Annotated in this window: 44 protein-coding genes and 1 pseudogene (2 of these 45 cut by a window edge); 17 read left to right on the top strand and 28 right to left on the bottom strand. The window is 72.5% G+C overall.

Annotated elements, in window-relative coordinates; translation table 11 throughout:
* Both ACSMXW_RS28235 and ACSMXW_RS28230 read right to left on the bottom strand, forming a co-directional pair.
* Positions 1 to 490, bottom strand: the 5' portion of a protein-coding gene (locus ACSMXW_RS28235; RefSeq protein ID WP_485800378.1) for a ribonuclease HII. It extends 212 nt beyond the left edge of the window; 490 of the gene's 702 nt are visible here — the first part of the coding sequence; it begins with the start codon at positions 488 to 490; the stop codon falls past the left edge of the window.
* 470 nt (positions 491 to 960) lie between these two features.
* Complete coding sequence (locus ACSMXW_RS28230) at positions 961 to 1,584, bottom strand: TetR/AcrR family transcriptional regulator (protein WP_485800377.1); 624 nt, start codon at positions 1,582 to 1,584, stop codon at positions 961 to 963.
* Positions 1,585 to 1,732: 148 nt separating this feature from the next.
* On the opposite strand from ACSMXW_RS28230, the gene ACSMXW_RS28225 reads away from it, so the two are divergent.
* On the top strand, positions 1,733 to 3,289 hold the full coding sequence (locus ACSMXW_RS28225) for an MFS transporter (RefSeq protein ID WP_485800376.1): 1,557 nt from the start codon (positions 1,733 to 1,735) through the stop codon (positions 3,287 to 3,289).
* 153 nt (positions 3,290 to 3,442) lie between these two features.
* On the opposite strand, the gene ACSMXW_RS28220 is transcribed toward ACSMXW_RS28225, so the two are convergent.
* The 3 genes from ACSMXW_RS28220 to ACSMXW_RS28210 form a co-directional block, all read right to left on the bottom strand.
* On the bottom strand, positions 3,443 to 4,318 hold the full coding sequence (locus ACSMXW_RS28220; protein ID WP_485808366.1) for an ADP-ribosylglycohydrolase family protein: 876 nt from the start codon (positions 4,316 to 4,318) through the stop codon (positions 3,443 to 3,445).
* Between the two features lie 336 nt (positions 4,319 to 4,654).
* Positions 4,655 to 5,317: a histidine phosphatase family protein gene (locus tag ACSMXW_RS28215; protein WP_485800375.1), complete on the bottom strand. Its 663-nt coding sequence runs from the start codon at positions 5,315 to 5,317 to the stop codon at positions 4,655 to 4,657.
* Between the two features lie 92 nt (positions 5,318 to 5,409).
* Entirely contained in the window at positions 5,410 to 6,015 is a 606-nt protein-coding gene (locus ACSMXW_RS28210) for a YdbC family protein (RefSeq protein WP_485800374.1), read from the bottom strand.
* A gap of 271 nt (positions 6,016 to 6,286) precedes the next feature.
* Between ACSMXW_RS28210 and ACSMXW_RS28205 the strand changes: the two genes are divergently transcribed.
* On the top strand, positions 6,287 to 6,817 hold the full coding sequence (locus tag ACSMXW_RS28205; protein ID WP_485800373.1) for a TerD family protein: 531 nt from the start codon (positions 6,287 to 6,289) through the stop codon (positions 6,815 to 6,817).
* A 284-nt stretch (positions 6,818 to 7,101) separates the two neighbouring features.
* On the opposite strand, the gene ACSMXW_RS28200 is transcribed toward ACSMXW_RS28205, so the two are convergent.
* Complete coding sequence (locus ACSMXW_RS28200) at positions 7,102 to 10,020, bottom strand: vitamin B12-dependent ribonucleotide reductase (RefSeq protein WP_485800372.1); 2,919 nt, start codon at positions 10,018 to 10,020, stop codon at positions 7,102 to 7,104.
* Positions 10,021 to 10,184: 164 nt separating this feature from the next.
* The gene (nrdR, locus tag ACSMXW_RS28195) at positions 10,185 to 10,757 is read right to left on the bottom strand and encodes a transcriptional regulator NrdR (RefSeq protein WP_485808365.1); all 573 of its coding nucleotides are present in this window, start codon (positions 10,755 to 10,757) and stop codon (positions 10,185 to 10,187) included.
* A 1,120-nt stretch (positions 10,758 to 11,877) separates the two neighbouring features.
* Here nrdR and lexA point away from each other — a divergent pair.
* A complete protein-coding gene (gene lexA / locus ACSMXW_RS28190) occupies positions 11,878 to 12,663 on the top strand; it encodes a transcriptional repressor LexA (RefSeq protein ID WP_485800371.1) in 786 nt (261 codons plus the stop codon).
* 505 nt (positions 12,664 to 13,168) lie between these two features.
* Here the strand turns inward: lexA and ACSMXW_RS28185 are convergent.
* The 5 genes from ACSMXW_RS28185 to ACSMXW_RS28165 form a co-directional block, all read right to left on the bottom strand.
* On the bottom strand, positions 13,169 to 15,175 hold the full coding sequence (locus ACSMXW_RS28185; protein ID WP_485800369.1) for an ATP-dependent DNA helicase: 2,007 nt from the start codon (positions 15,173 to 15,175) through the stop codon (positions 13,169 to 13,171).
* Between the two features lie 40 nt (positions 15,176 to 15,215).
* Entirely contained in the window at positions 15,216 to 17,192 is a 1,977-nt protein-coding gene (locus ACSMXW_RS28180) for an IucA/IucC family protein (RefSeq protein ID WP_485800367.1), read from the bottom strand.
* Between the two features lie 40 nt (positions 17,193 to 17,232).
* The gene (locus ACSMXW_RS28175) at positions 17,233 to 18,090 is read right to left on the bottom strand and encodes a GNAT family N-acetyltransferase (RefSeq protein WP_485800366.1); all 858 of its coding nucleotides are present in this window, start codon (positions 18,088 to 18,090) and stop codon (positions 17,233 to 17,235) included.
* Positions 18,091 to 18,119: 29 nt separating this feature from the next.
* Positions 18,120 to 20,387: an IucA/IucC family protein gene (locus tag ACSMXW_RS28170; RefSeq protein ID WP_485800364.1), complete on the bottom strand. Its 2,268-nt coding sequence runs from the start codon at positions 20,385 to 20,387 to the stop codon at positions 18,120 to 18,122.
* Between the two features lie 212 nt (positions 20,388 to 20,599).
* A complete protein-coding gene (locus ACSMXW_RS28165; RefSeq protein ID WP_485800362.1) occupies positions 20,600 to 21,985 on the bottom strand; it encodes a diaminobutyrate--2-oxoglutarate transaminase family protein in 1,386 nt (461 codons plus the stop codon).
* A gap of 470 nt (positions 21,986 to 22,455) precedes the next feature.
* On the opposite strand from ACSMXW_RS28165, the gene ACSMXW_RS28160 reads away from it, so the two are divergent.
* Entirely contained in the window at positions 22,456 to 23,670 is a 1,215-nt protein-coding gene (locus ACSMXW_RS28160; RefSeq protein ID WP_485800361.1) for a trypsin-like serine peptidase, read from the top strand.
* A gap of 282 nt (positions 23,671 to 23,952) precedes the next feature.
* Positions 23,953 to 25,164 carry a trypsin-like serine peptidase gene (locus tag ACSMXW_RS28155; RefSeq protein WP_485800360.1) on the top strand — a complete coding sequence of 404 codons (1,212 nt, stop codon included), beginning with the start codon at positions 23,953 to 23,955 and terminating at the stop codon, positions 25,162 to 25,164.
* 194 nt (positions 25,165 to 25,358) lie between these two features.
* Here the strand turns inward: ACSMXW_RS28155 and hflX are convergent, their stop codons facing one another.
* The 6 genes from hflX to miaA form a co-directional block, all read right to left on the bottom strand.
* Complete coding sequence (gene hflX, locus ACSMXW_RS28150; protein WP_485800359.1) at positions 25,359 to 26,852, bottom strand: GTPase HflX; 1,494 nt, start codon at positions 26,850 to 26,852, stop codon at positions 25,359 to 25,361.
* 248 nt (positions 26,853 to 27,100) lie between these two features.
* Positions 27,101 to 28,708 carry a M1 family metallopeptidase gene (locus tag ACSMXW_RS28145; protein WP_485800358.1) on the bottom strand — a complete coding sequence of 536 codons (1,608 nt, stop codon included), beginning with the start codon at positions 28,706 to 28,708 and terminating at the stop codon, positions 27,101 to 27,103.
* A gap of 478 nt (positions 28,709 to 29,186) precedes the next feature.
* Complete coding sequence (locus ACSMXW_RS28140) at positions 29,187 to 31,424, bottom strand: RelA/SpoT family protein (protein ID WP_485800356.1); 2,238 nt, start codon at positions 31,422 to 31,424, stop codon at positions 29,187 to 29,189.
* Between the two features lie 181 nt (positions 31,425 to 31,605).
* Positions 31,606 to 32,469, bottom strand: a complete 864-nt coding sequence (dapF, locus tag ACSMXW_RS28135; protein WP_485800355.1) for a diaminopimelate epimerase — start codon at positions 32,467 to 32,469, stop codon at positions 31,606 to 31,608.
* 86 nt (positions 32,470 to 32,555) lie between these two features.
* Entirely contained in the window at positions 32,556 to 33,095 is a 540-nt protein-coding gene (locus ACSMXW_RS28130; RefSeq protein ID WP_485800353.1) for a hypothetical protein, read from the bottom strand.
* Between the two features lie 106 nt (positions 33,096 to 33,201).
* Positions 33,202 to 34,149 (bottom strand): tRNA (adenosine(37)-N6)-dimethylallyltransferase MiaA, encoded by a 948-nt coding sequence (gene miaA, locus ACSMXW_RS28125; protein WP_485800351.1) that lies wholly within the window; start codon positions 34,147 to 34,149, stop codon positions 33,202 to 33,204.
* A 178-nt stretch (positions 34,150 to 34,327) separates the two neighbouring features.
* On the opposite strand from miaA, the gene ACSMXW_RS28120 reads away from it, so the two are divergent.
* Entirely contained in the window at positions 34,328 to 34,690 is a 363-nt protein-coding gene (locus ACSMXW_RS28120; RefSeq protein ID WP_485800349.1) for a hypothetical protein, read from the top strand.
* Positions 34,691 to 34,939: 249 nt separating this feature from the next.
* Here the strand turns inward: ACSMXW_RS28120 and ACSMXW_RS28115 are convergent, their stop codons facing one another.
* Both ACSMXW_RS28115 and miaB read right to left on the bottom strand, forming a co-directional pair.
* The gene (locus tag ACSMXW_RS28115) at positions 34,940 to 35,671 is read right to left on the bottom strand and encodes a class III extradiol dioxygenase subunit B-like domain-containing protein (protein ID WP_485800347.1); all 732 of its coding nucleotides are present in this window, start codon (positions 35,669 to 35,671) and stop codon (positions 34,940 to 34,942) included.
* A 447-nt stretch (positions 35,672 to 36,118) separates the two neighbouring features.
* On the bottom strand, positions 36,119 to 37,627 hold the full coding sequence (gene miaB / locus ACSMXW_RS28110) for a tRNA (N6-isopentenyl adenosine(37)-C2)-methylthiotransferase MiaB (protein WP_485800346.1): 1,509 nt from the start codon (positions 37,625 to 37,627) through the stop codon (positions 36,119 to 36,121).
* Between the two features lie 218 nt (positions 37,628 to 37,845).
* Between miaB and ACSMXW_RS28105 the strand changes: the two genes are divergently transcribed.
* A complete protein-coding gene (locus tag ACSMXW_RS28105; RefSeq protein ID WP_485800345.1) occupies positions 37,846 to 38,841 on the top strand; it encodes a TAXI family TRAP transporter solute-binding subunit in 996 nt (331 codons plus the stop codon).
* Between the two features lie 251 nt (positions 38,842 to 39,092).
* Here ACSMXW_RS28105 and ACSMXW_RS28100 read toward each other — a convergent pair whose 3' ends face one another.
* Positions 39,093 to 40,535, bottom strand: a complete 1,443-nt coding sequence (locus ACSMXW_RS28100) for a sensor histidine kinase (protein ID WP_485800343.1) — start codon at positions 40,533 to 40,535, stop codon at positions 39,093 to 39,095.
* Positions 40,536 to 40,544: 9 nt separating this feature from the next.
* Entirely contained in the window at positions 40,545 to 41,246 is a 702-nt protein-coding gene (locus tag ACSMXW_RS28095) for a response regulator transcription factor (protein WP_485800341.1), read from the bottom strand.
* A 475-nt stretch (positions 41,247 to 41,721) separates the two neighbouring features.
* Between ACSMXW_RS28095 and ACSMXW_RS28090 the strand changes: the two genes are divergently transcribed.
* From ACSMXW_RS28090 to ACSMXW_RS28060, 7 genes are all read left to right on the top strand, one after another.
* Entirely contained in the window at positions 41,722 to 42,498 is a 777-nt protein-coding gene (locus ACSMXW_RS28090; protein WP_485800339.1) for an amino acid ABC transporter ATP-binding protein, read from the top strand.
* Positions 42,499 to 42,715: 217 nt separating this feature from the next.
* Positions 42,716 to 43,552, top strand: a complete 837-nt coding sequence (locus tag ACSMXW_RS28085; RefSeq protein WP_485800337.1) for a glutamate ABC transporter substrate-binding protein — start codon at positions 42,716 to 42,718, stop codon at positions 43,550 to 43,552.
* A gap of 76 nt (positions 43,553 to 43,628) precedes the next feature.
* Entirely contained in the window at positions 43,629 to 44,297 is a 669-nt protein-coding gene (locus tag ACSMXW_RS28080; protein ID WP_485800333.1) for an amino acid ABC transporter permease, read from the top strand.
* Complete coding sequence (locus tag ACSMXW_RS28075) at positions 44,294 to 45,232, top strand: amino acid ABC transporter permease (protein ID WP_485800329.1); 939 nt, start codon at positions 44,294 to 44,296, stop codon at positions 45,230 to 45,232. Before ACSMXW_RS28080 ends, ACSMXW_RS28075 begins: the two co-directional genes overlap by 4 nt.
* Positions 45,233 to 45,611: 379 nt before the next feature.
* Positions 45,612 to 47,237, top strand: coding sequence for an FAD-dependent monooxygenase (locus ACSMXW_RS28070; RefSeq protein WP_485800328.1), 1,626 nt, complete (start codon positions 45,612 to 45,614; stop codon positions 47,235 to 47,237).
* Between the two features lie 661 nt (positions 47,238 to 47,898).
* Positions 47,899 to 48,453: a cupin domain-containing protein gene (locus ACSMXW_RS28065; RefSeq protein ID WP_485800326.1), complete on the top strand. Its 555-nt coding sequence runs from the start codon at positions 47,899 to 47,901 to the stop codon at positions 48,451 to 48,453.
* Entirely contained in the window at positions 48,450 to 48,860 is a 411-nt protein-coding gene (locus ACSMXW_RS28060) for a rhodanese-like domain-containing protein (RefSeq protein ID WP_485800324.1), read from the top strand. The genes ACSMXW_RS28065 and ACSMXW_RS28060 overlap by 4 nt, the downstream gene beginning before the upstream one ends.
* A 1,190-nt stretch (positions 48,861 to 50,050) precedes the next feature.
* On the opposite strand, the gene ACSMXW_RS28055 is transcribed toward ACSMXW_RS28060, so the two are convergent.
* Complete coding sequence (locus ACSMXW_RS28055) at positions 50,051 to 50,641, bottom strand: TetR/AcrR family transcriptional regulator (protein WP_485800322.1); 591 nt, start codon at positions 50,639 to 50,641, stop codon at positions 50,051 to 50,053.
* A 97-nt stretch (positions 50,642 to 50,738) separates the two neighbouring features.
* Between ACSMXW_RS28055 and ACSMXW_RS28050 the strand changes: the two genes are divergently transcribed.
* A complete protein-coding gene (locus ACSMXW_RS28050) occupies positions 50,739 to 51,197 on the top strand; it encodes a nuclear transport factor 2 family protein (RefSeq protein ID WP_485800320.1) in 459 nt (152 codons plus the stop codon).
* Between the two features lie 110 nt (positions 51,198 to 51,307).
* Here ACSMXW_RS28050 and recX read toward each other — a convergent pair whose 3' ends face one another.
* The 4 genes from recX to ACSMXW_RS28030 form a co-directional block, all read right to left on the bottom strand.
* Entirely contained in the window at positions 51,308 to 51,952 is a 645-nt protein-coding gene (gene recX / locus ACSMXW_RS28045) for a recombination regulator RecX (protein ID WP_485800319.1), read from the bottom strand.
* A 3-nt stretch (positions 51,953 to 51,955) separates the two neighbouring features.
* Positions 51,956 to 53,080, bottom strand: coding sequence for a recombinase RecA (gene recA / locus ACSMXW_RS28040; protein ID WP_485800318.1), 1,125 nt, complete (start codon positions 53,078 to 53,080; stop codon positions 51,956 to 51,958).
* Positions 53,081 to 53,532: 452 nt separating this feature from the next.
* Positions 53,533 to 54,879, bottom strand: coding sequence for an AI-2E family transporter (locus tag ACSMXW_RS28035; RefSeq protein ID WP_485800317.1), 1,347 nt, complete (start codon positions 54,877 to 54,879; stop codon positions 53,533 to 53,535).
* A 105-nt stretch (positions 54,880 to 54,984) separates the two neighbouring features.
* Positions 54,985 to 55,179, bottom strand: a complete 195-nt coding sequence (locus ACSMXW_RS28030; protein ID WP_485800316.1) for a DUF3046 domain-containing protein — start codon at positions 55,177 to 55,179, stop codon at positions 54,985 to 54,987.
* A gap of 78 nt (positions 55,180 to 55,257) precedes the next feature.
* On the opposite strand from ACSMXW_RS28030, the gene ACSMXW_RS28025 reads away from it, so the two are divergent.
* Positions 55,258 to 56,310 carry a hypothetical protein gene (locus tag ACSMXW_RS28025; RefSeq protein WP_485800315.1) on the top strand — a complete coding sequence of 351 codons (1,053 nt, stop codon included), beginning with the start codon at positions 55,258 to 55,260 and terminating at the stop codon, positions 56,308 to 56,310.
* 51 nt (positions 56,311 to 56,361) lie between these two features.
* On the opposite strand, the pseudogene ACSMXW_RS28020 reads toward ACSMXW_RS28025, so the two are convergent.
* Positions 56,362 to 56,499, bottom strand: a pseudogene (locus ACSMXW_RS28020) (AzlD domain-containing protein); the annotation flags it as partial.
* Positions 56,500 to 56,785: 286 nt separating this feature from the next.
* Between ACSMXW_RS28020 and ACSMXW_RS28015 the strand changes: the two are divergent.
* Positions 56,786 to 57,671, top strand: the start of a protein-coding gene (locus ACSMXW_RS28015) for an ATP-dependent helicase (RefSeq protein ID WP_485800313.1). It continues 4,100 nt past the right edge of the window; only the first 886 of its 4,986 coding nucleotides appear in the window; it begins with the start codon at positions 56,786 to 56,788; its stop codon lies off the right edge, out of view.

Genomic DNA, 57,671 nt, shown 5'->3' with positions numbered 1-57,671 from the left:
CGCCCAGTTCGGCCATCATTTTGTCGCGGTGCACCTTGGCGATCACCGAGGCGGCGGCGACGGCGACGCAGGAGCGGTCACCCTGGATCACCGTGCGGACGTGCCACGGGTCGCCGAGGTAGTCGTGCTTGCCGTCGAGGATCACCGCGTCGGGCTGGACCGGCAACTGCTCCAGGGCGCGCGAGGCCGCGAGCCGGAGGGCTGCCGTCATCCCCATGTCGTCGATCTCCTCCGGGGAGGCGTGGCCGAGGGCGTGCGCCGTCACCCAGCTCTGGAGCACCTGGGCCAGCGCCGTACGCCGCTTCGGTGTCAGGAGTTTGGAGTCGGTCAACCCCTCGGGCGGCCTGCGCAGGCCGGTGACCGCGGCGCACACGGTGACAGGACCCGCCCATGCGCCGCGACCCACCTCGTCGATACCTGCGACGATCTTCGCTCCCGTGGTGGCGCGGATGGAGCGCTCGACCGTGTGAGTAGGTGCTTCGTAGGGCATGGCGCAACTAGCGTACGCCGCCCGGCACCCACAGCGACACCCCCGTCTTCCGGACGCGGACCTGCCGGTTCCCCACCGGGCGGCACCGCGCCCCGAGCCGCATCGCATCCCCGCCGGCACCACCGCACCCCAGCTCGGCGAAGAGACGCCACACCGGCCCCCAGGAGCCGCACCGAACAGCACACCACCGAAACCGAAACGCACGGAACGCGGCCCCACCGCGCAAGGCACCCACAAGCACGCCGCCGCGCCGCACCGCCCCGGACCCGCCGAGGAAGCCGCCCCGGACGCGCTGGGAACGGATTCGCCGAGGAAACCTCCCCGGACCCACCGGGAACGGACCCACCGAGGAAGCCACTCCAAACCCGCTGGGAACGGACCCACCGAGGAAACCTCCCCGGACCCGCCCGGAACGGACCCACCGAGGAAGGCCACCCCGGACCCGCCGGGAACCCCGCTGGGACGCAGCCTCAGACCCGCTGGGGAAGCAGCAGCGGAATCATCAACCGGTCAACCATTTCTTCCAGATCCTTCGTCTCCCATTCACACGCGCACACCTTCGAGCGGTACATCATCATCGCCGGAATGGTGTCGTAGACGAAGGAGTGAGCCGCCTCGGGCCTGACCTCGCCGCGCTCGATACCGCGCCGCACCACCTCTTCGATCAGCGCGACGGTGGGCCGTACGACGCCGTCCATGATGACGCCGTGGAAGCGCTCCGCGGTGGCGGTGTCGCACTCGTGAAGAACGGAGCGGAGCGCATAGCCGGGACGCGAGTACATGGCGTCGCGGACCAACTGGCAGAGCGCGATGAGGTCCTCGCGAAGGCTGCCCAGGTCCGGGGCGCTGTCGAGGCGCGGCAGGCCGGACTGCAGCGCGTCGGCGACAAGGTCCTCCTTGGACGGCCAGCGCCGGTACACGGCGGCCTTTCCCGTCTGGGCGCCCGCGGCGACGCCCTCCATGGTGAGACCGTTCCAGCCCACCGTGCTGAGCTGCTCCAGGGCGGCATCGAGGATGGCGCGTTCCAGGACCGCGCCACGGCGGCGCACGGTGGACGGACGAGGGGAGGCGGCCGTCCAGCGTGAAGTAACCATTGGTGACTCTCCGTTATGACAGGTGAGCGGAAATCCGCGCGCAGGGCAGCAACTTCAGTGAACGGTTGCGTTCACTGTTGGGGACTTACTACCGTGGGCGCGTCAGTGAACGCCATCGTTCACTAAGCACTCTGTGGGGGACCCAATTGTGACAACCTCTCCATTGATCGAAGATCAGAGACCCGAGGCGACTCACCGCAGGACGCATCCCGGCATCGCCCTCGCCGTCATCGCAGCATGCCAACTCATGGTCGTACTTGACGCGACGATTGTGAATATCGCGCTGCCGCACATTCAGACGGCACTTGAGTTCTCCACGACGGACCTCACCTGGGTCGTCAGCGCCTACACGCTCACCTTCGGCGGACTACTGCTGCTCGGCGGCCGTGCCGGGGACATCCTGGGGCGCCGCCGGGTCTTCATGACCGGCATCCTCCTCTTCTCTCTCGCCTCGCTGCTCGGCGGGCTCGCCCAGGAGCCCTGGCAGCTCCTGGCGGCGCGTGCCCTGCAGGGCGTCGGCGGGGCGATCGCGTCCCCCACCTCGCTGGCCCTGGTCACCACCACCTTCCCGGAGGGCCCCGAGCGGAACCGGGCGTTCGGCGTCTTCGCCGCGGTGTCCGCGGGCGGCGGCGCCGTCGGGCTGCTGGCGGGCGGCATGCTCACCCAGTGGCTGGACTGGCGGTGGGTGCTGTTCGTCAACGTACCCATCGGGGTGCTGATCGCCGTCCTGACGCCGCGCTTCATCCCGGAGTCCGAGCGTCACCCCGGGCGGTTCGACGTGACGGGCGCCCTGACGTCCACGCTGGGCATGGTCCTGCTGGTCTACGGGTTCATCCGGGCCTCCGAGGAGGGCTGGCGGGACGGGCTCACCATCGCCTCGTTCGCGGCCGCCGTCGTCCTGCTGCTGGCCTTCGCGGGGATCGAGAGCCGGGCCAAGGAGCCCATCACTCCCTTGCGGATGTTCGCCGACCGGAACCGCTCGGGCACATATGTGCTCATGCTCAGCCTGGCCGCGGCGATGTTCGGAATGTTCTTCTTCATTGTACTTTTCGTACAGGATGTCCTGAACTACTCGCCGATCAAGGCCGGTCTGGCCTTTCTGCCGGTGACCGTCGCCATCGGGGTCGGCGCGGGCCTCTCGCAGCGGCTGCTGCCGGTGCTCGGCCCCAAGCCGTTCATGGTCACCGGCTCGGCCATCGCGGTGGCGGGGCTCTGCTGGCAGACGTTCATCAGCCCGGACAGCTCGTACGCCGGGGGTGTCCTCGGCCCGATGATGGTGTTCGGCTTCGGTATGGGCCTGAACTTCGTGACGCTCACCCTGACCGCGGTCTCCGGCGTGGCGCAGCACGAGGCGGGCGCCGCGTCCGGTCTGCTCAACGCGACTCAGCAGGTGGGCGGGTCGCTGGGGCTGTCCATCCTGACGACGGTGTTCGGCACGGCGAGCCGTGACGAGGCGACCAAGCGGATACCCGACTTCATGGCGCACGCCACACCCGAGCAGCAGGCGGCGTTCGCGAAGACGCACCAGCTTCCGGCTCCCTGGAGCCACGAGGTCCTGGCCCAGGGCATCTCCACCGCCTTCCTCCCGGCGGTCGCCATGGCAGTGCTGGCCCTCGGCACCGCCCTCGTGGTCATCCGGGTCCGCAAGAGCGACCTGGAGGCCCTGGCGGGCACGGCCGGGGCAGCAGGGCCGGTCGGGGGCTGACAGCCTCCCTCGCGGGGGACAGCGGGCCGCCAGGGGGACGGCGCCGCGCACGGGGGGCGGGGAGGCCGGGTCGCGTTTCATGGCAGGGGACGCGGCCCGGCCTCGCACGATGTCCGGCATCAGAAGCCCCGGGCCCCGCCGGCGCCGGCGCCGTCAGACGCCGGTCGGCACCCACTCGGGCAGCGCCTCCGTACGGTCCAGCCAGTCCCGGGGCGGAGCGCCTCCCCGGCCCGCCGCCACGATGCCGCCGACGATGGCACAGGTCGTGTCGATGTCGCCGCCCACCCGGGCCGTGTCCCAGAACGCCGCCTCGAAGTCGCCGAGGCCACGGGCCGCGGACCACAGCGCGAACGGGACGGTGTCCTGGGCCGAGGTGTGCCGGCCGCACCCGAGCACAGCCGCGACGGCGGCCGGGTCGTCATGGCCGAGCATGTCCCGTGCCCTGCGCAGACCCTCCGTCACCGAGCTGGGCGGCAGCAGGGCGAGGACGCCGTCCAGCAGCGCGTCGGGCGCCGGAGGCCCGTCGGGCGAGGCCGCCAGGGCCGCCGCGGCGGCCACCGCCACGGCGCCCGCCACCGCCTCCGGATGCCGGTGGGTGATGGACGCGGAGATCCCCGCCTGGTGCGCCGCCCGCTCGGCGTCGTGGCCGTACCAGGCCCCCAGGGGCGCGATCCGCATGGCGGCGCCGTTCCCCCAGGAGCCCTGCCCGTTGAAGAGCCCACGGGCCAGCGTCCGCCAGTCGCCGCCCTCCCTGACCTGGCGCAGCAGCCGGTTGACGGCCGGCCCGTAGCCGCGTCCGGCGTCATGGTGACGGGCGAACGAGGCGGCGAGGGCGTCCTGATCGATGTGGTGGTGGGCGGCGAGCACGGCCAGCACGGAGCACGCCATCTGTGTGTCGTCGGTCCACTGCCAGTGGCCGTCGGGTACCTCCCTGCGGCGCAGCAGCGGGAGGTTGGCGGGTACGAAGAACTGCGATCCCAGTGCGTCGCCCACGGAGAGGCCACGCAGGCTCGCGAGCGCTCGCCGCAGGCGCCCGGCCGGGTCCGCCGCCGCACCGGAGTCGCCGGCGGAAAGGGTCCCGGGGCACCCCGCCGGCCCGGCGGGCGCCGTGAAAGGTTTCGCGGCGGAGGAAGCCTCAGAAGCGGAGGAAGCCTCAGAAGGAGAACGGTCCGCAGCGGGCGCGGAAACAGCCTCAGAAGGAGAACGATCCGGCGCAGACGGAGACCCGTCCGGGGCGGGCGGCGGCGCGGCGGCAATGGCGAACGGCTCGGAAGACGACGCGGACGGCTCGGAAGAGGGTGCGGACGGCTCGGAAGAGGGAGAACCGGAGGACGAGGGCGCATCAGAGGTCATCGCCCGGCCACTCTAACCGGTGACCACTCCATAGGGCTCGGGCTTGCGCCAGTACTCGAACGGACGGTCGAGCACGTACTTGCCGTCCTCGTCCAGCTGAAGAATCCGCTTCTCGCCGTTCCCCGGATTCGCGAGCGCCTCGAATTCGGCCACGGTCCAGTGGAACCAGCGCATGCAGAACAGCCGCATGGTGAGGCCATGGGTGACAAGGAGCACATTAGGAGGATGAGCCGGGTCCTCGAAGCTGCGGTGCAGGCTCTCCAGAAAGGCGCCCACGCGGTCGTACACATCGGCTCCGGACTCACCCTGGGCGAAGCGGTAGAAGAAGTGCCCATAGGCGTCGCGGTACTCCTTCTGGAGCCGTACGTCCTCGCGGTCCTGCCAGTTTCCCCAGTCCTGCTCGCGCAGCCTGGGCTCCTCGCGGATCCGTACCCGGTCCTTGTCGAGGCCGAGGATGCGCAGGGTCTCGTGGGTGCGGCGGTACGGCGACACATAGACGCTGACCCGCTCCTGGCCGAACAGGTCGCGCAGCTCCCTGCCCAGCGCCTCCGCCTGGCCCCGCCCCTTCTCGGTGAGGGCGAGGGCGTGGTCGGGCGTGCGTTCGTAGACGGTGTCGTCGGCGTTTCCCTGCGACTCCCCGTGCCGGACGAGAACGATGCGATGTGGTCGGGCCATGAGGAAAACTCTAGTTCGGACGGCGTGGCCGGTTCATGCCGTCGTGGCTCTGCCGTGGACGGGCCGCGTCGTACCCTCCAGAGGTGGCCGCCTCATACCGTCCAGGAGGGTTCGAGTTCGACGATGTCGCCGGTCAGGGCCGCGATGTCGGCTTCCGTCTGGGCCCGCAGGGAGAGCCTCTCCACGCGCTCGGTGCGGTACTTTCCGTGCTCGGCGGCCGACTGCCACATGGAGAGCACCAGGAACTCATGGCCCGGCGCCTCTCCGAACAGGCCCCGCACCATCCCTGGAGACCCCGCCATGGCCGGATTCCAGACTTTCTCCTGCATCAGCGCGAAGTGCTCGGCGCGGTGCGGGTGGACCCGGCAGTGCGCGACGCGCACCAGGTCCGTGTCGGCGAAACGGGGCTCGAATCCGGTCTTCACGTCGAAGCGGTAGTCGAAGAGCTTGGTCTGGATGTCCCGGAAGGTGCCGGACTGGGCCGCGGCGAGCCGGTCGTGGGAGCGTGCCATGAAGGAGTCGTAGAAGGCGCGGCTCTCCCAGAAGGAGAAGACGTGTGCCACGCCCGGCCTTCCCCGGCTCCATCCGCCGCCCTGTCCACGAAATCCCGGCTCCCCCAGAAGCCCCGCCCATTTCCGCTGCCCCCGCTCGAAACCCCGGCGGTCCACGACGGTGCAGCGAATCCACTTGACCAGCACCGCGCCATGGTAAGGCCCAGGAACGTGGCATCGGTCACTCCCGGCGGAGTGCATTTCCCTTCTTACCGGATGACGACGGCCCCGGGTTGGCGTCCGGCCGTCGGGGCATAGCCCTCAGAGGCCCGGCCGCCGGCCGCCGGGCGCTCCGGGGCCGACGTTTTCGCACGCCGGTGGCTCCGGCGCGCATGGCACCATGGTCAAGAGGCGTACGCGACGCACGGATCGGCAGCACGAGCGGCGCGACAGGGGAGAGCGAAAGAGGGGGATGCCGGTGAGCGGACTCAACAAGGGGCTGACGAAAGTCGAGGTGGCGATCAAATGGGATCCCAGTCCGCTGGGCGCACCTCCCCATGACCTCGATCTGGTCGCCGCCACCTATGCCGCCGACGATCCGCGTGGCGAACCCGTGTACCTGGTGTACTTCGACAAGCGCTCCCCCGACGGCACCATCACCCTGAACAGGGACAGCCGCACCGGCCAGGGCTTCGGTTTCGACGAGGTCATGGCCCTGGAACTGGACCGTCTCGCGCCCTCCTACGCGCGCGTGCTGGTGGGCGCGGCGATCCAGCAGGGCGACGCCAGGAAGACCTTCGGCGACATCCCCGGCACGGGGCTCCGGATCCGTTCGGGCATCACCGACCTTGTCGTGGACGACCTAGCGGTGGTCTCCGGGGCCACGGCCGCCATCGTGGCCGAGTTCACCCGGGACGACTCGGGCGTCTGGCAGTTCCACGAGGGGATACGGGGCTTCGACACGGATCCCGAGTCGTTCGCGCACATGATGGGCCGCGCCATCATCTGACGGGCCGCGCCGAACCTGGCCGGCGCCGCCATCTGGCCGGTGATGAACGCGTCGTCTTCGGGACGTTGACGGGCCCTGCCGTCGTCGGAGAGCCATCATCGGGCCGCGGCGCGGCAGCGGAAAGCGGCGCGGTACGCGCAAGGGGGCACCGACCGACGGCCGGTGCCCCCTTCACACGGGGCTACTCCTTCACGCGGGGCTCACCCGCTCACGCGGGACTCGCCCGTTCACACGGGTAACGCCCCCGTCTTGAACGGGGCACTCACGCCCCTGCCAGACCGGCCTCAGCTGCAGCCGCTCGTCGAGCCGCAGCCCTCGCAGATGTAGCAGGAGCCGGCCCGCTGCATCTTGGTGCCGCAGGAGAAGCACAGCGGGGCGTCCGCCTGGATACCGAGTTGCATCTCCACCAGCTCGGCGCTGGTGTGGGCCTGCCGCGGTGCCGGCTTCGCCGCCTGGGGCTCCTCCGGCTGCGTGCCGACCGCCTTGAGGGACTCCTGCTGGCGCGGCGCCGACTGCGCCAGGGACTCGACGTCCATGTCGGCGTCGTCCGTGAAGCGCTCGTACGAACCGGTCTCCAGGTGCCGCTGGCGCTCCTCGGCGGAGTGGATGCCGAGCGCGGAGCGGGTCTCGAAGGGCAGGAAGTCCAGGGCCAGACGGCGGAAGATGTAGTCGACGATCGACTGGGCGATCCGCACGTCCGGGTCGTCCGTCATGCCGGCCGGCTCGAAGCGCATGTTGGTGAACTTCGAGACGTACGTCTCCAGGGGCACCCCGTACTGCAGGCCGACGGAGACCGCGATGGAGAAGGCGTCCATCATGCCCGCGAGGGTGGAGCCCTGCTTGGACATCTTCAGGAAGACCTCGCCGAGACCGTCGTCCGGGTAGGAGTTCGCGGTCATGTAGCCCTCGGCGCCGCCCACCGTGAAGGAGGTGGTGATGCCGGGCCGGCCCTTGGGGAGGCGGTTGCGGACCGGGCGGTACTCGACGACCTTCTCGACCGCGCCGCGGATGGTGTCCTCGGCCTTCTCCGCGATCTCGGCGTGCTCCTCCTCCTTCTTCTGCTCCTCCTTCTTCTTGGCGGAGAGCGGCTGGCCGACCTTGCAGTTGTCGCGGTAGATCGCGAGCGCCTTGACGCCCATCTTCCAGGCCTCGAAGTAGATCTCCTCGACCTCTTCGACGGTGGCGGACTCGGGCATGTTGACCGTCTTGGAGAGCGCGCCGGAGATCCACGGCTGGATGGCCGCCATCATCCGGACGTGGCCCATCGGGGAGATCGCGCGCTCGCCCATGGCGCAGTCGAAGACCTCGTAGTGCTGGGTCTTCAGGCCGGGCGCGTTGACCACGTTGCCGTGCTCGGCGATGTGGGCGACGATCGCCTCGATCTGCTCCTCCTGGTAGCCGAGGCGGCGCAGGGCCTGCGGGACCGTGCCGTTGACGATCTGCATCGAGCCGCCGCCGACCAGCTTCTTGAACTTGACCAGCGCGAGGTCGGGCTCCAGGCCCGTGGTGTCGCAGGACATCGCCAGGCCGATGGTGCCGGTCGGGGCGATGACGGACGCCTGGGAGTTGCGGTAGCCGTGCTTCTCGCCGAGCCGGAGCACGTCCTGCCAGGCCTCCGTGGCGGCGGCCCAGACGGGCGTGTCCAGGTCGTCCATGCGGACGGCGGCGGCGTTGGCGTCGGCGTGCTGCTGCATGACGCGCTTGTGGGCCGTGGCGTTGCGGGCGTAGCCGTCGTACGGGCCGACGACCGCGGCGAGCTCCGCGGAGCGCCGGTACGCCGTGCCGGTCATCAGGGAGGTCACGGCGCCGGCGAGGGCGCGGCCGCCGTCGGAGTCGTAGGCGTGCCCCGTCGCCATCAGCAGGGCGCCGAGGTTGGCGTAGCCGATGCCGAGCTGGCGGAAGGCGCGGGTGTTCTCGCCGATCTTCTGCGTCGGGAAGTCCGCGAAGGAGATGGAGATGTCCATCGCGGTGATGACGAGTTCGACGACCTTCGCGAACCGCTCCGCCTCGAAGGACTGACGGCCCTTGCCGTCGTCCTTGAGGAACTTCATCAGGTTCAGCGAGGCGAGGTTGCAGGACGTGTTGTCCAGGTGCATGTACTCGCTGCACGGGTTCGAGCCGTTGATCCGGCCGGACTCGGGGCAGGTGTGCCAGTGGTTGATGGTGTCGTCGTACTGGATGCCCGGGTCGGCGCAGGCCCAGGCCGCCTCGGCCATCTTGCGGAACAGCTCCTTGGCCTTGACCTCCTCGATGACCTCGCCGGTCATCCGGGCGCGCAGGCCGAAGGTGTCGTCGTCCTCGACGGCCTTCATGAAGGCGTCGTTCACACGGACGGAGTTGTTCGCGTTCTGGTACTGGACGGACGTGATGTCCTCGCCGCCCAGGTCCATGTCGAAGCCCGCGTCGCGCAGCGCGCGGATCTTCTCCTCCTCCTTGACCTTGGTCTGGATGAAGTCCTCGATGTCGGGGTGGTCGACGTCCAGGATGACCATCTTCGCGGCCCGGCGGGTGGCGCCGCCCGACTTGATGGTGCCGGCGGAGGCGTCGGCGCCGCGCATGAAGGAGACGGGCCCGGAGGCGTTCCCGCCGGAGGAGAGCAGCTCCTTGGAGGAGCGGATCCGGGAGAGGTTGAGGCCGGCACCGGAGCCGCCCTTGAAGATCATGCCCTCTTCCTTGTACCAGTCGAGGATCGACTCCATGGAGTCGTCGACGGACAGGATGAAGCAGGCGGAGACCTGCTGGGGCTGCGCCGTGCCGACGTTGAACCACACCGGCGAGTTGAAGCTGAAGATCTGGTGCAGGAGGGCGTGGGCCAGCTCGTGCTCGAAGATCTCGGCGTCGGCCGGCGAGGCGAAGTACTTGTTGTCCTCCCCGGCCCGCCGGTAGGTCTTCACGATGCGGTCGATCAGCTGCCTGAGGCTGGTCTCGCGCTGCGGTGTGCCGAGGGCACCGCGGAAGTACTTGCTGGTGACGATGTTGACCGCGTTCACCGACCAGAAGTCGGGGAACTCGACGCCACGCTGCTCGAAGTTGATCGAGCCGTCGCGCCAGTTGGTCATGACGACGTCACGACGCTCCCAGGCAACCTCGTCGTACGGATGCACACCGGGAGTGGTGTGGATGCGCTCGATACGCAGCCCCTTGCCGGCCTTGGCCCCCTTGGTGCGTGAGCCTCGTGCCGGCCCGCTCGTCGTCTCTGTCATGCCGCCTCCCTATCGGGCAAAAACGCCCCGAAGTGCCCCGTTCTTCCCGGGCACGTGTTCTGTCTTGTACCGGGGACGCCGCTCTTGCCGCCCCCAGCAGGTCTTGGTGTGACCACCGCTCGTCCGCTCCCGGACGGACCACCCCTGTCCGTCCGGCCGGCCCGTCAGTCGGCGGTGACGGTGGGCCGTGGGACCTCGGGGGTCCCTCCCGGCCCGCGCTCGGGCGCCTCGCGCACCGCGCCGGCGTCCCCGGCGGGCGCTCCGGCGCCGTCGGCCGGGGCGGGCTCCCCGGCCCGCTCCCCGCGCAGCTCGGTGATGGCGTCCTCGAAGTCGTCGAGCGAGTCGAACGCCCGGTACACGGACGCGAAGCGCAGGTACGCGACGAGGTCCAGCTCCTGGAGCGGACCCAGGATGGCGAGGCCGACATCGTGCGTGGTCAGCTCGGCGCTGCCGGTGGCGCGGACGGCCTCCTCGACGTGCTGCCCGAGCTGGGCGAGCGCGTCCTCGGTGACCGGCCTGCCCTGGCACGCCTTGCGCACGCCGTTGATGACCTTGGTACGGCTGAAGGGCTCCGTCACTCCGCTGCGCTTGACCACCATGAGTGAGCACGTCTCCACGGTGGTGAACCGCCGGGAGCAGTCCGGGCACTGGCGGCGCCTGCGGATGGAGGTGCCGTCGTCCGTGGTTCGACTGTCGACGACGCGGCTGTCGGGGTGCCGGCAGAAGGGGCAGTGCATCGCGTCCATCCCTCCTTCACAGCACGACTTCAAGGCCCTCGGAAGGGCGGCGCTCCCTCCCGGAGCAGCCCCAAGCATAGGCCATGATCCGGAGCAGTGGAGACTCCGGGACCACAACTTGTGGGCCGCTGATGTAATCCAACCACTAGATGTGGGGTCGCGCCGCAAAATCCACGCCATCGCATGTCACACCGCGTGTCGCGGCCGCCGGCCCGTGGCGGGCGGCCGCGCAGGGTGCCCGGGCGACTTCCGTGCGTGCACGGAAGTCGGCTCCGGGCGGGCCGCGCCGGATCCCCCGGCGGCGGTGTGCCGGCGGCCCACGGCGCCGCGCGGGCACACTCGGCGCGACCGCGGAGTCGTGCGCGGCGCGCTCCCGCCCGCGCTTCTTCGGATACGCAGCGTGACACGGACGGGTTCGCCGGTGTGTTCCGGTGGCTCGTATGGCGCGGGCGCGCACCATGGCGCACGCGGGCACAGTCCACGGCTCTGGCGCGCGGTCCACGGCGCGTTCCCCGGACGGCGCTACGCCGGGCCGTCCGCGTGCCGGGCGGGCCTCCCCCGCCCGGGTCCGCCCCGGTCCGCCCGGATCCACCCGGACGGACTCCTCCGGTCACCCTCCACCCGTCGCCCGGGCGGGTGCGTACGGCCGAGCGACCGGGCGTCCGGGACGCCACGAGCCGCGTCCCGAGGCGCCGCGGGGGTTCCGCGGGCACTGCGACAGACTCCCACGCCCGCCTTCCGCCGCGACGGCGGGGCCCCGGTTCCGGACGAACCGTCCCGGGGATGGCAGACTGAGGCCCACCACGCCCGGCACGGCACGGCCGCACGGCGCCTCCGGCGCCCGGGCCACGGGTTTCCGGCGGTGTTCCGGTGTTCCGGCGTTCCGGCGTTCCGGCGTTCCGGCGTTCCGGCGTTCCGGCGTTCCGGCGTTCCGGCGTTCCGGCGAGGAACAGTACCGCAGTCGACGGAATTGTCCGGCCACGGCCAACCGAGATGTATACACCTGGTCGTTGAGCCGCGTACAGCAATCCAGAATTTTTCACTCGAACGTGTGTTTGGCGCAACCTTTCGAAACCAACTACCGTTGTCCAGCCAGGGAGAACATTCGAGAGGGGCCCACGTGACCACCACCGCAGACAGTGCCGTCATCACTGCTCAGGACCGCTCCCAGGACCGACTGGACCCGGTGCACGCCATGAGTGACGCAGCCACGAGCCAGGAAGGGCCACGGCCCGCTCGCTCCCTGCCGGGCCGACCTCCAGGGATCAGGGCCGACAGCTCCGGCCTCACCGACCGGCAGCGCCGGGTCATCGAAGTGATCAGGGACTCCGTCCAGCGGCGTGGCTACCCCCCGTCCATGCGGGAGATCGGGCAGGCCGTCGGCCTGTCCAGCACCTCCTCCGTGGCGCACCAGCTCATGGCCCTGGAGCGCAAGGGCTTCCTGCGCCGCGACCCGCACCGCCCGCGCGCCTACGAAGTCCGCGGCTCCGACCAGCCCGCCGTGCAGCCCACCGACACCACCGGCAAGCCCGCCGCGTCCTACGTCCCGCTCGTCGGCCGCATCGCCGCCGGCGGGCCCATCCTCGCCGAGGAATCGGTCGAGGACGTGTTCCCCCTGCCGCGGCAACTCGTCGGCGACGGCGAGCTCTTCGTCCTGAAGGTCGTCGGCGACTCGATGATCGAAGCCGCCATCTGCGACGGCGACTGGGTCACCGTCCGCCGCCAGCCCGTCGCCGAGAACGGCGACATCGTCGCCGCCATGCTCGACGGCGAAGCCACCGTCAAGCGCTTCAAGCGCGAAGACGGCCACGTATGGCTGCTCCCGCACAACTCCGCCTACCAGCCCATCCCCGGCGACGAGGCGACCATCCTCGGCAAGGTGGTGGCGGTGCTCCGCCGCGTCTGACACCACCGCCCGACCAGGCCCCGGAACCCCTGCGCCGGTTCCGGGGCCTGTGAGGTTTCAGAGCGGCCTCGTTCCAGGCAGGCTTGTTCCGAACGGGCCTGTTCCGAGCGGGCCTGTTCCGAGCGGGCCTGTTCCGAACGGGCTTGTGCCGAACGGGCTTGTGCCGAGCGTGCCTGTTCCGTGCCTGGGGGCTCCGGGTTCCAGAGCGACCTCGCGGGGCTCCCGGACCAGCCCACACGCGTACCGCCGGAGACCGCCCGACAGGTACGTGAACGGCCGCCCGACAGGTACGTGAACGGCCGCCCGACAGGTACGTGAACGGCCGCCTGACGGGTACGCCACGGCCGCCCGACAGGCACGTCACAGCCGCCCGCGCCACGCCAGGCCTCACCCCCGGCCGTCGCCCCCGGCGGTCACTTCAGGACCGCTCAGCGGACGCGTCAGAAGCGCTGCCGGCAAGCACGCCAAGGCCGCCCGGCGACCCTCGCCCGGCGGCCTTCGGTGCTCACCCTCCGGACCGCTCGCCCTCCTGCTGCCTCGCCGCCGCATCGATCGCCGCCAGCGAGCGCCGCACCTGATTGCGGTCCGTCGTGTACCAGAAATCCGGCAGCGAAGCCCGCAGATAACTCCCGTAGCGGGCCGTCTCCAGACGCGGGTCCAGCACCGCCACCACCCCGCGGTCCCCCGACGCACGCACCAGCCGGCCCGCGCCCTGCGCCATCAGCAACGCCGCATGCGTGGCCGCCACCGCCATGAAGCCATTGCCGCCCGCGTCCTCCACGGCCTTCTGCCGGGCGCTCATCAGCGGATCGTCCGGCCGGGGGAACGGGATCTTGTCCATCACCACCAGCTGGCAGCCCGTGCCGGGCACATCCACGCCCTGCCAGAGCGAGAGCGTGCCGAACAGGCACGTCTTCGCATCGCCGGCGAAGCCCTTGATCAGCTCCCCCAGCGTCTCCTCCCCCTGCAACAGGATCGGGAACTCCGGAATCCGCGCCCGCAGCGCCTCAGCGGCCGACTGCGCGCCCCGCATCGACGAGAACAGGCCCAGCGTCCGGCCGCCCGCCGCCTGGATCAGCTCGGCCAGCTCATCGAGCATGTCCCCCCGGTCGCCGTCCCGGGCCGGCCGCGACAGATGCCGGGCCACGTAGAGGATGCCCTGCTTGCGGTAGTCGAACGGCGAGCCGACGTCGACCCCCTTCCAGACCGGCATGTCCTCCGCCTCGGACCCCGCCGTGCCGGCGAGCCCCTCCGGCGCCAGGCCCAACGAGGCCCCGATACCGTTGAAATCACCGCCCAGCTTGAGCGTGGCCGAGGTCAGGACCACCGAGCGGTCCGCGAACAGCTTCTCCCTCAGCAGGCCCGACACCGACATCGGAGCCACCCGCAACGACGCGCCGAACCGGTCATGCCTCTCGTACCACACGACGTCGTACTCCGAGCCGCTCGTCACACGCTCGGCCACATCGTGGATCGTCTCCACCGACGCGATGGCCTGCTTGCGGACCGCGTCCTCGTCCTGGACCGAGGCGTCGCGGGTGGCGCCCAGCCGGGCGATGACGTTCCGCGCGGCGTCCCGCAGCGCCATCAGCGCGTAACCCAGATCCTCGGGGATCTCCTCCAGACGGCCCGGCAGGGCCAGCTCCATCAACCGCTCGAAGCCCTCCGCGGCCGTCTGCAGCTGATCCGCGGACTTCTCGTCCACCAGCTTCGCGGCCCGCCGCACCGCGCGATTGACCTGGCCGGGCGTGAGCTCGCCGGTGGCCACACCCGTCACACGGGACACCAGCTCATGGGCCTCGTCCACGACCAACAGCTCATGCTCCGGCAGCACCCGGGCGCCCTCCAGGGCGTCGATCGCGAGCAGGGCGTGGTTGGTGACGATCACCTCGGACAGCTTCGCCCGCTCCCTCGCCAGCTCGGCGAAGCACTCCTGACCGTAGGCGCAGCGGGACGCGCCCAGACACTCCCTCGACGAGACCGACACCTGCGCCCAGGCGCGGTCGGAGACGCCGGGGCTCAGCCCGTCGCGGTCGCCGGTCTCGGTCTCGTCCGACCAGTCGCGCAGCCGCAGCAGGTCCTGGCCCAGCCTGCTGGTGGGCGCGGCCGCCTCGAACTGGTCGAAGAGGCCCTCCTCCTCGTCCTGCGGCATGCCCTCGTGCAACCGGTGCAGGCACAGGTAGTTCGACCGGCCCTTGAGCATCGCGAACTCGGGGCGGCGGCGCAGCAGCGGATGGAGTGCCTCGACCGTACGCGGCAGATCCCGCTCGACGAGCTGCCGCTGCAGGGCCAGGGTCGCCGTGGCCACCACCACCTTCTCGCCATGGGCGAGCGCCGGCACCAGATAGCCGAGGGACTTACCGGTGCCGGTGCCGGCCTGGACGAGCAGGTGGGACCCGTCGGCGAAGGCTTCGGCGACGGCTTCTGCCATGGCCACCTGGCCAGGGCGCTCCGTGCCGCCGACGGCCGTGACGGCGGCGTGCAGGAGCTTGGAGAGTGAGGGCTTCGTCATAGGCCGACCACCCTACGCGGCGCCACTGACAACCCCGCCGTCAAGGCCGGTGCAGCGGATTGGCGACGCTTCCGTGCACGGCGGCGTGCGGGCGCTGCGCCCGGTCCCGGTAGCCGTCCAAATGCAGCCTGTTCCGGTTCAGACAGAGCCGCTCGATACACGGAGTGAGCAGGTCGAACAAGGCGTAACGGTCCTTCAATCGAGGAAAGCGCTCCTGGTGCCGGACGATCTCCGCCCGCACCAGCGACCAGAACTCGTTCTCGGGCACGCCGAGTTGCTCCTCGCAGAGTGGAGCCAGGTAGCGGAAGACGCCTACAAAAAGACCCGAATGGATGAACTGTGTGAGGAACGCCGGCGGCTCGGTGAGCAGCACCGCGCGCACGTCCTCGGGCATGAGCTCGTGCTCGGGCAGCGGCTGGGCGCTGACGTTGACGTCGTCCACGAAGTCCTTCACCGCGAGCCGCACCGGCACGTCCCGCTCGTCGAAGACGACGATGGCGTTCTCCCCGTGCGGCGAGAAGACGACGCCGTAGTGGTACAGGTAGCGCAGCAGCGGGGGCAGCAACGCGGCGAAGAGGCGCCGCAGCCAGACCCGCGGCGGCAGCCCCGAGCGGGCGACCAGCTCCGCGGTCACGGCGCGGCCGTCCGGGTCGGTGTGCAGCAGCGCCGCCAGCGTGCGGGCCCGCTCCCCCGGGGCCAGCTGCGGCAGCAGGGGCTCCCGCCAGATCGCGCCGAGCAGTTCCTTGTACTGGTAGGGCACCTCGGGCAGCGCGTCGTACACGGGGTGCTCGACGGTGACGGAGGCGACCTCTCCCAGGAGGATCACGCCGCACTCGTCCTTGAGGAACGGGTCGGCGTCGCGCAGACCGTGCATCCAGGCGGTGACGGCCGGGGCGGCAAGGGTGCGCTCCGTCGGCAGGCCCCGCCACACCAGGGTGTTCAGGATGGACAGCGGCAGCTTCACGGTGTGCCGGGCCGGGCGGGACACGTTGCAGAAGGTCCGGATGGACTGCTGGGGAAGCCGCAGGTCGCCGTCCGTGGGCAGAGGAACGATCTTGCCGGTGGCCACGGACGAGCCGAACAGCGGCAGCACGACCTCGTCCCACTGCCAGGGGTGGACAGGCAGGTACAGGTAGTCCCCCGGTGGCAGCCCGCGCGCGCGGAGGACGGCGGCGAACTGCTCCCGGGTGCCCGGGTCCAGCTCCTGGGCGTAGAGCCGGTCGGCGGTGTCCAGGCCGAAGACGCCCCGGTACGTGGCCAGCGAGCCGTGCACCGCGATCCAGGGCAGGACGGCGGGCCTGCGGCTCTCCGGTGCCCAGTGCGCGGCGTCGTTCGCCGAGAAGCCGAGACGGCCCTTGTTGAGGACCAGCCAGGGGTGGCCGGTCTGGTGGCCCTCCAGCTCCGCGTAGCCGAGGTCGGCCAGCTCGGCGGCGGAGACCGCGGTCCGGTCGAGCCGGGCGTCGGCGGACAGGGTGTGGCTGAGCTCGCGGATGACGTGACCGAGGGTGATGCCGTCCACGCCGAGGGTCTGCCGGGCCCTCACGAGGAACGCGAGCGGGTCGGCGAACGGCCTCGTGGTCCCGTCAGGTTCGGCCAGCGCGATGCTCCCCGCGTCCACCCGCCAGCTGCCGTAGGCGCCGCGGCGGGCTCGGAACGCGATTCGGGCGCCATCATCGAGATCTACGCAAAAGGAACGGCCCGCGCCGGACGGAGTCGTCGGCTCGGGCCGTGCACCGGCCGTGGGACCCGGGGCGGGACCGGCGGCGGGGGCGGGCGGTGTGGTCGCCTCGGGAGGGACGCTCCGGTCCGGCGCCCTGCCGGCCCGGGGCTCCGCGTCGGCGGGTGTGTCCTCCGGTTCCTGCGGGGTGGGCCGGAGGATCTCCTCGTAGGCGAACTCGGCGAGCATCTTGGCGAGCAGGCGCCCGCCGACCCGGCTCCACTCCTCTTCCCCCGGGCCGGGCGGGTCGTTCAACTCCGGTGCGTGGCCTGGATGCGGGACGGCGGACGGATTCGGCACGGGCACTCCTCGCGGGGGAACCGGATCGAGATGGGCGACGTTACTTAGAGTGATCAGGCCTGAGCACATGGCGCAGTGCCCGGTCGTGGACCATGAGCGCGGCCCGTTTGCCGGGCAGGTCGAGCTCCGCGGAGAAGCGGAACCCGGCGCTCAGGAAGGCGGAGACGGAGGGGGTGTTGCGCAGGTCCGGCTCGGCGACGACGCGCGCGCAGGCGGGACGGTGATCGAGCACGAGGTCGGCCACGGCCTTGAGCAAGTGGGTGCCCAGCCCCCGGGCCCGGTCGGCGACACCACCGATGAGGAGGTGAATTCCGGTGTCGCCGGGCCGGGCCGGGTAGTGGCGGGCCAGGGGGTCGAGGTCCGCCCGGTAGATCTCCCAGTAGCTCATGGGGGTGCCGTCGAGCACGCCCAGGCAGGGGACGCTGCGGCCGTCGCCCTCCAGTTGGGGCCGCAGATGGCGCTCGGTGACGGACGCGGGTCCGGCGAGTTCCCAGAACGCGGCGACGGCCGGGTCGTTCATCCAGTGCGTGATCAGCGGCAGGTCGCGGTCGAGGCGCACGGGCAGGAGCCGGAAGACGCCCGCGGGGGTGGCCGCGGGCGCCCAGCCGGCCAGGTGGTCCAGGAGGTCGCCGCCGCCCGCCGGCCGCCCGGCGGCTGCCGGGGCCGCGGCGAGGCCGGCCCCGGCGTGCAGTGCGGCGATCTCCTCCGGCAGCGGGAGGTCGACGGTGTCCTCGGCGTCGATGAGGCTCTCGGTGTCGATGGGGCACCCGGCGTCGGCGGGACACCCGGCGTCGGCGGGGCACTCGGTGTCGGCGGTGGGCGTGCCGTCGCCGCCGGTGCCGCCGGGCGGCGGGGTGCCGTCCTCGGTGCCGGTGTCCGCGGACCGGTGGGCAGCCACGGCGACGCTCCTCTCGGCAGGGGGAAGGGTCATGCTCCGCTGGAGTACAGGGGGTTGGACATGGTGATGTAGACGGACTGGGTGTCGACGGGGCCGACGAGCTCGTCGAGGCCGTGCAGCCGGGTCAGCAGGTTGGCCTTGCAGCGCAGCACCGGGGAGTCGAGCAGGAGGCCGGGCAGCGGCGTGCGCAGCTGTCCGGGGCCCGACGCGGCGCGCTCCAGGAAGCGGCGGAACGCGGCCAGCAGCACCGCCTCGTCGGCGAGCCGCTGGGAGCCGAGGGCGCCGATCAGGCCGAGCACGTTGTTGATCCCGAGGTAGTAGGCGAAGCGCTCGTCCGTCACCTCGTCGGAGACGAAGGTGTCGCTCCGCGCGCCGATCCCGGGCAGGCGTCGGTCGAGTTCGGCGCGGCGCGAGGCGCGGAAGTAGTAACCCTGGTTGTCGCGGTACCGGCCCCCGATGGGCCAGCCGTCGGGGTCGAGCAGGACGAGGGTGTTCTGCTGGTGCGCCTCCAGGGCCACGCCGGCCTCACTGTCCAGCCAGAGCACCGGGCGCACCACCTGCTCGAGGTAGCGGAGGAACCACTCGGTGGCGACGGCGTGCCGGGGGCGCCCGGTGTGGTGGGCGAGCCGGGCGACGATCCCGGCGAGCCGGGACCGCATCACCGTCGCCGTGGTGTCCGCCGGCCCGCGCTCGGCCGGCGCGCCGGGCGCACAGCGTCGGCCCCCGTGCCCGGGCCCGGCATGCGCCCCGGTCTCCCCGGCCGCATCGGGTGTGCCCTGCCTCGGCACCACGGGGGCGCGCTCGGTGGGAGCGGTGCGGCAGGCGGTGGTGGGTGCGGGCATGGGGCGCGGAGAGACGAGTCCCGCGACGCAGGAGGCGTCGTCGCCGGGCCCGAAGGGGTTGTGCCGGATCATCACGTCGAGTCCGGGCAGCGGCCGGCCGTCCGCGCCGTCGACGGCCAGCCAGGCCGGGTCGCGGACGATCCCGAAGCCGGGGTGGACCGCCTGCCACTGTGCGTCGAGGCCGCTGCGCAGCAGCCGGTGGACCTCGACTCCCCGGTGCAGCTCCTTGCGGAGGTTCTCCCGGCGGGAGTTGGTGATGGGCAGGCCCAGGGAGAGCTTGAGCATCGCGGGGGCGCCGGGCCGGTAGACGGTGCGGACGGAGGAGGTGGGGTACCAGGCATCGCCGTGCGGGCCGAGGGGCACCAGCAGGCCCGCGTCGACCAGCGCGGCGACGGGCGGCCGGTCGAGCACGTCGCGGAACTGCCAGGGGTGCAGGGGCAGCGCGGCGCAGCCGGTGGGCAGCGGCAGCCCGTCGCCCGCCAGCCGGTGGGTGAGCCGCTCCGCTGGGATGGCCCGTCCGCGTTCGGTCCACGCGGAGTCCTGGGCGAGCAGGGAGCGGTCGACGGCCAGCCAGTGCAGCGGGAAGGAGCCGCGGAGTTCGGGTGAGTAGCGGTGTGCCTCCTCGTCGGTGAGGCCCTCGCGGCTCTTCGGCGTGGGGTGCAGGGGGTGGCCGAGGACGAGGGACTGCTCGGCGGTGAGGAAGAGATCGGGTTCGTCGTCGGCGCGGCGTCGGCGTTCCGCGAGGAAGAGGGCGGTGCGGCGCACCGAGTCGGCGACCCGGGCGACCAGGTCTCCGCCGGTGCGGGGATCCCTGTCGTCCGGGCCTACGGTGCCGGGAACGACGGTGCCGGGGCCTACGGTGCCGGGGCTGCCGGTGTGGGGGCCACCACCGGTGGCGGGGTGGGCGCCGGTCCGTCCCGGAGCCGTTCCGGGCTGGACCGCAGCCGGTCCCGGACGCGTCCCGTGGCCGGTGCCGGGGTCCGCTGCCCACGCCGCCCGCTGGGCCGCCCGTGCCGACCTCCCCGCGGCGGCGCGGACGAGGAGGGTGGCGAGGGCGACCGCGTCGGGCGGCGGGGCGCCGTCGGGGGTGCCCTCCAGCACCGGGCGGCCGAAGCGGTGCCAGCCGGTGGGCGACCAGTAGTGCACGGGGACGAGAAGGGCGGTGCCGTCGGGTCCGAGGGGGATGCGCAGGGTGGGGTGCCCGGGGGCGCGGAGGTCGTTCTCCCTGGTCCAGCAGCGGAGCAGGTTCTCTACGGCGGCCGCCTGGGCTGCGGTGTCCGGGTCGGGGTGCTCCAGCAGGTCGGTGGTGCCGCCGAGCGGACGCTCGGCCTCCGGGGTGACGGCCGTCTGGCGCGGCACCGCGCAGGCGCCCGCCGGCACCGGCACCGGTGGGGTGGCGCCGCCGAGGGGGGCAGGGGGGCCGGGACGGGCGTCGGGTGCGGGGGTGGCGTTCAAGGGTGCTTCCTCGGGGGTCGTTCGCGTGCCCGGGTGCCGGCCGGCGGGCCCGGCGCCGCCGGGCCTTCCTGCTGGTCGGGCCCTCGTCCGGTCGGTTCGGGCAACGGGTGAGAAGGTCAGGGGTGCGAAGGGCGGGGCGTCGTGCCCCGGTGGCCGTCCCCCCGGGGCCGGGCGGCCACCGGGGTGCCGGACGGCGGCACGGCGGAGGGGAGTCAGGGGTGCGCGGGTGTCGGGTGGTGGGTGCGGGCGGCCGCGCCGATGGCGTCGGCGAGGCGGTCCAGTACCGCGGAGGCCTGTTCGTCGGTGAGGGTGAGTGGCGGCAGCAGCCGTACGACGCTGGAGTGGCGGCCGCCGAGTTCCACGATCAGCCCACGGCGCAGGCACTCGCGCTGGACGGCAAGCGCCAGGGTGGGCGCGGCCGGCGGGGGCCCGGGGGCGGTGGTGTCCTCCGCCTCGGGGTCGACGAACTCGACGCCGATCATCAGGCCGCGGCCGCGTACGTCGCCGATACAGGCGTGGGTCGCGGCGAGACCCTGGAGTTCCGCGGCCATCCGCGCGCCCAGCAGCCCGGCGCGCTCGGCGAGCCCGTGCTCGCGGACGTAGGAGAGGGTGGCGGCGCCGGCCGCCATGGCGAGCTGGTTGCCGCGGAAGGTGCCGGCGTGCGCGCCGGGCGGCCAGACGTCGAGGTCCTCGTGGTACACGACGACCGCCAACGGCAGGCTGCCGCCGATCGCCTTGGACATCACCATGACGTCCGGGACGATTCCGCTGTGCTGGACGGCCCAGAAGGCGCCCGTGCGCCCCACCCCGGTCTGCACCTCGTCCGCGATCAGCGGAACGTCACGGGCCGCCGTGAGGGCGCGCATCCGGCGCATCCAGTCGTCGGGGGCGGGGATCACTCCGCCTTCGCCCTGCACCGGTTCCAGGATCATCCCGGCGGGCCGGCGGACACCTGACTTGGGGTCGTCGAGCAGGGTCTCGGTCCAGCGTGCCGCCAGTTCGGCGCCGCGCGTGCCGCCGACGCCGAAGGGGCAGCGGTAGTCCTGCGGGTAGGGCAGGCGGGTGACGCGGACGTCGTCGGCGCCGCCCGACACGTCCAGGGCGCCGGCCGTCATCCCGTGGTAGGCGCCGGCGAAGGCGAGCAGGCCGGACCGCCCGGTGGCCATGCGCACCAGCTTGAGCGCGGCCTCGACGGCGTCCGTTCCGGCGGGACCGCAGAACTGGATGCGGGCGTGGTCGGCCAGCGGGCGCGGCAGGGTCGCGAAGAGCTCCGTGACGAAGGCGTCCTTGAGCGGCGTCGCCAGGTCCAGCACGTGCAGCGGCGCACCCGAGTCGAGGACGGTGCGGATGGCCCTCAGCACCACGGGGTGGTTGTGGCCGAGGGCGAGGGTGCCTGCGCCGGAGAGACAGTCCAGGTAGCGTCGGCCGTCGGCGCCTTCGATCGTCAGCCCGCGTGCGCGCACGGGCACGATGGGCAGGGCGCGCGCGTAGGTGCGCGCCGAGGATTCGCGCGCCGCCTGGCGGCGCAGGATGCCCTCCTCCTCGGTCGACGTCTGTGCGGTCGTCGTCGCCAGGGGCGCAGAGCCGGTCACGGCCATGGGTGTTGTTCCTCCCGCAGGTAGCGCGTCCCGCCGCGCACGGCGAGCGGGGCCCGGGCACGGCCGCGGACCCTGTCACTACCAACGACGGGGGCGGCGCGGGATCACGGCCGGACGGAAGATCCTTGCGTCACAACGGCGTTCGGCCACGGCACGGCACCGCCCGGCTCCGCGGGCCCACCGCGTTCGGGTCACCGCACCACCCGGCGCCGCCCGCCCCCGGCCGCGCACAACCGCGCGCCGTGACGGAACCGTTGCGCTCCTGTCGGTCGTCCCCAACAGGCACCGGCATAGTGTGAGGGACCGCTCGGCGCCGACCGCCCGGTGTGCCGCCGTGCAGGTGGCGCGCCGGGCCGGCCCGGCCGGGGAACGGGCCCGGCACGCCCGCCGTCCCGCGCCCGGCGGAGCCATGTGCCGGGGGGCAGCACACCGTTGCCACACGTCGTCGAACGTCCAGGGGGAGTCACACCATGCGATCCATACGTCCGCTCTTCGCCGTCCGTGAGGGGAGGGCGCGCCGCAGGGTCCCGGTGGCGGCGGCCGCGCTCGGCGCGGTGTTCGCCCTCACCGCCACGGCCTGTGGCCCCGGCGACGACAACGCGGGTGGCGCCCCGAGTGCGAGTGCCTCCGCGGCGGGCGACGGCAGGGCGTCCCTGCCCGACGGCCTCACGGACGAGCTCAGGAAGCACGGCATCGACCTCGACAAGTGGAAGCACGGCGGCTGGCGTGACTGGGACAAGGACAAGTGGCTGCGTGAGGCCCAGGACTTCGTCAACCCGATCATCGCCGGCCTGTGGGACCCGGACCGGATGCGCCACGCCGACCCTCCGGACAAGGACGTCGACGACAACGACATCTCCGGCGACCAGGGCGTGACGGACCCGACCCCGGCGCCGGTGCGGGCCCAGGCAGTGCAGCCGCCGTACCACGTCAGCGCCGCGCAGTCGGGCAAGCTCTTCTTCGACAGCCCCGAGGGCTCGATGGTCTGCTCGGCGACGGTGGTGGAGGACCCGGCGCACCCGGGCAAGTCGAACCTGGTGTGGACCGCGGGCCACTGCGTACACGCGGGCAAGGAGGGCGGCTGGTACCGCAACATCGCCTTCGTGCCCTCCTACAACGACGGCGGCAGGACGGCGAAGGAACTGCAGAACGCCCCGAAGGACGAGGTCGCGCCGTACGGCGTCTGGTGGAGCGACTGGGCGCAGACGTCGGAGCAGTGGATCGAGCAGGGCGGCCCGACCGGTGGCCAGGGCGCTCCCTACGACTTCGCGGTGATCCATGTCACGCCGGAGAAGGGCGGCTCGGGCAAGTCGCTGGAGGAGACGGTGGGTTCAGCCCTTCCGGTGAACTTCGACGCTCCCGCGGTGCCGAAGATCTCCTCGATGACGGCCAAGGGCTACCCGGCCGCGGCGCCGTACGACGGCCAGAGGCTGTATCAGTGCACCGACCGGCCCGGCCGGCTCTCGCTTGCTCCGTCCGACCCGACGATGTACCGCATCGGCTGCTCCATGACGGGCGGTTCGTCCGGCGGCGGCTGGGTGAGCGCGGGGGCGGACGGCAAGCCCGCGCTGGTCTCCAACACCTCCATCGGCCCGGTCACCAACGGCTGGCTCGCGGGACCGCGGCTGGGCAAGGAGGCCGAGGGCGTCTACGGCGCGGTGAGCAAGAAGTACGCCGCCCAGTAGGATGCCCGGTCTGCGGACCCGACGACGGCCCGGCCGGCACCCCGGCCGGGCCCCGGTCCGGCGGAGGGAACCTCGGCCGGACCGGGGCTGAGGGCACCGCATTCTCCGGCCGCCCGGGGCCGTACCCCACCACCGGCCCTGTCACACCGCCCGGGCATAGTGGGGTGTCGCAGGTCAGGGGCGTACGGGCCCGCCCCAGTTACTGACAAGTACACGACACAACTTTCCGGAAATCTCCGCAACTCACCATCACCGCTACACAATCTCGGGGGTTACAGCACCATGCGTTCCATACGTCAGCCCTTCGCGCGCGGCCGGGGGCGGCACTCCGTCCTCGCCGCCACCGGGCTGGTCGCGGCCCTGGCCCTGACCGCCACCGCCTGCGGCGGCTCCACCGACGACAAGGCGAGCGGCACGTCCGACTCCGCCGCCTCCCGGAGCACGGGCGTCTCTTCCGGCTCGAACGCCTCGGATCTCGCCAACGAGCTCGCCAACCGCCTCAGGGACCACGGGATCGACCTCGACAAGTGGAAGAACGGCGGGTGGAAGAACTGGGACAAGGACAAGTGGCTGCGTAACGCCAAGGACTTCGTCAACCCGTACATCAAGGACCTGTGGAAGCCGGAGCGGATGAAGTCCGCGAAGGACCCGGCCAAGACGGTGGCGAAGGACGCGGCGGCCGACCAGGGCGTCACCGACCCCGAGCCGCAGCCGGTCGAGGCGCAGGCCGAGAAGACCCCGTACCACGAGAACGCCGCGCCGGTCGGCAAGGTCTTCTTCGACTCCCCCGAGGGCCACATGGTGTGCTCCGGCACGGTGGTGAAGGACCCCCGCCACCCCGGCAGGTCCAACCTGGTGTGGACGGCGGGCCACTGCGTGCACGCCGGTGCCGGCGGCGGCTGGTACCGGAACATCGAGTTCGTCCCGTCCTACAACGACCTTGGCAAGTCGCTGGCCGACCTGCAGAACGCCACGTCCCAGGAGATCGCCCCGTACGGGAAGTTCTGGGCAGACTGGGCGTCCACCTCGAACGAGTGGATAAGCGAGGGCGGCGAGACCGGCGGCAACGGCGCCCCGTACGACTACGCGGTGCTGCACGTGAAGCCGGAGCAGGGCAGCAAGTCCCTGGAGGAGACGGTGGGCGCCGCGCTCGACGTGGACTTCTCCGCGCCGTCGGCCGCCTCGGCGGGCACCATGGGGGCCTGGGGTTACCCGGCCGCCCCGCCGTACGACGGGCAGAAGATGTACAAGTGCCTCGATCGGCCCGGCCGGCTGTCGATCGAGCCGAGCAAGCCGACCATGTACCGCATCGGCTGCACGATGACGGGCGGCTCCTCCGGCGGCGGGTGGTTCCGCGTCGTGGGCAAGAAGACAGAGCTGGTCTCGAACACCTCGATCGGTCCGATCACCAACGGCTGGCTCGCGGGGCCGCAGCTCGGCGAGGGGGCCAAGGCGGTGTTCGACACGATGAGTGAGAAGTACGGCGGTCAGTGACAGCGCCCCGAGGGCGGTTACCGCTGCCTTGGGGCGAGCCCCGTCAGGGGCCCGGGGAACCGCGCGACAAGCCCCCCACCGGCCGGTGGCCGGTGGGGGCGAAGAGACCGCAAGAGGCCGGCCCGGTGACGCTCCGCAGGAGCATCGTGGCCGGTCGCGAGCCCCCGCGCCCGACAGGCGCGGGGGCTCGCATGTCAGTGCAGGGCTGCCGGTACGTACGGGGCGAAGTCCGCTGCCAGTTCCTCGTGGACCCGTACCTTCAGGAGGGTGCCCTCCGGGGTGTGCTCCTCGGAGATCACCTCGCCCTCGGAGTGCGCACGGGCGACGAGCTTGCCCTGGGTGTAGGGCACCAGGGCCTCGATCTCGACATTGGGCCGGGGCAGCAGCGCGTCGATGTGACCACGCAGCTCCTCGATGCCCTCGCCGGTGCGGGCCGACACCGCGATGGCGTGCTTCTCCAGCCGCAGCAGGCGCTGGAGGGTGAGCGGGTCCGCGGCGTCCGCCTTGTTGATCACCACGATCTCGGGGACGCCGGTGGCGCCCACGTCGCGGATCACCGAGCGGACGGCGGCCAGCTGCTCCTCCGGCATGGGGTGCGCGCCGTCGACCACATGGAGGATCAGGTCGGCCTCGCCGACCTCCTCCATGGTGGAGCGGAAGGCCTCCACCAGGTCATGCGGCAGATGGCGGACGAACCCGACGGTGTCGGCGAGCGTGTACAGCCGGCCGCTCGGGGTCTCCGCACGGCGCACCGTGGGGTCCAGGGTGGCGAACAGGGCGTTCTCCACCAGGACGCCGGCGCCGGTGAGGCGGTTGAGCAGGGAGGACTTCCCGGCGTTGGTGTAGCCGGCGATGGCGACGGACGGGATCTTGTTCCTGCGCCGCTCCTGGCGCTTGATCTGGCGCCCGGTCTTCATCTCCGCGATCTCCCGGCGCATCCTGGCCATCTTCTCGCGGATCCGCCGCCGGTCCGTCTCGATCTTCGTCTCACCGGGGCCGCGGGTGGCGAGCCCGCCGCCCTTGCCGCCGCCCATCTGCCGGGACATCGACTGACCCCAGCCGCGCAGCCGCGGCAGCATGTACTGCATCTGCGCGAGCGCGACCTGTGACTTGCCCTCGCGTGACTTGGCGTGCTGGGCGAAGATGTCGAGGATCAGGGCGGTGCGGTCGATGACCTTGACCTTGACGACGTCCTCCAGGTGGATGAGCTGGCCCGGGGAGAGCTCACCGTCGCAGATCACCGTGTCGGCGCCGCTCTCCAGGACCAGCTCCTGGAGCTCCTGGGCCTTGCCCGAGCCGATGTAGGTGGCGGCGTCGGGCTTGTCGCGGCGCTGGATGACGCCGTCGAGCACCAGGGCGCCGGCCGTCTCGGCGAGGGCGGCGAGCTCGGCGAGAGAGTTCTCCGCGTCGAGCAGCGTGCCGGAGGTCCAGACGCCGACGAGGGCCACCCGCTCCAGGCGGAGCTGCCGGTACTCGACCTCGGTGATGTCCTCCAGCTCCGTGGAGAGCCCGGCGACGCGCCGCAGTGCTGCCCGGTCGGAGCGGTCGAGCTGGTCACCGTCCCGCAGGCTGTCGATCTCATGGCTCCAGGCGACGTCCTCTTCCATCAGGGCATCGGCCCGAAGTCCTTCGGGGTAGTTCTGCGCGAGGCGCTGCGCGGCCTGGGAAGGGGAAGAAGAGGAGGTCATTGGATCCTTACGTCGAAGGGAGAGGATGCGCGGGACGGAGGGTCCCCGCCACCGATGACAACGCCCCGGGCGGCCGGAAGATTCCCGTGTGCCCGGGCCGGGGCCGGCGAGCGGAGGTCCGGGTGGACCGCGGCACCGGCTCTCATCACCGTGCGCGACCGTCATCCGCGTCGTCGACCCCACGATGGTCGCACGGAACGGCCCGTCTCGTCACCGGGTTTACCGGCGACTTGTCCGCGGTCGTCCCGTCACCCGGAGTGCTCTGTCCGAGCCACCCCGGAACCGGGTGTTCCGTAACGCTCCGTGGCCGCCGTGCCGGGCAGCTGCGCGGCCTTCAGCGTGGCGCCCGTCTGCCCGCTCGTCTTCACCGGCGCCACGGACCGCCAGTCCGGGTGGCCCGGCATGGCCGGCGTCCTCCTGCCGTACAGCCACGCGTGGAGGAACCCGTGCAGGTCGCGTCCGGTGACCCGGGAGGCGAGGCGTACGAAGTCGGCCGTGCTCGCGGTGCCGTTGCGGTGGACGCGGACCCAGGCGCGCTCCAGGCGCTCGAAGGCGGGGGCCCCGATGTGCTGCCGCAGCGCGTAGAGCACCAGGGCGCTGCCGTCGTACACGATGGGCCGGAAGATGCCGATCTGCCTGTCGGCTCCCGCGGGCTTGGGCGCGGCGGGCGGGCCGCCCTCGGCGCGCCACTGGTCGGAGCGGAGGTAGGCGGTGTGCATCCGGTCCACCAGCGAACGGCTCCTCTTCTCCTGCCCGTACAGGGCCTCGTACCAGGTCGCGTGGCCCTCGTTCAGCCAGAGGTCGGACCAGGTGCGGGGGCTGACGCTGTCGCCGAACCACTGGTGTGCCAGCTCGTGGACCATGAGTCCTTCGACGTACCACGCGGGGAACCGCGCGGCACCCGTGCCGGCGAAGAGCCGCCGCTCGAAGAGGGACAGAGTCTGCGTCTCCAGCTCGAAGCCGGTCCGCGCGTTCGCGACGAGCATGCCGTACGTCTCGAAGGGGAAGCGGCCGGCCTTGCTCTCCATCCAGCGCAGCTGGTCCGGTGTCCTGCGCAGCCAGGGCGCGAGGAGCGCGCGGTCCTGGGTGTGCACCACATCGCGGATGGGCAGGCCGTGCGGGCCGGTCCTGCGCAGCACGGCGGAGTGGCCGATGCTCACCTGGACCAGCTCGGTGGCCATCGGGTGGGCGCTGCGGAACACCCGGGTCGTGGTGGCGCCGTGCCGTGCGGTGCGCACGGGCAGGCCGCCCGCGACGACGGTGAGGTTCCGTGGCGCGGTGACACGGAAGGTGAAGCGCGCCTTGTCGGAGGGGTGGTCGTTGCACGGGAACACCCGGTGCGCGGCGGCCGCCTGGTTGACCATGGCCAGGCCGTCCGTGGTCTGCACCCAGCCGCCCTCGACGCCCTTCTGCGGAACGGGGTCGCTGGTGTGCCGCACGGTGATGCGCAGCCGTCCGCCCCGGCGCACCGGGGTGGCCGGGGTGATGACCATGTCCTCCTTGGCCGTGGTGAAGCGGGCGGGGCGGCCGTCCACCTCGACGGAGCGCACCCGGCCGTGCGAGAAGTCCAGGTTCACGCGGTCCAGGGGCGCGGTGGCGCGGGCGTCGATGGTGGTGACGGCCGTGAGGGGCGTCTTGTTGGAGCCGTGGTACGTCAGCGCCACGTCGTAGGTCCGCACGTCGTAGCCGGGGTTGCCGAGCAGCGGGAAGAGCCGGTCGCCGATGCCCAGCGCGCCGCCCGGGGACGGCGCGTCCGCGGCGACGAGGCAGACGCTCGCGGCGACGGCGAGCACGGTGGCGCCGGTGCGGCGTCCGCGGGGGCGGGGGGCGCGGGTGCGTGGCGTGAGCGGCGGCATGGATCACCGTTACCAGGGCGGGCCCGGGGCACGAGGGCGACGCGCTCCCGGGTCACCCGGACGGCGGCGGCCATGCGGGCGGGACGCCCGGCAGGGGCGGTCTCGGCGGCCGGGCTCCGGCGTGTGTGCTGGGGACACGGCCGGGCTGTGGGCATGGTGGCTGCCGCGCCGGTGCGAGGGGCCCGGCGGTCACCGTGCCGGTGCGGGGCCCGCGGCGGACACCGCGCCCGTCCACCGCGCCCGCGGTCACCGCGCCTGTTCGCCGCGCTCGGCGGTCACCGTGCCGGTGCGGGGCACGCGGCGGACACCGCGCCCGTCCACCGCGCCCGGCGGTCACCGCGCCTGTTCGCCGCGCCCGGCGGTCACCGTGCCGGTGCGGGGCCCGCGGCGGACACCGCGCCCGTCCGCCGCGCCCGGCGGTCACCGCGCCTGTTCGCCGCGCCCGGCGGTCACCGCGCTCGCACACCGCTCCCGGCGGCTACCGTGCCACCGCTGCCGGGTGCCGCGCTCGGCTCACGTCGTACACCCCCGGCACCTTGCGCATCGCCCGCATCAGGGAGGGCAGGCAGGACGCGTTGGGGAGTTGCAGGGTGTACGTGTGCCTGACCCGCTGCTCGGTGGGGGGTTCCACCTTGGCCGAGAGGATCGCGACGCCTTCGACGGCGATGGCCTCGGTGAGGTCGGCGAGCAGTTGGGGGCGTCCGAACGACTCGGCAAACAGTGTGACCCGGCACTCCGCGCCCTCCCCCCAGCGCACGCCCACCTCCGGGCGCCCCGCGCTCTTCATGCGCGCCACTGCCGCGCACTCCTGACGGTGCACGGTGACCACGCCGCCGCGTACGGCGAACGCGGTGACGCTGTCGGGCGGCACCGGCGTGCAACACCCCGCCAGGCGCACTGTTGCGCCGGGGACGTCGACGACGGCGTTGGCGGGGACGGGGCGCACGCCGGGAGTGCTGACCGGTGTGCGGGGCGTGTCCTCGGGAGCCTGGGCGCCCTCGGGGGCGCGTGCGTCCTCCGGGTGGCCGGCGAGCCAGCGCTCGATCGCGATCCGTGCCGCGGGCGTGTGCGCATGCTCCAACCACTGGCTGGAGGGCCCGGAGGCGGGGTCCTGGCCCATCAGGAGCTGCACGGTGTCCCCGTCCCGCAGGACGGTGCCCAGCGTCGCCAGGCGGCCGTTGACCCGGGCGCCCATGCAGGCGTGCGCGTCCTCGCCGTACTGGGCGTAGGCGGCGTCCACGCAGCTGGCGCCGGCGGGCAGGCCGAGGGTGCGGCCGTCGGGCCGGAAGACGGTGATCTCGCGGTCCTGGGCGAGGTCCTCGCGGAGCGTGGACCAGAAGGTGTCCGGGTCGGGCGCGGCCTGCTGCCACTGGAGGAGGCGGGAGAGCCAGCCGGGCCGGGTGGGGTCGGCACGCTCGCCGTCACCCGGCTCCTCCCCGGGCGACGGAGCAGGCGGCGCCTGCGCCGGTGCGCCCGGCGCGGGCACCGATGCGGTGGGCGCCGTGGCCGCGGCGAGCGGAACGCCCGGGGCCGTCCGCCCGGCGGGCACGGCGGGGGGCGCGTGCTGCGCGTAGGGGTTGCCGAGCGCGACGACGCCGGCCTCGGCGGTGCGGTGCATCCGGTGGGTGCGGATGAGGACTTCGGCGACCTCCCCGTCCGGCCGGGCGACGGCCGTGTGCAGCGACTGGTAGAGGTTGAACTTGGGTACCGCGATGAAGTCCTTGAACTCCGCGATGACGGGCGTGAAGCAGGTGTGCAGCTCGCCGAGCACGCCGTAGCAGTCGGCGTCCTCGTTCACCAGCACCAGCAGCCGCCCGAAGTCGGCGCCGCGCAGCTCGCCGCGTTTGCGCCGGGTGCGGTGCACGGAGACGAAGTGGCGTGGCCGGATGTGGACTTCGGCACTGATCCTGGCGTCCCGCAGTACCGCCCGCACGTCCTGGGCGATGTCCGCGAGGGGGTCCTGCCCGGCGGCGGCGTGCGCGGCGATCAGCTCCCGGGTCTCCGCGTACTCCTCGGGGTGCAGGATCGCGAAGACCAGGTCCTCCAGCTCGGTCTTGAGCGCCTGCACCCCCAGGCGCTCGGCGAGCGGGATGAGCACGTCCCGGGTGACCCTGGCGATGCGGGCCTGCTTCTCGGGGCGCATGACGCCGAGCGTGCGCATGTTGTGCAGCCGGTCGGCGAGCTTGATCGACATCACCCGGACGTCGTTGCCCGTGGCGACGAGCATCTTGCGGAACGTTTCTGGTTCCGCGGCGGCGCCGTAGTCGACCTTCTCCAGCTTGGTGACCCCGTCGACGAGATAGCGCACCTCGGCACCGAACTGCTCTCCCACCTGATCCAGCGTCACCTCGGTGTCCTCGACGGTGTCGTGCAGCAGGGACGCCGTCAGGGTGGTGGTCTCGGCGCCGAGTTCGGCGAGGATCAGGGTGACGGCGAGCGGGTGGGTGATGTACGGCTCACCGCTCTTGCGGAGTTGGCCGCGGTGCGACGACTCGGCGAGCAGGTAGGCCCGGCGCAGCGGTTCGAGGTCGGCGTCCGGGAAGTGCGCGCGGTGGGCCTCGGCGACATGCGCGATGGCGTCGGGCAGCCGGTCCCGGTCGGAGGCGCCGAGCAGCGCGGCCCGGCCGAGTCTGCGCAGGTCGAGACGGGCGCGGCCACGCCTGCGCTGGGTTTCGGGCGACGGGGGATCAGCGGGTCGAGTGGCCTGCGCACTCATGGGCACCTCCGGCTGCGTCGTCCGGCGGAGCGGCGGGGAGCCCTGGCATGCCCCTGGGGGGAGGGGGTGTTCCCCGTCCGGGCCGGTGCTTGATGCTACCGAGCACACCGCCCTCGCCCGACCGGCACCCCCCAACCAACCATCGAATCACTCGAACGAGCGACAGATGAGGGGTTTACAACTACGAAGCGTGCTCAAACCACTCCGCATCGATCTCACCCTCGGCGACGATCACGGCGGGGCCGGTGAGTTCGATCTCACCATCCGTGCGCTCGGTGATCACCAGGCGCCCGCCGGGGACATCGACGGTGTACATGGCGGGGGCGCCCGACACCGCCGGGTCGATGCCGTCCCTGCGGGCCGCGGCGACGGCCACCGCGCAGGCGCCCGTGCCGCACGAGCGGGTCTCGCCGGAACCCCGCTCGTACACCCGCATCGCCACGTGCCGCTCGCCGACGGGCACGACGAACTCCACGTTCACCCCCTGGGGGTATGGAGCGGCGGGGGTGACCGGCGGCGTCAGCAGATCGCCGGCGTGGGCGAGGTCCTCGACGAAGGCGACGGCGTGCGGATTGCCCATGTTCACGTTCAGCGCGGGCCAGCTGCGCTCGCCGACCCGCACGGTGACGTCGCCCGGGGGCAGCACGGACCGGCCCATGCCCACGGTGATGTCGCCATCCTTCGCTATGTGCACGCTCTTCACGCCGCCGCGGGTGGCGACCGCGAGATCACCCTCGGCGACCAGGCCCGCGCGCTGGAGGTAGCGGGCGAAGACCCGCACGCCGTTGCCGCACATCTCGGGGGCCGATCCGTCCGCATTGCGGTAGTCCATGAACCACTCGGTCTCGAAGGCCATGCGCCGCGCCTCGGGATGCGCCGCGGAGCGCACGACGTGCAGCACGCCGTCACCCCCGACGCCCGCGCGGCGGTCACAGAGCGCGACGACTGCTGCGGGGGTCAGCTCGATGGCGTTCTCGGGGTCGGGGACGATCACGAAGTCGTTCTCCGTCCCGTGGCCCTTGAGGAAGGCGATGCGCGTGCTCATGCCCCGATCGTACGGGGTGGGTAGGACAACGCGCTGGCAGCAGGCCCGGCGCCGGCCCCTCCGGGCGGAGCGCGCCCGCCCGGAGGTCAGCGCAGGCGGGCCACCCGCCACACGGCGAGCACCGCCGCCGCGACGACCAGCACGGCGTAGCCGGCGATCACCCGCCAGTCGGGGCGGCGGCCGGAGCCGCGCGGGGGCAGCCCCGGCCAGGTGGAGCCGGCCCGCCGGGCGGCCATCACGCCCCAGCCCGCGGCGCACGCACAGATCAGCAGCCCCAGCATGGCCACCACGGCACCGCTGTCGCCGAACTCGAACGCGAGCGGGAACGCGAACATCAGGGAGCCGATGGCGGCCAGCGCCACGATGGGCGCGAGCTGCCATATGCGCAGCCGCCGCTGGGGGCGCAGCTCCACCTCGACCTCGGGCTCCGGGACCCCCTCGGCGGGGTCCTGGCCGTCGTCGCCGGGGCCGTCCTGCGCGCTGCCGGGGCCGTCGGGGGTGAGCCCGTCGTCGGCGGCCGGGCCGTCACCGATGGTGAGTTCGTCGCCGTCCCGTACGGGGTTCTCGGCGTCCTGTGCGACGTCGTACTCTCCGCCGTGTGCGGTGTTGCGAGGGCCGGCCTCCATCGCCACGCGCCCTCCCACTCGGACTTCACCGGTCGATCGATGGTCGATGATGGCACGCCGCCGGGGCGCCGGATGGCGGCCGGAGCGTCCCGATGCCATCACGTGATCAGGCTGTGACCGGTCGTTCGACCAACGTCAGCGCCCGTGCCGGGAGTTCCCGGCGGTCCGCCTCCGCGCCGCTCAGCCAGTGCACCCGGGGATCCCGCCGGAACCAGGAGTCCTGGCGGCGTGCGAAGCGCTTCGTGGCGCGAACGGTCTCCGCGCGCGCCTCCTCCTCGGTGCACTCCCCCGCGAGCGCCGCGAGCACCTGCTGGTAGCCGAGCGCGCGGGACGCGGTGCGTCCCTCCGTGAGCCCCTGCGCCTTCAGCGCACGTACCTCCTCCACGAGGCCGCCCGCCCACATCCGGTCGACCCGCGCGGCGATGCGCTGGTCCAGCTCGGGGCGGGACACGTCCACGCCGACCTGGATGGTGTCGTAGACCGAGTGGACCGACTGGTGGGACGGGAGGTTCGCGGTGAACGGCCTGCCGGTGATCGCGATCACCTCCAGCGCCCGCACGATACGGCGGCCGTTGCTGGGCAGGATGGCTCGGGCGGCCTCCGGGTCGACGCCCGCCAGGCGCGCGTGCAGGGCGCCGGAGCCGTGCAGCGCCAGCTCGTCCTCCAGACGGGCGCGCAGCACCGGGTCGGTGCCGGGGAACTCCAGCTGGTCGATGGCCGCCTTGATGTACAGCCCCGAGCCTCCGACCAGCACCGGGGTTTGCCCCTGGGCGAGGAGCCTGTCGATCTCCGTGCGCGCCAGCCGCTGGTACTCCGCGACACTGGCCGTCTCGGTCACCTCCCAGACGTCCAGCAGATGGTGTGGCACGCCGCGGCGCTCCTCGAGCGTCAACTTGGCGGTGCCGATGTCCATCCCGCGGTACAGCTGCATCGAGTCGGCGTTGACGACTTCGCCGCCGAGGCGCTGGGCCAGGAAGACGCCCAGGTCGGACTTTCCGGCGGCGGTCGGCCCGACGACGGTGATGACTCGCGGGGCGGTGGCTGGACTTCTCACCGCCCCAGTCTCCCAAACCGGCCGGCCCTCCTCGAACGAGTTAGGTGACGTCACGCCCCCGGGGTCGTTGCCTGTTGCGAGGTCCCGGCCGTCGGTTTCGAGGATCGGTGCCCCGGGCGCCGCCATGGGACGCACCGGAGCGCGGGTTCTGCCCGCCCGAAGACAATATGGAGTGGATATGGGTGTTTTTGCGCGAATCTTTCGCAGGTCCAAGGACACGGAGGCGGCGTCCACCGCCGAGGCGCCGGCCGAGTCCCTGACGGCCGGGGCGGAGGAGCAGGAGGCCCAGGGCTCCGCCGGGTCCGGTACGGACGCCGGGGACGCCGGGGACGGCGGGTCCCCGGCGGAACCGGCTGCGCAGGACGGCTCCGCCGCGGGGGGCTCGGCCACGGCCGTGGCCGAGGAGGCCGCTTCGGCGACCGGTGAGGCGGAGGACACGCAGGGGGACGGCGACGGGTCCGGGGACGGCGTCGGCATCCCCAAGCAGCAGTCCGCGGACGAGGCCGCGGACAGCGAGACGGGCGAGGGCGCGCGGCAGTAACGGGGTTCGGCGACCGCCCCCGGCGTACGGTGAGCCCAGCGGACGGTGTGCCTCCGCCCCGGCCGCGGCGCACCGGCACGGCCGGCACGGCACGCCTGCGGCGGGCCGCCGGGCCGAGCCCCTTGTGGTCCGTCGCCTGCCCACCGGCCGGTGAGGGCTGGTCGCGCCGTTCCCCGCCCCCCTTCCGGGCGCGGCCCCACCGGCCGGCGAACCCGACGCCGCGGAGCCGCACGGCGCAGGCGCCTGGGCCTAGGCCCAGGACGCGACCAGGTAGCCGACCCCGTACGGCGCTTCGTCGTAGTGGAGGGTGCCGTCGAAGGCGGCGCCCTCAGCCGCGCCCGCGAGGACCTGCCACGGCGCTCGGCCCGCGGCCATCACCTCACGGGCCAGCTTCTCGTCCATCTCCTTGAGCCCCTGCGCATCGGCCGCAGCGAGCGCGCGTGCCACCGCCGCGTCGAAACCCGCGGCGCGCTCGTCGAGATACCCGGGTGCCTTCAGCGATCGGCATGCGCTGCCGTCCCCCATGACCAGCAGCGCCACCCGCCCCGGCGCCGCCGCGAGCCCGGCACCCAGCTGAACGCACCGCCCGGTGTCCAGGAGTTCCCCCACGGCAAGCCCCTCCACCGGCGCGGAGGACCACGCAGTGTGCCCGAGCAGCCACGCGCCCACGGCGAGCGGCTCCGGCAGGACGCCGCCCGCGGCACCGCCCGGCACCGGCGCCCCGCCCGGCGGGGTCCCGAGCCGTACGTCCAGGTCCACCCCGAAGCCGCGGAACGAGCCGGGGCTGCCCGACGGGAAGGCCGTGCGGCCCTCACCCGGCGTCGCGCCCACGACGAGCAGCCGGTCGGGACGTGCGTCGGCGAGCACCGCGACGGCGCGCGCACAGGCGTCCCGTGCCGCGTCCAGCTCAGGGGCTGCGCCCGCGGCGACCTCGGGGACGAGCAACGGCGGACAGGGGCAGACTGCGGCGGCGACAAGCATGATCCACAGCGTAGTCCCGGCAGGTGCGCGGCGGCCGCGCTCGGAAGCCGGAGAACGTCCGGAGCCGGGGTCCGGAAAGGTCCGAGCCGGTCCGGAACATCGTCCCCGGATCTCCGGATCCCCGGGCCGTCTCCGGCCGCCTCTCCGAGCGGTTCACGGGGCGCACGGAGCGTCCAGGAGCCCCGGGGCGCAGAACGGTGTCCCTGACGTGCCTGAGGGTGCTCCGAGGGCCACGGAAGGTGTCGTCAGGCGGTCAGCGTCGGTCCTCGGGACCGCGGCCTTCCCTCGTCGTGCCTCAGGACGGGGCAGGCGTCTCCGGGCGGTCAGGCTCAAGACGGCAGACGTCCGGAGAACAGGCTCAGGACGGCAGGCGTCCGGACGTCGGGCTCGGCACCGCAGGCCTCCGGTCTTCGGCCTCCGGACGTCACTCACCGCGCCCGCAGGCCGTCACTCGCCGCACCCGCAGGCTCCGCCCGGAGCGGCCGGCAGCGGTTCGGGGACCCCCACGGTCGGCAGGCCCAGCATCACGCCGCCGGGCTTCCCGGCGTCCGCCGCGCCGGAGTCGGTGGCCCGGCGGCGCTCCCAGGCGTCCCCCGCGCGCGTGCGCCGCACGTCGAGGACCGGGCCCTCGGCGAGCAGGTGGTGCGGGGCGGCGTAGCTGACCTCGACGGTCACCACGTCGCCGGGGCGCACCTCCTGGGCCGGCTTGGTGAAGTGCACCAGGCGGTTGTCGGGGGCGCGGCCGGACAGGCGGTGGGTGGAGCCGTCCTTGCGGCCCTCGCCCTCCGCCACCATCAGCTGGAGGGTCCGGCCGAGCTGCTTCTTGTTCTCCGCCCAGGAGATCTCCTCCTGGAGCGCGACGAGCCGCTCGTACCGGGCCTGGACGACGTCCTTCGGGATCTGCCCCGGCATGTCCGCGGCCGGGGTCCCGGGGCGCTTGGAGTACTGGAAGGTGAACGCCTGGGCGAACCGGGCCTCGCGCACCACATGGAGGGTCTGCTCGAAGTCCTCCTCCGTCTCGCCGGGGAAGCCCACGATGATGTCGGTGGTGATCGCGGCGTCGGGGATGGCGGCCCGCACCTTGCTGATGATGCCCAGGTAGCGCTCCTGCCGGTAGGAGCGCCGCATCGCCTTCAGCACCCGGTCGGAGCCGGACTGCAGCGGCATGTGCAGCTGCGGCATCACATTGGGCGTCTCGGCCATGGCCGCGATCACGTCGTCGGTGAAGTCGCGGGGGTGCGGTGAGGTGAAGCGCACCCGCTCGAGGCCGTCCAGCTTCCCGCAGGCGCGCAGCAGCTTGCTGAACGCCTCGCGGTCGCCGATGTCCGAGCCGTAGGCGTTGACGTTCTGGCCGAGCAGGGTGATCTCCGAGACGCCCTCGGCGACCAGCGCCTCGACCTCGGCCAGGATGTCGCCGGGCCGGCGGTCCTTCTCCTTGCCGCGCAGCGCGGGGACGATGCAGAAGGTGCAGGTGTTGTTGCAGCCGACGGAGATCGAGACCCAGGCCGCGTAGGCGCTCTCGCGGCGGGTGGGGAGCGTCGAGGGGAAGGCCTCCAGCGACTCGGCGATCTCCACCTGGGCCTCGTCCTGGACGCGGGCGCGCTCCAGGAGGACGGGCAGTTTGCCGATGTTGTGGGTGCCGAAGACGACGTCGACCCAGGGCGCGCGCCGCACGATGGCGTCCCGGTCCTTCTGCGCCAGGCAGCCGCCCACGGCGATCTGCATGCCGGGCCGCCTGGACTTCACAGGGGCCAGCCGGCCGAGGTTGCCGTACAGGCGGTTGTCGGCGTTCTCCCGTACCGCGCAGGTGTTGAAGACGACGACGTCGGCTTCACCGTCGGCGCCCTCGGGCGCGCGCACGTACCCCGCGTCCTCCAGCAGGCCGGAAAGCCGCTCGGAGTCGTGGACGTTCATCTGGCACCCGTAGGTGCGCACCTCGTAGGTCTTCGCGCTCATCTCGCCCACCAGAGTACGGGGTCCACGCGCGCGTGCCCGACGGCCGCCGGCGCCCGGATCGCGCTCCGTCGCGCGGAGTGTGCCACGCGGTGTTCCCCGCTCGCCGCGCGCGTGCGGACCGTTCCACGTGGCCGGGCCACACCGCGCGCGTGGACCGCGGTGCGCGGGCCGCCCCGGGGCCCTGGCCCGCAGGGGGCGCGACTGGCAGGATCGCGCGCATGCGTCTGGCACTCCCGCACATCGGCAGGGCCCGGGCCCTGGAGGGCTCGGCCGTGGGCCTGGTGGTCCTGGGGTTGCTGCTGTGGTGGCTGCTGCCCTGGGGCGAGAGTTCCCCGCACGGCCCGGTGGTGATCAGCACGGGCACCCACAGAGGCGTGTACGAGCGGTACGGCAAGCTGCTGAAGGACGAGCTCCACGACGACATGCCGGACCTGGACGTGCGCCTGCGGAGCAGCGCGGGCTCCCAGGAGAACGTGGAGCGGGTGGCCACGGGCCGGGCGGACTTCACCATCGCGGCCGCCGACGCGGTGGAGCAGTACCGGCTGGACGGCAAGCCCGGCGCCCGGGACCTGCGTGGCTGCGCGCGCCTGTACGACGACTACGTGCAGCTCGTCGTCACCCGGCTGTCCCCGATCCGGTCGATCGACGACCTGCGGCACAAGAGGGTGGCCATCGGGCAGGCCGGTTCCGGTGTGCGGCTGATAGCGGAGCGGGTGCTCAAGGCTGCGGGGCTGGACCCCGCCAAAGACATCCGGGCGCGGTCCACCGGCATCGACACCGTGCCCGAGGCTCTGCGGGACAAGAAGATCGACGCGTTCTTCTGGTCGGGCGGCCTTCCCACCGAGACGGTCACCAAGCTCTCCAAGCGGATCGACATCCGCTTCATCCCGCTGGGCGGCCTGGTGGACGCGCTGCACCGGCAGGGCGGCGCGTCGGCCTACTACCGGGCCTCCGACATGCCTTCGGACGCCTATCCCTTGGCGGAGAAGGGCGTCCCCGTGTCCACCCTCGCGGTGGCGAACCTGCTGGTCACCACGGACGCGGTGGACACCGGGCTCACCGAGCGGGTGACCCGTACGGTGATCGACAGCCGGGACCGGATCGGCAACCAGGTGCACGCGGCACAGAAGGTGGACCTGCGCACCGCCCTCTACACGGACCCCCTCCCCCTGCACGACGGTGCCAGCCGCTATTACCGCTCGGTCAAGCCGTAAACGCCCCGAACGGTCAAGCCGTACCTCCCGAGCGGGGCCGGAGGGAGCACGGCACCACGGACGCGCCGCCCGCGCGCTCGCAGCGGGAGCCCGGCGCCACAGGCGCGCCGCCCGCCGCACCCGCACGCCAGTGCACAGCACTGCGCACCGCCCGCCGCACCTACCCACCCACCCACCAGAACGTGGCAGCCCACCAAGCGCACGGCAGCCCACCGGCGCGGCACCACAGCGAACGCGCCGCCGCCCCGCCCTCACGCCGGGGGTGCGCTGCGGGGCACCCGCACGCTCACCTTCAAGCCCCGTGGTTCATGGTGCGCGTACTCGATGCTGCCGCCGCCGGCCGCCAGCAGCGCCCGGGAGATGGACAGGCCGAGCCCCGAGCCGTGCACGTTCTGATGGCGGCCGCTGCGCCAGAACCGGTCGCCGATGCGGGCCAGTTCGTCCTCGGTGAGCCCGGGTCCGCCGTCGGCGACCACGATCGTGGACGTCTCGCCGTTGGCGGAGACCGTGAGGGTGACCTCCTCGCCCGCGGGGGTGAACTTCAGGGCGTTGTCGATCACCGCGTCCAGTGCGCTGGACAGTGCGACGGGATCGGCCCAGGCGGTGACCGCCGGGCACTGCCCCGTCAGGCGCACGCCCTTCTCCTCTGCGACCGGGCGCCAGGCGCCGACGCGCTCGGCCGCCAGCTCCCCGATGTCGGTGAGCTTCAGGTCAGCCGCCGCGTGCTCGGCGAGGGCCAGGTCGAGCAGGTCGTCGAGCACCTGGGCGAGGCGCTTGCCCTCGGCGCGCACCGAGGCGATCTCGGGGTTGTCCTCGGGGAGCTCCAGGGCGAGCAGGTCGATGCGCAGCAGCAGCGCCGAGAGGGGGTTGCGCAGCTGGTGGGAGGCGTCGGCGACGAAGGCGCGCTGCTGCTCGAGCACCCCTTCCACGTTGTCGGCCATCTCGTTGAACGACCGGGCCAGGCGCCTGAGTTCCGGCGGTCCGCCGGCCTCCGCCACACGGGACTTCAGGCGTCCGGTGGCGATGTGGTGGGTGGTGGCGTCGAGGACCCGGACCGGGCGCAGCACCCAGCCGGTCAGCCGCAGTGCGGCCCCCAGCGCGACCAGCATCGCGACGGCCTCGCCGGCGGCGATGAGCAGCCAGCCGTGCAGCGTCCTGGCGCGCAGGGCTCCGGCGGGCGAGTCGGTGACGACGACCCCGACGACGTCACCGTCCCTGACAACGGGCGTGGCGACCACGAGCCGGCCGTGCTCCCAGGGCCAGACCTGCGCGGGGTCGTGTCCGGGACGGGACGCCAGGGCCACGTCGAAGGTCTTGCGCAGCTCGCCCGACTTGGGCAGGGTCCACCCCGCGGGCGCGGCGGCCACGGCCGCGCCGTCCCGGCCGAAGACGCCCACCTTGATCCGGTAGACCTGGTAATAGCGGCCGAGTTCCTTGTCCAGGGTCTCCTGGCGCTCGTCGGGCGTGGGTTGCGGCGCCTTCCTCCCGGGCGGCTGGATCGCCGTCGTGCCCGGGTTGGCGACGCCCTGGTTGACGTACTGGGCGAGCGAGGCGAAGCGCGCCGTGTCGTCCATGCGGTCGACGACGACCTTCTGCTGCTGGCCGGCGGCGAGGCTGACCGCGAGCGGGACGCCGAGCGCGAGCAGCACGGCGGCCAGCAGGACGATCAGCAGCGGGAGGAGCCGAGTGCGCACGCGGGCCCGCTATGACGCCGGGGCGACGAGCCGGTAACCCACGCCGCGCACGGTCTCGATGAGGGCGGGCATGGCGAGCTTGGCGCGCAGCGAGGCCACGTGCACCTCGAGGGTGCGGCCGGTGCCCTCCCAACTGGTGCGCCACACCTCGCTGATGATCTGCTCCCGGCGGAAGACCACTCCTGGCCGCTGGGCCAGCAGCGCCAGGAGGTCGAACTCCTTGCGGGTCAGGGGGACGGCCGTGCCGTCCACGCTGACCGTGCGGGTGGGCAGGTCGATGTGGACGGCGCCCAGGTGCAGATCCGACTCGGCCGCTGCCGCGCCGCCCCCGGCGAGCAGGGGGCGGCGGATGACCGCGTGGATGCGGGCGATCAGCTCACCGGTGTCGTAGGGCTTCACGATGTAGTCGTCGGCACCGAGATTGAGGCCGTGGATGCGGGAGCGCACGTCGGAGCGGGCCGTCACCATGATCACGGGGATGCCGGTGCGTTTGCGGATCTTGCCGCAGACCTCGTAGCCGTCCTGGTCGGGCAGGCCGAGGTCGAGCAGCACCACGCCGAAGGGGTCCTGCTCCCTCACGGGACTCGGCAACAGGGCCCGCAGCGCCTCGTCCCCGCTGCGGGCGTGCACGACCGTGAAGCCGTGCCGCGTCAGAATCGCCGACACGGCAGCGGCGACATGGTCATCGTCCTCGACGAGCAGCAGTCTCACCCGGCCCCCTTCCGTTGTTCACCTGCCCGGGCACCCGGCGCAGGCGGCTTGTGCGCCCCGCGCCCGGGTCCCGTGGGCGCGTGTACGCCTTCCGGGCCCGGGCCTTCCGTACGCCGGGATGCGGACCGACCGCCTCCACGCGCGGGGAACGTCTCCACGGGCGGGAACCCTCTCCACGGGTGTGGCACGTCTCCACGGGTGTGGCACGTCTCCACGGGTGTGGGACGTCTCCACGGGTGTGGGGCGTCTGTCCATACCAAGGCATCCACGCCGATGGTCGAGGACGGCGTCAAGAGCGCGTGGCCCGGCGGTTGGTTCCGTTACGGAGCCGGTACGGTGCGCCCCCGTACGGCGATCACTCACCGTACCCGGTTGCGACCGGATCGTTATCCTCAATTCTCCCTCAGATGTAATGACGCAGGTTCTGGGGGGTTATTACTGTCCTCCCAACCGAGGAGGACGGAGCAAGAAGCCGATGACCGAAGTATCGGTGGCCAAGGACGACGCCGTATCCGTGGCCGACCTGGTCGTGCTGAAGAACGTCAACAAGCACTTCGGCGCGCTGCATGTGCTCCAGGACATCGACCTGACCATCGCCCGTGGTGAGGTGGTCGTCGTCATCGGTCCCTCCGGCTCCGGGAAGTCGACCCTGTGCCGGACGATCAACCGCCTGGAGACGATAGATTCCGGCGCCATCACCATCGACGGCAGGCCACTGCCCGCGGAGGGCAGGGAACTGGCCCGGCTGCGGGCCGACGTGGGCATGGTCTTCCAGTCCTTCAACCTCTTCGCCCACAAGACCGTGCTGGAGAACGTGACCCTCGGTCAGATCAAGGTGCGCAGGACCGACCGGAGGGCGGCCGAGGAGAAGGCGCGCGCCCTGCTGGACCGTGTGGGTGTCGGCTCCCAGGCGGACAAGTACCCCGCGCAGCTCTCCGGTGGGCAGCAGCAGCGCGTGGCGATCGCCCGCGCCCTCGCGATGGACCCGAAGGTCATGCTCTTCGACGAGCCGACCTCCGCCCTCGACCCCGAGATGATCAACGAGGTCCTGGAGGTCATGCAGCAACTCGCCAGGGACGGTATGACGATGATCGTCGTCACCCATGAGATGGGCTTCGCCCGATCGGCTGCCAACCGCGTCGTCTTCATGGCGGACGGCAGGATCGTCGAGGAGGCTGTGCCGGACCAGTTCTTCAGCAACCCGCGCAGCGACCGTGCCAAGGACTTCCTGTCGAAGATCCTGCACCACTGATCCCGCACCCCTGACCCCGCAGCTGCTCGTGCACCACTGAGACGGAAGCAGCCCCGCACGGGCCGTGCCCGGCCGGGCCCCGCGCCCACCGACCGCACGGCACCTCGCCCACCGACCGCACGGCGGCCCGCCCCCCGGCCGGCAGCCCGCCGGCCCCCGCGACCGGTTCCCGGTCATGCCGATCCCGCTGATCGCGCCGACGCAAAGGATGTTCACCATGAAGCTTCACAAGGTCACCGCGACGGCCGCCGTCGTGCTCTCGCTCGCCGTCACCGCCACGGCCTGTGGCGGGAGCAAGGACGACAACAACGGTTCCGGCGGCGGGAAGAAGATCGCCATCGGCATCAAGTTCGACCAGCCGGGACTCGGCCAGAAGAAGCCGGACGGCTCCTACGCCGGCTTCGACGTCGACGTCGCCACCTATGTCGCCAAGCAGTTGGGGTACTCCGCCAAGGACATCGAGTGGAAGGAGACCCCCAGCGCCGACCGGGAGAACGCGCTGGCGCGCGGGGACGTCGACTACATCGTGGCCTCCTACTCCATCACCCCGGAGCGCGAGGAGAAGGTCTCCTTCGCCGGCCCGTACCTGCTGGCCCACCAGGACCTGCTGGTCCGCAAGGACGAGACGATCACCAAGGGCACGGACCTCAACGGCAAGAAGCTCTGCTCGGTGACGGGTTCGACGTCCGCGCAGAACATCCACGACACCATCGCGCCCAAGGCGAACCTCCGTCAGTACGGCACGTACTCCGAGTGCCTCGACGGGCTCGTCGGCGGTGCCGTGGACGCCCTGACCACCGACGACTCGATCCTCGCCGGCTACGCCGCGCAGGAGCAGTACCAGGGCAAGGTCAAGCTGGCCGGGCTGAAGCTCAGCAACGAGAACTACGGCATCGGCATCAAGAAGGGCGACACCAAGCTCAAGAACCAGATCAACGACGCCCTGAAGAAGATGGTGTCGGACGGTTCCTGGGCGAAGGCCGTGAAGGACAACTTCGGCCCCGCCGACTACAAGAACGAGCCCGCTCCGAAGATCGGCGACATCGTCAAGTAACAGCAGGCACCGGTGGTGTGCCGTGCCCGCGGCAGGGCACACCACCGTCTCGACACACGCGGAAGCGCGGGAGATCGTGTTCGACTTTCTTGAAGGCTACGACGTGCTGGGGGCGTTCTGGACGACCGTCCAGCTGACGTTCTTCGCCGCCATCGGCTCGCTCATCTGGGGCACGATCCTCGCGGGGATGCGGGTCAGCCCCGTTCCGCTGATGCGCGCCTTCGGCACCGTGTACGTGAACGTTTTCCGGAACATCCCCCTCACCGTCATCATCGTGTTCACCTCGCTCGGCCTCGCGGACGTCTTCGGGGTCACCCTGGGGGTGCCGGACGACTTCGACGCGCTCGGCTTCCGGCTCGCCGTGCTGGGGCTGATCCTCTACACCTCCACCTTCGTCTGTGAGTCGCTGCGCGCCGGCATCAACACCGTGCCGGTGGGTCAGGCGGAGGCGGCACGGGCCATCGGGCTGAGTTTCACGCAGGTGCTCAGGCTGATCGTGCTCCCCCAGGCCTTCCGGTCGGTGATCGGACCGCTGGCCAACGTCCTGATCGCACTGACGAAGAACACCACGGTCGCGGCTGCCATCGGCGTCGGGGAGGCCGCGCTGCTGATGAAGGAGATGATCGAGAACGAGGCGCAGCTGCTGCTGATCTCGCTCGTCTTCGCCCTCGGCTTCGTGGTGCTCACCCTGCCCACCGGCCTGATCCTCGGCTGGCTCGGCAAGCGGCTGGCGGTGAAGCGATGACCTCCGTCCTCTACGACGCCCCGGGGCCCCGCGCCAAGCGGCGCAACGTCCTCTACTCCGTCGTCTTCCTGGTCCTGCTGGCGCTGCTCGCCTGGTGGGTCTGGGGCGTGCTGTCCGACAAGGGGCAGCTCGCCTGGGTGAAGTGGAGCCCGTTCTTCACCGATTCCCAGGCCTGGACGACCTATCTGCTGCCCGGCCTCGGCAACACCCTGAAGGCGGCCGCCCTGTCGATGGTGATCGCCCTCCCGCTGGGCGCCGTCTTCGGCATCGCGCGGCTCTCGGACCACGCCTGGGTACGGGGGTCCGCCGCCGTGGTCGTGGAATTCTTCCGGGCCATCCCGGTGCTGCTGCTGATGGTGTTCGCCAACCAGTTCTACTCGGAGTCCACCGACGTCAGCAGCGACTCCCGGCCGCTGTACGCGGTGGTGACCGGCCTCGTGCTGTACAACGCCTCCGTGCTCGCCGAGGTCGTGCGCGCGGGCATCCTGGCACTGCCCAGGGGCCAGACGGAGGCCGCGCAGGCGATCGGGCTCCGCAAGGGCCAGACGATGGCGTCCATCCTGCTCCCGCAGGCGGTGACCATCATGCTGCCGGCGATCGTCAGCCAGCTCGTGGTCATCGTGAAGGACACCGCGCTCGGCGGCGCCATGCTGGGCTTCACGGAACTCCTGGACTCCCGCAAGACGCTGGCCGCGAACTACGCCAACGTCATCCCCAGCTTCATCATCGTCGCAGTGGTCTTCATCGTGCTGAACCTGCTCCTGACCACGTTCGCCTCCTGGCTGGAGGGCCGGCTGCGGCGCAGCAAGCGCGGCACGGGCGCGGTGCTGGGCGCGGACGCGGTCACGGAGCTCAACGCCGTCGGCGAGACCCAGGATCCGCTGCCCGGCCCGGCCCGGGTCCCCGGACAGAGCACCACCGGCAAGACGCCCTGACGGCGGGCGCGGCCGCCTCGGCGCCGCACCGCACGGCAGGCGGACGGAGGCCGCCCGGCTCGGCGCCGCACCGCGCGACGGACGCCGCGCCGGCTCGGCAGCAGACAGCACCACGGCGGGCGCGGTCACCCGGGCAGCACGAGCAACAGACAGCACCGGGGCACCCCGGGCACACATGGCACGAAGGAGATCCACACAGACGGGCGGGGGATCCACACAGACGGAGGCATCGGCGGTCGCGCCGGTGCTTCCGTCGCTTGACGGGGGCACCCGCAATGGGTTGCATTCGTTCTGTGATCGCGCACCCTGTACCTCCCTGTCCAGCAGCACCTCTCCTCACGAGGCTCAGGACTCCCCACCGGGCAGGGAGCGCCACGCCGTGGACCCGGTGATCATCGTGGGCGCCGGGCCCGTCGGGCTCGCGCTCGCACTGGGCCTGGCCCGGCAGGGGGTGCCCTCCGTGGTGCTCGACGAGGGCACCGGCAAATCCGAGCCGAGGCCGGCGCGCACGGTCGTGCTGCACGACGACACGGCCGCGCTGGCCGAGCGGCTGACGGGCACCCGGCTCGCCGGCCCCGGTCTCCACTGGACCGGTTGGCGGTCTTTACGGCGCAAGCAGGTGATGCGCGAGGTCGCCTTCGGTCCCGGGCGGCCCGCCCCACTGCACATCGCCCAGCACACCCTGACCGCGGCCCTGCGCGAGGCGGCCGACGCGGCGCACCTGGTGAAGATCGCCACGGAGAGCCGCCTCGACTCCGTCGAGCAGGAGGCGACGGGCGTCACCGCCCACACTCGTGGCCCACGCGGCACCTGGTGGCGCGGCAGCCATCTCGTGGGCTGCGACGGGGCCCGCTCGACGGTGCGGAAACTGCTGGACATCCGCTTCCCGGGGCGCACCGGCGTGGAGCGCCATGCCGTCGCCGCGCTGCGTGCCGAACTCCCCTGGCACGGCGAGGCCGTACTGCACCGCATGCCGCCCTGGCGGCTGGCCGGCCGGGAGGTCACGGCCCGGCCGCTGCCCGACGGGGTCTGGCGTCTGGACTGGCTGCTGCCGCCGCGCAGCGAGCTGGTGACGCCCGACGCCCTGGTGGCGCGGGTGCGGGAGACCCTGGCCGGCTGGTGCGAGGGCACCACCCCGCCCTACGAGCTGCTGGACACCGGGGTCCACACCGTGCACCACCGGCTGGCCCGCCGCTGGCGCGCCGGTCGGGTCTTCCTCGCCGGGGACGCCGCGCACCTGCTGGGCGCGCTGGGCACCCAGGGCGTCGACGAGGGCCTGCGCGACGCCGACAACCTGGCCTGGAAACTCGCCCACGCCTGGCATCACGGTCACCACGACGCGCTGCTCGACAGCTACCAGGCCGAGCGCCGCGCCATCGTCGCCGCCCGGCTGCGCGCCGCCGACCAGGCGCTGCCGATACTGCGCGGCGGAGGCGGCCTGCGCGCTCACCTGCCGGGCACGGCCCGCGGACACGACGCCCTGCTCACCGACGGCCACCTGGGCAGCGGAACACTGGGCGCGCCGGGCACTTACGCCGCCTCGCCGCTGGCACCCCCGCCGAGCGAGGCCGCGGTGGAGACGGCCACCCCACCGGGCTCGCTCGTCGCCGACGTCCAGGTGACCGCGGAGGACGGCGCCTTCGTGCGGCTGCGGGGCCGGCTGGGCCTGGGCCGCCTGGTGGTCGTGCTGGTCGCGCCGGGCACGGAGGTGTGGGCGCGCAAGCACTGGGTGAGCGCGGGGATCATGCCCCGGCTCGCGGCTGCCGTGAACGCACTGCCGTATCCGGCGGAGCTCCTCGTCGCAGAGAGTTATCCGGGCGCGGCGGCACACACGGTGCTGCTGGTCCGCCCGGACGGACATCTCGTGGCCGCCTTCGGGGGCGTACATCCCACAGCGCTGCACACGGCTGCGGAGGCGGCCCTGGGCGGCTCCCTTCGGGACGCGGCCACAGGACAGGCCGAGGACGGCGGCGGTAGGACCGGCGAGGGGGCGCGGGCACGCTGAGCGGGGCGGCGCCCCGGAAGGAGCGCCGGAGAACCGCGCGACAAGCCCCCACCGGCCGGTGGCCAACAGCAAGGCCGCAAGGGGCCGGTCCCGAGGGCCCGCCGCAGGCGCAGCGTGGTTGCTCGCTCCCCCACTGCCTTCAGGCCTGGGAGGTACGCCCATCCCCCGCCGCTTCCGGGGCCGCAGGCTGCGCCGGCCGGTGGTCGCTGATCGCGTGGTGCGCGGACTCTCGACGCAGATCGGGCGCGGACGACGACGTACGGACGATGACGTACGGACGCCGGCGGCGGGCGCCGGGGCACGACGACGATGCGGACGACGGCCGGAAGCGACGGTCTCAGGGACCGCGGGAGCACGCCGGGGGCGTGCGCGCCGGCGTCCGAAAGGCTCGTGCGCCGCCTTTTTCCGACGTGTCCCCCTGCCCTCCGCTCGCCCTTCACGGCTCGGTTGACCTGCGGTCTCGCGCATGGTGTACTCCGGTCCATGACCGACACCGCTGTGCGTCTGTGGCGCAGGGTCCACATGGACCTCGTTCGTTATGTCGGCTGCGTCTGTCTCACGTCCGCCTGAATTCGCCTCTCCCTCTTCACGCATCACGCGTCTCCCGCATGGCTCCGTATCCGGGGCGTGCGTGGTCCAGCGAACTCTCCGGACGGATCTCATGTCTCTTCCCGCTTCCGCAGCCTCCCCTGCCCGCGGCACCGACGGCGAAGCCCCAGCCCAGCCGCCGACGGCCGCCGACCTCCTCGACTTCGTGCGCCGCACCGCCGAGGACTCCGAGCTGATCGCCTCCCTGCCGCTCGACCCTGAGGGCCGCACCTGGGTGCGCCTCGAGGGCCCGGCGGGCAGCGAGGCCTGGCTCATCGGCTGGCCTCCAGGCACCGGCACCGGCTGGCACGACCACGCCGACTCGGTCGGCGCCTTCCTCACCGCCTCCGGTGAGCTGATCGAGAACTCCCTCGCCGCCCGCCTCCCCACGGACGGCTGGAAGACCCTGGAGCTCACCGAGGGTGTCGACCGCACCCGGCGGCTGACCTCGGGTCAGGGCCGCGCGTTCGGCAGGCACCATGTGCACGAGGTCTTCAACGAGTCCACCACCGAGCACGCCGTCTCCGTACACGCCTACTACCCGCCGCTGCCGCAGATCCGCCGCTACAGCCGCACCGACCAGGTCCTCAGGCTGGAGCAGGTCGAGCGCCCCGAGGACTGGCAGTGACTGCCGCCGGCCCGGTCCCCGTCTCGATCGACGACCACCTGGAGCGGGTGCGCTCCGGCCTCGACCGCATCGAGGCCGCGGACGCCCATGCCGCGGCGCTGTCCGGTGACGCACTGCTGGTGGACATCCGATATGCGGCGCTGCGGGACCGGGACGGACTGATCCCCGGCGCGCTGGTCGTCGAGCGCAATGAGCTGGAGTGGCGCCTCGACCCGCTCGGCAGCCACCGTCTGCCCGAGGCCACCGGTCATGACCTGCGGATCGTGGTGATCTGCAATGAGGGCTACGCGTCCAGCCTGGCAGCGGCGTCCCTGCGGCAGCTCGGGCTGCACCGGGCGACCGATCTGGTGGGTGGGTTCCAGGCATGGCGGGCGGCGGGACTCCCGGTGACGGCCGCCACACCATGACGACCGCCGCGCGGTGACCGGCCACCGCGCTCGTGACGGCCACCGACGCCGTGACGGCCCCTGAGCTGTGACAGGCGGGGATCGTCGACATGGCGGGCCACCAGGTCGTGGGACAGCGCCATGTCCCCGAAGCCGAGGCCTGTGCTGTGGACGGCGGGGACGGTCGGCGTGGCCGGGGTGCCGTCTCCAAGGGTGAGCTTGAGCGTGCTGCCCGGCTCCAGAGGGAGATGATCGCCGGCGGTTCCGCTGACGGCGGCGGTGCTCGTCCAGGTGGGTCGGCGCCCCTCGACGGCTGGGCGAGGAGGGTGGCTTCGGGGACGACGCGGCTACGCCGGGCATGGCGCGCACCTTCCGGGCCACGCTGCCGGGGAGCCATGTGCGCTCCGCCAGCGGCTTGGCCTTCCGCTTGGTCCTGCCGTGCTCGACGGTGGTCTGATGAACGCTCTGGTCGGCCAAGACGCTCACGGGGACCGCCGCGTAGCGCTCGGTGCGGATGGCGCCGTGCAGGCCCGTCTCCAGGAGGGTGCCGCAGGCGGTGATGAGGGCGGCGGCACGCCTCAGGGCGAGGAAGGCGCCGGCGAAGTCGGCCCATCGGGCCCGGACGGTCCGCAAGGCGTAGCACAGCATCATGACGCGGCCCCGGGCCACCTGATGGCCGTGCCGGGGCGCACGGTAGCGTCCGCTCCTCCGCGGCCTGCACCGGAGCCACCAGCGGTGTCCACCTCTCCAGGACCCGCACCGGAGCCTTCAGCGAACCCCCCACCACCGGGGGTGGGCGCGTCTGTGCTCGGTCCCCCGGTGGTGAGCCCGCCGGTGGTGGATCTACCGGTCGCGGATGTGTCGCCCTGCGGCCGGCTGCCGCGCTGGGGGCGCGCGGGTGTGCTCGGCGGTTCGGCCGGGGTGAGCGCGAGGGGGGCGAAAGGGGCCGGGACGAGGGCCATGGGGATGGCCGGCGCGGACGCCCGAGGTGCATCGGGCCCAGGCGGCGGACGGGGCCCAGGCGGCGGAGGAAGGATGTCGGATGCCATGCGTCTACGGTCGCCGCTGCCCCCGTCCTTCCACATTGCGGCAGCCTGCAGAGTTTCCCTGTGGTTTTCCCCACCGTCCCGGTCGGCGCCCGGGGTGATTCCCCCGGCCGCCGCCGCGACCACGACTGCGAGCGGGTGCTGACGACAGGACCCGGGGCAGCCCTATGTCACCGAAGCCGCGCTCGCCGCCGTGGTGGCGGCCGCGATCAGCGTCTGTGCCGCGTGCCGTGCGTGCCGGGCCGCCTCCGGATCACCGCTGATCGCGGCCGTGGTGATCGCCCCGTCGACCAACAGCAGCAGCTGCGCCGCCAGCGCCGCCGGATCCGCCACCCGCAGCTCACGAGTGAGGCGGAGGATGCGGTCGTGCACGGCCTGCTTGTGGTCACGTGCCGCCCGCGTCACCCCGTCCGAGACGGCGCCCAGCTCGCCGAACGAATTGATGAAGGCGCAGCCCCGGAACTCCGGATCGGCGCACCAGGCGTACAGCCAGTCGAAGACCGCCAGCAGGCGCTCGTGAGGCGTGGCGGAGTTCCGGTCCACATAGTCGAAGAGCGCGGCACGCCACCGGCCGTCACGGCGCCGCAGGTAGGCCTCCACCAGTTCCTGCTTGGAGCCGAAGCACTGATACAGCCGTTTCAGCGACACCCCCGACGCGGCCCGCAGCTCGTCCATGCCGACCGTCTGTATCCCCCGCCGGTAGAACAGCTGCTCGGCGGTGTCCAGCAGCCGTATCCGGGCCTCTTCCTCATCCACAGCCTCTCCTGCTACCGCTGAGAACGCCCGTTCTCTAGACTATCCGACCACTGGAAGAACGATCGTTCTCCCATCCTCCCCCGACGAGAGGACCCTCATGACGCCCAGGCCTCCCTTCCCGCCGTTCGACGAGCAGACCGCGCGCCAGAAAGTCCAGGCGGCGGAGGACGCGTGGAACACCCGCGATCCCGAGCGTGTCGCCCTCGCCTATACGGAGGACTCCGTCTGGCGGAACCGCGAGCGGTTCGTCACCGGCCGGGACGAGATTGTCGCCTTTCTGCGTGACAAATGGTCGCGCGAGCTCGACTACGCCCTCCGCAAGGAGTTGTGGAGCTTCAGCGGCGACCGGATCGCCGTGCGCTTCCAGTACGAGTGCCACGACGCGTCGGGGCAGTGGTGGCGCAGCTACGGCAACGAGCTGTGGGAGTTCACCGAGGAGGGGCTGATGCGGCGCCGCGAGGCCAGCATCAACGACCTTCGCATCAGCGAGAGCGAGCGACGCATCTTCGGCCCGCGCCCGGAGACCGAGCACGGGACGCCGATCCCGCTCCAGTGAGGCTGCTGTCTTCGGGCCCGCCATCCTGCCCGTCACCGAGTCAGGCCCGAGGGGTACCGCACCCATGACCAGCCCGGGGTCCGGTGGCGTGCCGCGGCCAGGGCCGCGGCTCAGAGCGGCTCGTCCTCCAGCCCCTCCGTGTCCTCGCCCTCCTCCTCCAGGGCGCGCCGGACCACTCGGAGCGCCATCCCCTCCGCATAGCCCTTCCGGGCCAGCATGCCCGCAAGGCGGCGCAGGCGCTTGTCGCGGTCGAGGCCGCGTGTGGCTCGGAGCTTTCGGGCGACCAGCTCCCGGGCCGTCGCCTCCTCCCGCTCGGAGTCGAGCTGCCCGACCGCCTCGTCGATCAGCGCTGTGTCCACGCCCTTGGTGCGCAGCTCCTGCGCGAGAGCGCGTCTGGCCAGGCCGCGGCCGTGGTGCCTGGACTCCACCCAGGCGCCGGCGAAGGCGGCGTCGTCGATCAGGCCGACGTCCTCGAACCTGGTCAGGACCTCCTCCGCCACCTCATCGGGGATGTCGCGGCGGCGGAGGGCGTCCGCGAGCTGCTTGCGAGTACGCGGGGTCCCGGTGAGCAGGCGCAGGCAGATGGCCCTCGCCCGCTCCACCGGGTCCCCTGGCGGTGCCTCTTGCCCGGCCCTCGACGGGTAGGAGGCACCGCGGTCCTGGTCCGCCACCGGCCGGGGGCCGCCGGTGGTGTGGCCGCGGGCCGTGGTGCCGGGCGGCTCCGCGGGCTCCGGCCAGTCGGTTCGCCGCGTCATGGGCTAGCTCTTGGCCGCGGCGGCCTTGGCCTTGGGTGCCTTGACGGCCGCTGCGGGCGCGGCCTTGGACACGTCCGGGACGGGGGCTGCGACCGCGGCGTCCGCACCGGGCTCCGCCGCCGGGGCCTCCGGCCGGACGCCCACGCCGAGCTTCTCCTTGATCTTCTTCTCGATCTCGTTGGCGAGATCGGGGTTGTCCTTCAGGAAATTGCGGGCGTTCTCCTTGCCCTGGCCGAGCTGGTCGCCCTCGTACGTGTACCAGGCGCCGGCCTTGCGGACGAAGCCGTGCTCGACGCCCATGTCGATCAGTCCGCCCTCGCGGCTGATGCCCTGGCCGTAGAGGATGTCGAACTCGGCCTGCTTGAAGGGCGGCGCGACCTTGTTCTTCACGACCTTGACGCGGGTGCGGTTGCCGACGGCCTCGGTGCCGTCCTTCAGGGTCTCGATGCGGCGGATGTCGATGCGCACCGATGCGTAGAACTTCAGGGCGCGGCCGCCGGTCGTGGTCTCCGGGGAGCCGAACATCACACCGATCTTCTCGCGGAGCTGGTTGATGAAGATCGCGGTGGTCTTGGACTGGTTGAGCGCGCTGGTGATCTTCCGCAGTGCCTGGCTCATCAGGCGGGCCTGCAGGCCGACGTGCGAGTCGCCCATCTCGCCCTCGATCTCCGCGCGCGGCACCAGGGCGGCGACGGAGTCGACCACGATCAGGTCGAGCGCGCCGGAGCGGACCAGCATGTCGGTGATCTCCAGCGCCTGCTCGCCGTTGTCGGGCTGGGAGAGGATCAGGTTGTCGATGTCGACGCCCAGCTTCTTCGCGTACTCCGGGTCGAGGGCGTGCTCTGCGTCCACGAACGCGACCTGGCCGCCCGCCTTCTGGGCATTGGCCACGGCGTGCAGCGTCAGGGTGGTCTTGCCGGAGGACTCCGGGCCGTACACCTCGACGATGCGCCCGCGTGGCAGGCCGCCGACGCCGAGGGCGACGTCGAGCGCGGTCGACCCGGTGGGGATGACCTCGATGGGCTCGTTCGGCCGCTCCCCGAGGCGCATCACGGCGCCCTTGCCGAATTGCCGTTCAATCTGTGCGAGGGCGGCGTCCAGCGCCTTCTCGCGGTCGGTTCCTGCCATGGGTTCCACCCGGTTTGCTTGAGTCGATCGCTTCACGTCCAAGACGCTAACGCCTGCCACTGACAATGCGCCTCGACGCCCGCCCGGCCTGTGGATAACTCACGGAGATCCCGGGGGTGTCGGGCGGAAAATCCCCGGCTGCGTGCGGCCCGCTTCCCCATAAGAACGGATGTTCGATTTTGGTGTCAAGCGCGACACGGTGCCTGCAAGGTACTCGCAGCGGCGGCCATCGGCGGCATCGAGGCTTTGCGCGGCGTGGCACCACGGCCCTGCGCGGCGTGCGTGGGCGGGGAGGCGGCGGGGCGGCGGGGGCCGTCACGCGGGGCCGTCACGCGGACGAGAGGGCGGCCGGAGCGACGCGATGTCGGCGGCGCAGTCGAGGGCGAGGGGGCGCAGTCGGGTCCGTGTCCGTGGGAGCTTGGGGCGCGCGCGTCGGCGCGGGGCACGAAGCCCTACGCCTCTCCGGGTGGGGCGGCGTCCGGTTCGGTGGCGCCGGCGCCTGCCCGGGCCCGTGGCGCACGCCCGGCCGCCCTGCGCCGCGGCGCCCCGAGGAGCCGCCGCAGCCGTACCAGCAGTGCGGGGCCCCGGCGTCCTCGGTGGCCCCCGACTCGCGGGTCGTCCATGACCTCGTACCGCTTCACATAAGCGCCCAGGAAGGCCTGGAGGGTGGCCACCGCGGGAATCGCGATCAGCGCGCCGACGGCGCCCAGCAGGGCCGTGCCCGCGATGACGGAACCGAACGCGACGGCGGGGTGGAGGTCGACGGTGCGTGCGGTGAGCTTGGGCTGCAGCAGGTAGTTCTCGAACTGCTGGTAGACCACGACGAAGACGAACACCCACAGCGCGTACCAGGGGTTGACCGCGAAGGCCAGCAGCATGGGCAGGGCGCCCGCCAGGTAGGTGCCGATCGTCGGTATGAACTGCGAGACGAGACCGACCCATACGGCGAGCACCGGCGCGTACTGAACGTCGAGCGCCGCCAGCAGCACGTAGTGCGCAAGGCCCGAGGCGAGGGCCATGAGTCCGCGGGAGTAGATGTAGCCGCCGGTCTTGTTGACCGCGATCTCCCAGGCGCGCAGCACCTCGGCCTGCCTGGCGGGTGGCAGCACGGAGCACAGGGCGCGCCGCAGCCGAGGGCCGTCGGCGGCGAAGTAGAACGAGAACAGCAGGATCGTCAGGAGCCTGAAGAGGCCGCCGAGCACCTGGGTGGAGACGTCGAGCACGCCGCTCGCGCTGTTGCGTACGTACGACTGGAGCCAGTCGGAGTGCAACAGGCTGTCCTGGATCTCGACCCGGCTGAGGTCGGTCCCGAAGGTGGAGTTGATCCAGTTGATCAACGAGTCGAGCGTGCCGGGGAAGTCCTCCACCATCTGGATGATCTGGCCGGCCATGATCGAGCCGAGCAGGGTGACGAAGCCCGCGCCCCCGATCAGGACCGCGAGGAACATCAGCCCGGTCGCCGGGCCCCGGCGCATGCCGTGCGCGGACATCCAGCTCACCGCCGGCTCGACCGCGAGGGCCAGGAAGAACGCGATCAGGAGGTTGATCAGCAGGCCGACGAGCTGCTGGAAGGCCCAACTGCCCAACTGGAAGCAGGCGATGAGGGCGAGGGCGAGCACCATGGCACGCGGCAGCCAGCCCGGCATACGGGGGCCGCGGCGGGCCCGCCACCCGGGGCCGTCCGTGCCGCCCGGCGCGGGAGGTGCCGGAGGCGCGGCCGTACCGGCTTCCTCACCTCGGGCTTCGGGCATGGGTATGTCGTCGGGGGCGACCCGTGGGGTGTCGTCTGTCGGTGCCACGCAGGCAAGTCTCACGTACGCCGGGGTCGGTCCTTCGCCGCCCCCGGACCGCGGAGCGGGGGGCGCGTGGTGGCACGTGCGGATGCGCCGGGGTGAGCGCGGTCGTCAGCGCTTCTCGGGAGGTATGCCCATGGCGTCGCACACCGCGCGCCAGACGTCCTTGGCCTCCCAGCCCGCGTCCAGGGCCTCATGCACCGTACGCCCGCCGAGCTGGGACATCACATGATCACGGGCAAAGGAGTCGGCGTAACCCGCACCGAAGTGCTCCACCATCCGCTGCCAGAAGACCGTCAACCGCATGCCACCAGTATCCCGCCCCCGGAGTGCAGCCGAGCCGGACGGCCACGGTGACGGCCTGTTGCGGCCTACCGTCGGAACATGACCGAAACGGGAACCACTGCTCACACTCCGTCACCGCACCGGCCGCTGTGCTCTCCGCACGGCGTGGTCCCGGCCCCGCCGCATCCGGCGCGCTCCGCCGTCCCGGCCGGGCCCAGGGGAACGGCGCCCGCGGCATCGTCCGCGCTGCTGCGCGCGGAGGAGTTCGTCAGGCTGACCGCCCGGGTCCTCGAGCAGCGCCGGTTCGCGTACCACTTCCTCGGTGCGGGAGCCGCCGGCGCCGAGGCGGTGGAGACCGCGCTGGCGGCGTACCGGAACGAGGACGAGGGCTTCGGGCACGCGCTGGACCCGGGGCTGCGGGGACCGCAGAGCAGGCCGGGGCACGCCGTCTACGCACTCCGGGTGCTGGACTCGATCGGGCGCTGCTGCGGCCGGCGGGTGGAGCGCCTGGGCCGCTACCTGACGGCGGTGTCGGCCCCCGACGGCGCGCTGCCCGCGTTCCCGCCCGGGCGGCACCCCTTCGCAAGCGCCCAGGGCGAGCTGCTGACCACCGGCCCTGTGGTGGGCCTGCTGCACCGCAACGACGTCTGGCACGCGTGGTTGTTCAGGGCGACGGACTTCTGCTGGCAGGCGATCGAGTCCCTGGAGACGCCCGGGCCGCACGAGATCGAGGCGGCGATCGCCGTCCTGGACTCCGTGCCCGACCGCCCGCGCGCGCAGGCGGCGGCCGACCGGCTCGGCCGGCTGGTGCGCGAACAGCGGCTGGCCGTGCTGGACCCGCAGCAGCTCGGTACCTGGCCGGTGGCCCCCGGGTGTGCGGCGGGAGAGCACCGCTTCCCGCACGACTACGCGCGGGAACCGCGGTCTCTCGCGCGCGCGTGGTTCACCGACGAGGAGATGGACCGCTCCCTCGACTTCCTCACCGGCGAGCAGCAGCAGGACGGCGGCTGGCCCCTTCTGCCGAGCGGCCCGGGCCCCCGCACGGAGCGCCGCTGGTCCCCGGGCGCGGTGGTGGAGCGCCTGGAACGACGACCTGGGCTGACGATCGAGGCCCTGCGCACCCTGCGGGCGTACGGACGCGTCATCGGCTGAGCACCTCTCCCGTGCCCGGCTCCGCCGCGGGCGGGGCCGGGCCCGTGTCCCGGCGTCGAGGACGAGGGGGCGTCCGTCGGCGCGCGCCTGCTCGGCGGTGGGCGCGGCGGGCAGGGTCACGGGGAGCAGGGCAGCGAGCCGTCCGACGAGCGGCCGCTCCAGTACGCCGGCCGGCACCACGAGGCCCATGAGCTTCACCGCGTAGCGGCCGGCCGCGGTGACCACGACGGCGATCCGGGTGCTGTTCGACGTTCGTCCCTCGGTGCGTCGTGATGGCCATGTGTCTGTGTGCCCGGCGGGCTGGGCCTGCGGGCTGGGCCTGCGGGCTGGGCCCCGAGCGTAGCGCCGCACGGGCTCTGTGCGCCGTCACCGCCCGGCCCGCGTACGGTCCGATTCCGCCCCGGCCCATGCCCGTCTCACTCAGGCGTCTGCGCAGGTCACGCGCCATGTCAGTGGTCGGGTGCACGATGGGGGCATGGCGCACGACCCTCTCGACGGCTTCTCCCCCGCGACCCGCGGCTGGTTCACGGGGGCCTTCTCCGCGCCCACCGCGGCCCAGGCCGGCGCGTGGCGGGCCATCGGAGCGGGCTCCGACGTGCTGGTCGTCGCTCCGACCGGCTCCGGCAAGACGCTGGCCGCCTTCCTCGCCGCGCTCGACCAGCTGGCGTCGGCCCCGCCGCCCGCGGACCCGAAGAAGCGCTGCCGTGTGCTGTACGTCTCGCCCCTGAAGGCGCTCGCCGTCGACGTGGAGCGGAATCTGCGCAGCCCGCTGACGGGCATCCGCCAGGAGGCCGTGCGCCTGGGCCGGCCCGAGCCCGAGGTGCGGGTCGGCATCCGTTCCGGTGACACCCCCGCGGCCGAGCGGCGCGCGCTGTCCACCCGCCCGCCCGACATCCTGATCACCACCCCGGAGTCGCTGTTCCTGATGCTGACGTCGGCCACCCGCGAGGCTCTGACCGGCATCGAGACGGTGATCCTCGACGAGGTGCACGCGGTCGCCGGCACCAAGCGCGGGGCGCACCTCGCACTGTCCCTGGAACGCCTCGACGCGCTGCTGCCGAAGCCGGCGCGGCGCATCGGCCTGTCCGCGACGGTGCGCCCGGTGGACGAGATCGCGCGGTACCTCTCGCCACGCCGCAGGGCGGAGATCGTCCAGCCGCCCTCGGGCAAGGAGTTCGACCTGTCCGTGGTCGTCCCCGTGGAGGACCTCGGCGAGCTCGGCGGCTCCCCCGCGACCGACGACCGGGCCGCGGACCGGCCCTCGATCTGGCCGCATGTCGAGGAGCGGATCGCCGACCTGGTCCAGGCGCACAGGTCCACGATCGTGTTCGCCAATTCCCGGCGCCTGGCGGAGCGCCTGT

Source organism: Streptomyces sp. DSM 116793 (genome assembly GCF_057320905.1).
This window is presented reverse-complemented; position numbering and strand designations above follow the sequence as displayed.

What these genes read in the sequence shown, in the direction of transcription:
- ACSMXW_RS28230 (WP_485800377.1), bottom strand. Translation starts at nt 1,584, where the DNA reads ATGGTTACTTCACGCTGGACGGCCGCCTCCCCTCGTCCGTCCACCGTG.
- ACSMXW_RS28215 (WP_485800375.1), bottom strand. Translation starts at nt 5,317, where the DNA reads ATGGCCCGACCACATCGCATCGTTCTCGTCCGGCACGGGGAGTCGCAG.
- ACSMXW_RS28200 (WP_485800372.1), bottom strand. Translation starts at nt 10,020, where the DNA reads ATGACAGAGACGACGAGCGGGCCGGCACGAGGCTCACGCACCAAGGGG.
- nrdR (WP_485808365.1), bottom strand. Translation starts at nt 10,757, where the DNA reads ATGCACTGCCCCTTCTGCCGGCACCCCGACAGCCGCGTCGTCGACAGT.
- ACSMXW_RS28185 (WP_485800369.1), bottom strand. Translation starts at nt 15,175, where the DNA reads ATGACGAAGCCCTCACTCTCCAAGCTCCTGCACGCCGCCGTCACGGCC.
- ACSMXW_RS28165 (WP_485800362.1), bottom strand. Translation starts at nt 21,985, where the DNA reads ATGGCCGTGACCGGCTCTGCGCCCCTGGCGACGACGACCGCACAGACG.
- ACSMXW_RS28160 (WP_485800361.1), top strand. Translation starts at nt 22,456, where the DNA reads ATGCGATCCATACGTCCGCTCTTCGCCGTCCGTGAGGGGAGGGCGCGC.
- ACSMXW_RS28155 (WP_485800360.1), top strand. Translation starts at nt 23,953, where the DNA reads ATGCGTTCCATACGTCAGCCCTTCGCGCGCGGCCGGGGGCGGCACTCC.
- hflX (WP_485800359.1), bottom strand. Translation starts at nt 26,852, where the DNA reads ATGACCTCCTCTTCTTCCCCTTCCCAGGCCGCGCAGCGCCTCGCGCAG.
- ACSMXW_RS28145 (WP_485800358.1), bottom strand. Translation starts at nt 28,708, where the DNA reads ATGCCGCCGCTCACGCCACGCACCCGCGCCCCCCGCCCCCGCGGACGC.
- ACSMXW_RS28140 (WP_485800356.1), bottom strand. Translation starts at nt 31,424, where the DNA reads ATGAGTGCGCAGGCCACTCGACCCGCTGATCCCCCGTCGCCCGAAACC.
- dapF (WP_485800355.1), bottom strand. Translation starts at nt 32,469, where the DNA reads ATGAGCACGCGCATCGCCTTCCTCAAGGGCCACGGGACGGAGAACGAC.
- ACSMXW_RS28130 (WP_485800353.1), bottom strand. Translation starts at nt 33,095, where the DNA reads ATGGAGGCCGGCCCTCGCAACACCGCACACGGCGGAGAGTACGACGTC.
- ACSMXW_RS28120 (WP_485800349.1), top strand. Translation starts at nt 34,328, where the DNA reads ATGGGTGTTTTTGCGCGAATCTTTCGCAGGTCCAAGGACACGGAGGCG.
- ACSMXW_RS28115 (WP_485800347.1), bottom strand. Translation starts at nt 35,671, where the DNA reads ATGCTTGTCGCCGCCGCAGTCTGCCCCTGTCCGCCGTTGCTCGTCCCC.
- miaB (WP_485800346.1), bottom strand. Translation starts at nt 37,627, where the DNA reads ATGAGCGCGAAGACCTACGAGGTGCGCACCTACGGGTGCCAGATGAAC.
- ACSMXW_RS28105 (WP_485800345.1), top strand. Translation starts at nt 37,846, where the DNA reads ATGCGTCTGGCACTCCCGCACATCGGCAGGGCCCGGGCCCTGGAGGGC.
- ACSMXW_RS28090 (WP_485800339.1), top strand. Translation starts at nt 41,722, where the DNA reads ATGACCGAAGTATCGGTGGCCAAGGACGACGCCGTATCCGTGGCCGAC.
- ACSMXW_RS28085 (WP_485800337.1), top strand. Translation starts at nt 42,716, where the DNA reads ATGAAGCTTCACAAGGTCACCGCGACGGCCGCCGTCGTGCTCTCGCTC.
- ACSMXW_RS28075 (WP_485800329.1), top strand. Translation starts at nt 44,294, where the DNA reads ATGACCTCCGTCCTCTACGACGCCCCGGGGCCCCGCGCCAAGCGGCGC.
- ACSMXW_RS28065 (WP_485800326.1), top strand. Translation starts at nt 47,899, where the DNA reads ATGTCTCTTCCCGCTTCCGCAGCCTCCCCTGCCCGCGGCACCGACGGC.
- ACSMXW_RS28050 (WP_485800320.1), top strand. Translation starts at nt 50,739, where the DNA reads ATGACGCCCAGGCCTCCCTTCCCGCCGTTCGACGAGCAGACCGCGCGC.
- recX (WP_485800319.1), bottom strand. Translation starts at nt 51,952, where the DNA reads ATGACGCGGCGAACCGACTGGCCGGAGCCCGCGGAGCCGCCCGGCACC.
- recA (WP_485800318.1), bottom strand. Translation starts at nt 53,080, where the DNA reads ATGGCAGGAACCGACCGCGAGAAGGCGCTGGACGCCGCCCTCGCACAG.
- ACSMXW_RS28030 (WP_485800316.1), bottom strand. Translation starts at nt 55,179, where the DNA reads ATGCGGTTGACGGTCTTCTGGCAGCGGATGGTGGAGCACTTCGGTGCG.
- ACSMXW_RS28025 (WP_485800315.1), top strand. Translation starts at nt 55,258, where the DNA reads ATGACCGAAACGGGAACCACTGCTCACACTCCGTCACCGCACCGGCCG.